39 protein-coding genes (1 of these 39 cut by a window edge) are annotated in these 57,671 nt (G+C 70.3%); 20 read left to right on the top strand and 19 right to left on the bottom strand.

What is annotated here, in order from left to right:
• Both CP984_RS26390 and CP984_RS26385 read right to left on the bottom strand, forming a co-directional pair.
• Positions 1-860: the 5' portion of an ABC transporter permease gene (locus CP984_RS26390; RefSeq protein ID WP_030183025.1), read on the bottom strand. It extends 19 nt beyond the left edge of the window; the window shows 860 of its 879 coding nt (coding positions 1-860); its start codon is at positions 858-860; the stop codon falls past the left edge of the window.
• Between the two features lie 38 nt (positions 861-898).
• Positions 899-3,754, bottom strand: coding sequence for an alpha/beta fold hydrolase (locus CP984_RS26385; protein WP_003980115.1), 2,856 nt, complete (start codon positions 3,752-3,754; stop codon positions 899-901).
• A 209-nt stretch (positions 3,755-3,963) separates the two neighbouring features.
• Between CP984_RS26385 and CP984_RS26380 the strand changes: the two genes are divergently transcribed.
• Complete coding sequence (locus CP984_RS26380) at positions 3,964-5,193, top strand: styrene monooxygenase/indole monooxygenase family protein (protein ID WP_003980116.1); 1,230 nt, start codon at positions 3,964-3,966, stop codon at positions 5,191-5,193.
• A 64-nt stretch (positions 5,194-5,257) separates the two neighbouring features.
• Here CP984_RS26380 and CP984_RS26375 read toward each other — a convergent pair whose 3' ends face one another.
• From CP984_RS26375 to iolC, 6 genes are all read right to left on the bottom strand, one after another.
• Complete coding sequence (locus CP984_RS26375) at positions 5,258-5,737, bottom strand: GNAT family N-acetyltransferase (protein WP_003980117.1); 480 nt, start codon at positions 5,735-5,737, stop codon at positions 5,258-5,260.
• 204 nt (positions 5,738-5,941) lie between these two features.
• Entirely contained in the window at positions 5,942-7,435 is a 1,494-nt protein-coding gene (locus CP984_RS26370) for a CoA-acylating methylmalonate-semialdehyde dehydrogenase (protein ID WP_003980118.1), read from the bottom strand.
• A 90-nt stretch (positions 7,436-7,525) separates the two neighbouring features.
• Positions 7,526-9,436, bottom strand: coding sequence for a 3D-(3,5/4)-trihydroxycyclohexane-1,2-dione acylhydrolase (decyclizing) (gene iolD, locus CP984_RS26365; protein WP_003980119.1), 1,911 nt, complete (start codon positions 9,434-9,436; stop codon positions 7,526-7,528).
• Positions 9,433-10,344 carry a 5-deoxy-glucuronate isomerase gene (gene iolB, locus CP984_RS26360; protein WP_003980120.1) on the bottom strand — a complete coding sequence of 304 codons (912 nt, stop codon included), beginning with the start codon at positions 10,342-10,344 and terminating at the stop codon, positions 9,433-9,435. The genes iolD and iolB overlap by 4 nt, the downstream gene beginning before the upstream one ends.
• A gap of 30 nt (positions 10,345-10,374) precedes the next feature.
• Positions 10,375-11,268, bottom strand: a complete 894-nt coding sequence (locus CP984_RS26355) for a Cgl0159 family (beta/alpha)8-fold protein (protein WP_003980121.1) — start codon at positions 11,266-11,268, stop codon at positions 10,375-10,377.
• Between the two features lie 155 nt (positions 11,269-11,423).
• Positions 11,424-12,452, bottom strand: coding sequence for a 5-dehydro-2-deoxygluconokinase (gene iolC / locus CP984_RS26350; RefSeq protein WP_003980122.1), 1,029 nt, complete (start codon positions 12,450-12,452; stop codon positions 11,424-11,426).
• Positions 12,453-12,759: 307 nt separating this feature from the next.
• Here iolC and CP984_RS26345 point away from each other — a divergent pair, with 307 nt between their 5' ends.
• From CP984_RS26345 to CP984_RS26310, 8 genes are all read left to right on the top strand, one after another.
• Complete coding sequence (locus CP984_RS26345) at positions 12,760-13,680, top strand: sugar phosphate isomerase/epimerase family protein (RefSeq protein ID WP_003980123.1); 921 nt, start codon at positions 12,760-12,762, stop codon at positions 13,678-13,680.
• A 33-nt stretch (positions 13,681-13,713) separates the two neighbouring features.
• Entirely contained in the window at positions 13,714-14,733 is a 1,020-nt protein-coding gene (locus CP984_RS26340) for a Gfo/Idh/MocA family protein (protein WP_003980124.1), read from the top strand.
• Positions 14,734-15,121: 388 nt separating this feature from the next.
• On the top strand, positions 15,122-15,985 hold the full coding sequence (locus CP984_RS26335) for a sugar phosphate isomerase/epimerase family protein (protein ID WP_003980125.1): 864 nt from the start codon (positions 15,122-15,124) through the stop codon (positions 15,983-15,985).
• Positions 15,982-17,505, top strand: a complete 1,524-nt coding sequence (locus CP984_RS26330; protein WP_003980126.1) for a sugar porter family MFS transporter — start codon at positions 15,982-15,984, stop codon at positions 17,503-17,505. Before CP984_RS26335 ends, CP984_RS26330 begins: the two co-directional genes overlap by 4 nt.
• 296 nt (positions 17,506-17,801) lie before the next feature.
• Positions 17,802-18,005, top strand: a complete 204-nt coding sequence (locus CP984_RS26325) for a helix-turn-helix transcriptional regulator (RefSeq protein WP_003980127.1) — start codon at positions 17,802-17,804, stop codon at positions 18,003-18,005.
• Positions 18,006-18,082: 77 nt separating this feature from the next.
• Positions 18,083-19,033, top strand: a complete 951-nt coding sequence (locus CP984_RS26320) for a 2-dehydropantoate 2-reductase (protein ID WP_003980128.1) — start codon at positions 18,083-18,085, stop codon at positions 19,031-19,033.
• A 333-nt stretch (positions 19,034-19,366) separates the two neighbouring features.
• Positions 19,367-20,482 (top strand): Gfo/Idh/MocA family protein, encoded by a 1,116-nt coding sequence (locus tag CP984_RS26315; RefSeq protein ID WP_003980129.1) that lies wholly within the window; start codon positions 19,367-19,369, stop codon positions 20,480-20,482.
• Positions 20,479-21,294 carry a sulfite exporter TauE/SafE family protein gene (locus CP984_RS26310; RefSeq protein ID WP_003980130.1) on the top strand — a complete coding sequence of 272 codons (816 nt, stop codon included), beginning with the start codon at positions 20,479-20,481 and terminating at the stop codon, positions 21,292-21,294. Before CP984_RS26315 ends, CP984_RS26310 begins: the two co-directional genes overlap by 4 nt.
• A 24-nt stretch (positions 21,295-21,318) precedes the next feature.
• On the opposite strand, the gene CP984_RS26305 is transcribed toward CP984_RS26310, so the two are convergent.
• Positions 21,319-22,539 carry a cation:proton antiporter gene (locus CP984_RS26305; protein ID WP_030183017.1) on the bottom strand — a complete coding sequence of 407 codons (1,221 nt, stop codon included), beginning with the start codon at positions 22,537-22,539 and terminating at the stop codon, positions 21,319-21,321.
• A gap of 472 nt (positions 22,540-23,011) precedes the next feature.
• On the opposite strand from CP984_RS26305, the gene CP984_RS26300 reads away from it, so the two are divergent.
• Together CP984_RS26300 and CP984_RS26295 are read left to right on the top strand one after the other, a co-directional pair.
• Positions 23,012-23,308, top strand: a complete 297-nt coding sequence (locus CP984_RS26300) for a heavy-metal-associated domain-containing protein (protein WP_003980132.1) — start codon at positions 23,012-23,014, stop codon at positions 23,306-23,308.
• Between the two features lie 5 nt (positions 23,309-23,313).
• A complete protein-coding gene (locus CP984_RS26295) occupies positions 23,314-25,611 on the top strand; it encodes a heavy metal translocating P-type ATPase (RefSeq protein ID WP_003980133.1) in 2,298 nt (765 codons plus the stop codon).
• A 511-nt stretch (positions 25,612-26,122) separates the two neighbouring features.
• Here CP984_RS26295 and CP984_RS26290 read toward each other — a convergent pair.
• The 5 genes from CP984_RS26290 to CP984_RS26270 form a co-directional block, all read right to left on the bottom strand.
• Positions 26,123-27,412 (bottom strand): citrate synthase, encoded by a 1,290-nt coding sequence (locus CP984_RS26290; protein WP_003980134.1) that lies wholly within the window; start codon positions 27,410-27,412, stop codon positions 26,123-26,125.
• A 115-nt stretch (positions 27,413-27,527) separates the two neighbouring features.
• Complete coding sequence (recD2, locus tag CP984_RS26285; protein ID WP_003980135.1) at positions 27,528-29,795, bottom strand: SF1B family DNA helicase RecD2; 2,268 nt, start codon at positions 29,793-29,795, stop codon at positions 27,528-27,530.
• 349 nt (positions 29,796-30,144) lie between these two features.
• The gene (locus CP984_RS26280) at positions 30,145-31,020 is read right to left on the bottom strand and encodes a sugar phosphate isomerase/epimerase family protein (RefSeq protein WP_003980136.1); all 876 of its coding nucleotides are present in this window, start codon (positions 31,018-31,020) and stop codon (positions 30,145-30,147) included.
• Positions 31,017-32,162 (bottom strand): dihydrodipicolinate synthase family protein, encoded by a 1,146-nt coding sequence (locus CP984_RS26275; protein WP_086026193.1) that lies wholly within the window; start codon positions 32,160-32,162, stop codon positions 31,017-31,019. The genes CP984_RS26280 and CP984_RS26275 overlap by 4 nt, the downstream gene beginning before the upstream one ends.
• Before the next feature lie 26 nt (positions 32,163-32,188).
• The gene (locus CP984_RS26270) at positions 32,189-33,340 is read right to left on the bottom strand and encodes a Gfo/Idh/MocA family protein (RefSeq protein ID WP_003980138.1); all 1,152 of its coding nucleotides are present in this window, start codon (positions 33,338-33,340) and stop codon (positions 32,189-32,191) included.
• Positions 33,341-33,560: 220 nt separating this feature from the next.
• Here CP984_RS26270 and CP984_RS26265 point away from each other — a divergent pair, with 220 nt between their 5' ends.
• The 5 genes from CP984_RS26265 (at position 33,561) to CP984_RS26245 (ending at position 39,809) form a co-directional block, all read left to right on the top strand.
• Complete coding sequence (locus tag CP984_RS26265; RefSeq protein ID WP_030183006.1) at positions 33,561-34,781, top strand: LacI family DNA-binding transcriptional regulator; 1,221 nt, start codon at positions 33,561-33,563, stop codon at positions 34,779-34,781.
• A 43-nt stretch (positions 34,782-34,824) separates the two neighbouring features.
• Positions 34,825-35,784 carry a bifunctional helix-turn-helix transcriptional regulator/GNAT family N-acetyltransferase gene (locus CP984_RS26260; RefSeq protein ID WP_003980140.1) on the top strand — a complete coding sequence of 320 codons (960 nt, stop codon included), beginning with the start codon at positions 34,825-34,827 and terminating at the stop codon, positions 35,782-35,784.
• A 29-nt stretch (positions 35,785-35,813) separates the two neighbouring features.
• On the top strand, positions 35,814-36,623 hold the full coding sequence (locus tag CP984_RS26255) for a sugar phosphate isomerase/epimerase family protein (protein ID WP_030183003.1): 810 nt from the start codon (positions 35,814-35,816) through the stop codon (positions 36,621-36,623).
• A 521-nt stretch (positions 36,624-37,144) separates the two neighbouring features.
• Positions 37,145-38,965 carry a glycoside hydrolase family 3 protein gene (locus CP984_RS26250; protein ID WP_003980142.1) on the top strand — a complete coding sequence of 607 codons (1,821 nt, stop codon included), beginning with the start codon at positions 37,145-37,147 and terminating at the stop codon, positions 38,963-38,965.
• Positions 38,966-39,182: 217 nt separating this feature from the next.
• The gene (locus CP984_RS26245) at positions 39,183-39,809 is read left to right on the top strand and encodes a hypothetical protein (RefSeq protein ID WP_003980143.1); all 627 of its coding nucleotides are present in this window, start codon (positions 39,183-39,185) and stop codon (positions 39,807-39,809) included.
• A gap of 97 nt (positions 39,810-39,906) precedes the next feature.
• On the opposite strand, the gene CP984_RS26240 is transcribed toward CP984_RS26245, so the two are convergent.
• The 5 genes from CP984_RS26240 to CP984_RS26220 form a co-directional block, all read right to left on the bottom strand.
• Positions 39,907-41,328: a S28 family serine protease gene (locus CP984_RS26240; protein ID WP_003980145.1), complete on the bottom strand. Its 1,422-nt coding sequence runs from the start codon at positions 41,326-41,328 to the stop codon at positions 39,907-39,909.
• Between the two features lie 224 nt (positions 41,329-41,552).
• On the bottom strand, positions 41,553-45,320 hold the full coding sequence (locus CP984_RS26235; RefSeq protein WP_003980146.1) for an ABC transporter ATP-binding protein: 3,768 nt from the start codon (positions 45,318-45,320) through the stop codon (positions 41,553-41,555).
• 115 nt (positions 45,321-45,435) lie between these two features.
• On the bottom strand, positions 45,436-46,668 hold the full coding sequence (locus CP984_RS26230) for an esterase-like activity of phytase family protein (RefSeq protein ID WP_003980147.1): 1,233 nt from the start codon (positions 46,666-46,668) through the stop codon (positions 45,436-45,438).
• Between the two features lie 95 nt (positions 46,669-46,763).
• On the bottom strand, positions 46,764-48,404 hold the full coding sequence (locus tag CP984_RS26225; protein ID WP_030183000.1) for a penicillin-binding transpeptidase domain-containing protein: 1,641 nt from the start codon (positions 48,402-48,404) through the stop codon (positions 46,764-46,766).
• Between the two features lie 189 nt (positions 48,405-48,593).
• Complete coding sequence (locus CP984_RS26220; protein WP_003980150.1) at positions 48,594-51,455, bottom strand: discoidin domain-containing protein; 2,862 nt, start codon at positions 51,453-51,455, stop codon at positions 48,594-48,596.
• Between the two features lie 206 nt (positions 51,456-51,661).
• Here CP984_RS26220 and CP984_RS26215 point away from each other — a divergent pair, with 206 nt between their 5' ends.
• The 4 genes from CP984_RS26215 to CP984_RS26200 all read left to right on the top strand — a co-directional run bounded on the left by CP984_RS26215 (position 51,662) and on the right by CP984_RS26200 (position 57,403).
• Positions 51,662-52,477, top strand: coding sequence for an ATP-binding cassette domain-containing protein (locus tag CP984_RS26215; RefSeq protein ID WP_003980151.1), 816 nt, complete (start codon positions 51,662-51,664; stop codon positions 52,475-52,477).
• Positions 52,449-54,863, top strand: a complete 2,415-nt coding sequence (locus CP984_RS26210; protein WP_003980152.1) for a YhgE/Pip domain-containing protein — start codon at positions 52,449-52,451, stop codon at positions 54,861-54,863. The genes CP984_RS26215 and CP984_RS26210 overlap by 29 nt, the downstream gene beginning before the upstream one ends.
• Positions 54,860-55,558, top strand: coding sequence for a TetR/AcrR family transcriptional regulator (locus CP984_RS26205; RefSeq protein ID WP_003980154.1), 699 nt, complete (start codon positions 54,860-54,862; stop codon positions 55,556-55,558). The genes CP984_RS26210 and CP984_RS26205 overlap by 4 nt, the downstream gene beginning before the upstream one ends.
• Positions 55,559-55,699: 141 nt before the next feature.
• On the top strand, positions 55,700-57,403 hold the full coding sequence (locus CP984_RS26200) for an NAD-dependent malic enzyme (RefSeq protein WP_003980156.1): 1,704 nt from the start codon (positions 55,700-55,702) through the stop codon (positions 57,401-57,403).
• Positions 57,404-57,671: the final 268 nt, after the last annotated feature.

The following is a 57,671-nucleotide window of genomic DNA, read 5'->3' as shown; positions in this document are numbered from 1 at the left end:
CGCCCGAACCCGCGGAACGCCAGCGCGAACAGCACCAGCGCATACGCCACCGACACCGCCGCTCCCTGGATCATGCCCGTGGCGTCCAGCTGGGGCTGTAGGGCGTCGGCCCACGCGAACTGCCAGTGCGCCGGGAGGAAGTCGCGCCACTGGTCCAGGGCGGTGACCTGGTCGAGCACATTGCCGACGATGGTCAGGCCGACCGCGCCGCCGACCGCGCCCAGCGGCGCGTCCGTTACCGTCGACAGCCAGAAGGCGAGCGCCGCGGTGACCAGCTGGCTGACGAAGATGTACGCGACGGCCAGGGCGAGGCGGGGCAGCGCGTCGCCCGCCGCCAGCGCGCCGCCGGTGGGCAGTTGCAGCGGCCCCCACCCGTACGCGGCCGTGCCGACGGCGAGCGCGACCAGCGGCAGCAGCACCATCGCCGCCGCGCTGAAGAGCAGCGCGACGGTGAGCTTGCTCAACAGCAGCCGGGTGCGCGGAACCGGCGCCGCCAGCAGGTACCGCAGCGAGGACCAGCTCGCCTCCGACGCGACCGTGTCCCCGCAGAACAGCGCCACCGGCACGACCAGCAGGAAGCCCGCCGAGACGAACAGCACGGTCGCGGTGAAATTGGCGCCGGACACGGTGGCCGTGTCCATCAGCGTGATGCGGTTGTTCCGGCCGCCCGGTTCGCCGCCGATCGCGAAGGCCGCGACCAGCACGAACGGCAGCAGCGCCAGAATCGCCGCGATGACGAATGTCCGGCGCCGTTTGAGCTGGCGCAGCGCTTCAACGCGCAGCGGCAGGGTGCGGTGCGGGCGGTAGCCGGGGGCGTGCGGCGCGCCGGGTACGGACGCGCCCGCGGGGCCATCGGGCAGCGGGGACTGCCCGTCGGTGCCGGGCTTGGTGACGGCCGTCACCGGTCACCTCCGATCATGGTGAGGAAGGCGTCCTCAAGGCGCCGGTGCGGGCCGATGCGGGCGACCGGGATCTCCAGCCGCAGCAGTTCCGGCAGCAGCTCGGGGACGCTCGTCGTGCCGTCCAGCGTGACGAGCAGGCCCTCGTCGGCCCGGTCGGCGGTGGCCACCCCGGGCAGCGCGGCCACCTTCTCCAGGAGGACGTCGGACAGCGGTGTTCCGTCCGTGACGCCGACGAGCAGGGTGTCGCCGGTGCCGACGATCTCGGCGACCGGACCCGCCTGGACGAGCCGGCCGCGGTCCATGACGACCAGATGCGTGCAGGTCTGTTCGACTTCGGCCAGCAGATGGCTGGAGACGATCACGGTACGGCCGCCGGCCGCGTACCGGATCATCACATCGCGCATCTCGCGGATCTGCGGCGGGTCGAGTCCGTTGGTCGGCTCGTCCAGGATGAGCAGGTCCGGCAGGCCGAGCATGGCCTGCGCGATGGCCAGGCGCTGCCGCATGCCCTGCGAGTACGTGCGGACGGCGCGCTCCAGCGCGTCGCCCAGCCCGGCGATCTCCAGGGCCTCCTCGACGTGCGCGTCCTCGGCCGGGCGGCCGGTGGCCCGCCAGTACAGGTCGAGGTTGGCGCGTCCCGACAGATGCGGCAGGAAACCGGCGCCCTCCACGAACGCGCCGACCCGCGACAGCACCGGCGCGCCCGGCCGGATCGCGTGCCCGAACACGCGGATCTCACCGGCGTCCGGCCCGATCAGGCCCATCAGCATGCGCAGGGTGGTGGTCTTGCCCGCGCCGTTCGGGCCGAGCAGGCCGAGCACCTGGCCCTTCTCGACGCGGAAGGAGAGGTCCTGGACGGCGTAGCGGTCGGCGGACTTGGCGTACCGCTTGGTCAGGCCGGTGATCTGCAGCGGCACGTCCGCCAGGTCCGGGTCGGGGGCGTGGGCCGCGAACCGCCGCCTGCCGACGAGCAGCAGGAGGACGGCGATGACCGCGCCGGCGACGGGCAGCGCCCAGGTCCACGCGGGCAACGGCGCCGCGGCGCTCTTCACCTCGGGCGCGGTCGGCACGTTCAGCACGCCGTCGCCGTCCAGGGAGGCGGTGTACGTGGCGGGCTCGGCGGGCGAGGCGTACGCGAGGTCCGTCGAGGAGAGGACCAGGCGCAGCCGGTGCCCCGCCGCGAATTCGTGGTCGATGGCGGGCAGCCGCAGTTCGACGCTCTTGCCCGCCTTGGCGCCGGTGATGCGGTACGGCTCGGCGAGTCCGGCGGGCAGCACCGGGCGGCTGTTGCCGTTCGGCCCGATGTCGTAGACCTTGGCGAAGATCACCGCTTCGTCGGTGGTGGCGCGGAGGCGTACGCGGGCCGTCGGCGCGCCGGTGACGCGCAGCGGTTCGGCGAGCGGCCGCGACTGGAAACCGGCGTACTGACCCGGGGAGTCGAGGGAGAATCCGGCGCCCATGCCGGAGAGGCTGTTGAGGGCGCCGACGCCGGGCACCGTGGAGATGGACGGCGGGCTCGCCCCGGCCGGATTGCTGAAGCGCTGTTCGCGGCCGGTCAGGCGGACCGGGCGGGGGTCGTTGGCCAGGCCCGGGTAGCCGTCGGCGCTCGCGCCGCGCAGCCGGGCGGCGCCGTTGGTGGAATCCACGGCCCCGCCGCGGCTGACACGGAAGGCGGGCCCGGTGTCCGCGTTCGCGTCGCCCTTCAGGTAGTGGTCGAACCATGCCTTCGTACGGTTCGCGACGCGGCCGGACTCCCGGTCGCCGCCGTCGTGTCCGCCCGCGAGCCAGTCGACGGATACCGGAGCGCCGTTCTTGCGGAGCGCCTTGTACAGGGCGTCGGCTTGGCCGAGTGGGAACAGCGAATCGGTTCTGCCCTGCATGATGAGCGTCGGAACCTTGATCCGGTCCGCGACGGCGACGGGGCTGCGGGCTTCGAGGAGTTCACGGGCGGCGGCGTCGGGCCTGCCGGAGACGGCGATCCGCTCGTACATCTCGCAGAGCTGCGGCTCGAACCGGCCGCAGCCGTCGGCGGCGTTCCGGGCAGCGGACCCCGTGGATTCGGCGGATTCGCCCGCCTCGCCGCCGGACGCGGACCTCCCGCTGCCGCCGGTGCCCGCCCCACTGCCGCCGGTCCCCTCCTGCGTACCGCCACCGCCGGCGGCGCCGCTCCCGGAGCCACCGTCGGCGCCAACCGCACCGACCGACCCGGTGGAGAAGAACATGCCGGCCCACAGCTTCTTGAAGACGCCGTTGGGGAACAGCGCGTCGGCCAGGTTCCAGTACGTGATCTGCGGGGCGATCGCGTCCACCCGCTTGTCGTAGCCGGCCGCCAGCAGCGCGATCGCGCCACCGTACGAGGCTCCGGCGACACCGACCCGCGGGTCGCCCTTGCCGTCGAGCCGTACTTCGGGCCGCGTGGCCAGCCAGTCGATCAGCCGGCGCACGTCGGACACCTCGCGGTCCGGGTCGTTGAGCCCGATCTTCCCGGTCGATGTGCCGAAGCCGCGCGCCGACCAGGTCAGTACGGCGTACCCGTCGCGGGCCAGCTGCTCGGCCTGCTCGCGTACGGATTCCTTGCTGCCACCGAAACCGTGCCCCAGGAGGACGGCGGGCCGGGGGCCGGTTCCGCCCGCGGTGAAGAAAGACGCGTCGATCCGGACCGAGTCGCCGGCGGCCGCCTTCTCGCCCCCGGACCCGCCGTCGGCGCTCTCGGGCATGGTGAACGCCCGGTCCTCCCGGTGCACGGCGGGCGGATCGTCCGCGGCGACCGCCGCCCACGTGCCTGACCCGGCGAGCACGGCCAGCACGGCCACCGTCGCGTACAGCCGCCGTCCGCGGAGTCGGAAAGTCATACGGTGAATCCTAAGGACGCCGTCCGGCGGACCACCGGGCCGCCGGGGCGAACCCGCGCACCTCCCTGGGCAGTACGGGCGCCGCCGCACATACCGCGCCCGCAGTACGCGCAACGCGCCCGTGCGCCCCGTGGCCCTCTGTACACCGCACAAACCCGCCGCTACAAAAGACGATGTGGGGTGGGCCGGTTCGGCCCCGGGGAGGCGCCATGCGCAGGATCGCCATCGTCGGCGCGGGCCAAGCGGGGCTGCATCTCGCCCTGGCGCTTCTGGCCGCGGACTACGACGTCACGTTGCTCACCGACCGTACGGCACAGCAGGTCCGCGCGGGGCGGGTGATGTCGTCACAGATGATGTTCGGCCCGGCGCGCCGCCTGGAACGGGCCGCCGGACTCAACCTCTGGGACGCCACCGCACCCGGCGCGACCTCGCTGCGGGTCACGGTGTGGGACCCGCCCGGAAAAGCCGCGCTGACGTTCACCGGGCGCTTCGACGAACCGCCGCACTCCGTCGACCAGCGGGTGAAGATGGCCGGCTGGCTCGGTCTGTACGAGGCCAGGGGCGGCCGCGTCCGGTACGGCCCGGTCTCCTCCGACACCCTGCCCGCGCTCGCCGCCGGCCACGACCTGACGATCGTCGCCTCCGGCCGCGGCGACCTCACCCGGCTCTTCGCGCGCAACCCGCTGTACTGCCCCTTCGACCGCCCGCAGCGCACCCTCGCCTGCGTCTACGTGCGCGGCGTCGCGGCGCCCGCCGACCACCCGGACCCTCAGGTGCGGACGAACGTGGTGGCCGGGGCGGGCGAGGTGTTCGTCATGCCGGCGCTGACGACGGGCGGGCCGTGCGACATCGTGCTGTTCGAGGCGCTGCCCGGCGGGCCGTTCGACTGCTGGCACGACCAGCCGTCGCCGGGCGGCTGCGTGGCCCGGGCGCTCGATCTGCTGCGCACCCACGCGCCGGGCGAGTACGAGCTGTGCAAGGACGCCGTGCCCACGGACGCGGGCGCGACCCTGTACGGCGCGATCACACCGACGGTCCGGCATCCGGTCGCCGAGGTCGCGCCGGGCACGTACGTCCTGGGGATGGCCGACACGGTCGTCACCAACGATCCGATCACCGGCCAGGGCTCGAACAACGCCGCCCGCAGCGCGGCCGCCTATCTGGAGGCGATCCTGGAGCGGGGCGGCGCGCCCTTCGACCCGGAGTGGATGCGCGCGGCCTTCGCCGTGTTCTGGCGGCATGCCCGGCAGGTCACCGAATTCACCAACCTGATGCTGGAGCCGCCGCCGCAGCACATCCACCGCCTGCTGGCGGCCGCCGCCGAACACCCCGCCGTGGCGCACCGCTTCGTCAACGGCTATGCCGATCCGGCGGATTACCACGGCTGGCTGATGACGGCGGCCGACGCGGACGCTTATCTGGCCACCGCCGGCAGCTGACGGCGCCGTCACCCTCTTCGTACGGGTGGCCCGTGTCCGGTCGGGGGGCCGGACACCTGCCTCCTCAGTTCCTGCCGCTCGGCTCCAGCGCCAGAGTGAAACGTTTCTTGTCCTTACGCGTCGCGCCGAACCGGTCGTAGAAGCGGATCGCTCCGGCGTTCCAGTCGGGCGTGTTCCACTGCATCTCCGCCACGCCCAGCACCTTGCCCTCGGCGATGACCGCCTCGACGAGCAGGGCGCCCAGCCCGAGGCCGCGGTGCTCGGCACGCAGGTAGAGGCAGTCCAGGTGCAGGTATTCGCGGCCCTGCCAGGTGTCGAAGGCCGTGGCGCAGGTGGCGTACCCGGCGAGTTCGCCGCCGGACAGTTCGGCGACCAGGCAGCGCAGCCACGGCTGGCGCGTGCCGAAGAGCGCTTCCGCGAGCCGGTCCTCCAGGTCGACGGCGGGCGGCGCGGCCCGTTCGTACGCGGCGTGCTCCGCGGCGAGCGCGGCCACCTCCGCCAGATCCGTACGCACCGCGTGGCGGATGACCGGTGCCGCGGTCATGGCGCACCCGCCACGGCACAGAGCATCTTCACGGCCCCCGTGGGCTGTTGTTCATCATTCATACGCAGCATCATGCGCCATCCGGCCCGAACGGTTCCCCGGTATGACGACGGGTTTTCCGGGACCACCGGGAACGGTGCGCCGCCGGAGGTCCCGCCGCCCGGCGGCCCGTCCGCTCGCGCGGGCCGCCGGGTGCCGCCGGTGTCAGTGGTTGCTGGGGAAGCCCAGGTTGATACCGCCGTCGGAAGGGTCGGGCCAGCGCGTGGTGACGACCTTGCCGCGGGTGTAGAAGTGAATGCCGTCGTTGCCGTAGATGTGGTGGTCGCCGAAGAGCGAGTCCTTCCAGCCGCCGAAGGAGTGGTAGCCCACCGGCACCGGGATCGGCACGTTCACGCCGACCATGCCCGCCTCGACCTCCAGCTGGAAGCGGCGGGCCGCGCCGCCGTCCCGGGTGAAGATGGCGGTGCCGTTGCCCCACGGCGAGGAGTTCATCAGCGAGATCGCCTCGTCGTACGTCTCCACGCGGACGACGGACAGCACCGGGCCGAAGATCTCGTCGCGGTAGGCGTCCATCTGGGGCGTGACGTTGTCGAGCAGCGAGACGCCGATCCAGTGGCCGTTCTCGTGGCCGGGGACGGTGAAGTCCGTACCGTCGATCACCACGTCCGCGCCCTGGGCCGCGGCGCCGGTCACGTAGGAGGCGACCTTGTCGCGGTGCGCCTTGGTGATGAGCGGGCCCATCTCGGAGGACGGGTCGTCGCCGGGGCCGATGGTCAGCGCCGCGGCCCGCTCCTTGATCTTCTCGATCAGCGGATCGGCGGTGTCGCCGACGGTCACCACGACGGAGATCGCCATGCAGCGCTCGCCCGCCGAGCCGTACGCGGCGTTGATCGCGGAGTCCGCCGCAAGGTCCAGGTCGGCGTCCGGCAGCACCAGCATGTGGTTCTTGGCGCCGCCGAGGGCCTGGACGCGCTTGCCGTTGGCCGTGCCCGTGGTGTGGATGTAGCGGGCGATGGGGGTGGAGCCGACGAAGGAGACCGCGGCGATGTCCGGGTGCTCCAGGATGCGGTCCACCGCGACCTTGTCGCCGTTGACGATGTTCAGCACGCCGTCCGGCAGGCCCGCCTCGGCCGCCAGCTCGGCGAGCTTCAGGGCGGCGGACGGCACCTTCTCGCTGGGCTTGAGGACGAAGGTGTTGCCGCAGGCGACGGCCAGCGGGAACATCCACATCGGTACCATCGCCGGGAAGTTGAACGGCGTGATGCCGGCGACCACGCCGAGGGACTGGCGGATGGCGGCCACGTCCACGCGGGTGGAGACCTGCGTGGACAGCTCGCCCTTGAGCTGCTGCGGGATGCCGCAGGCCAGCTCGACGATCTCCAGGCCGCGGGCGACCTCGCCCAGCGCGTCGCTGTGCACCTTGCCGTGCTCGGCGGTGATCAGCGCGGCCAGCTCCTCGCGGTGCGCGTCGATCAGCTCGCGGTAGGCGAACAGTACGGCCGTGCGCTTGGCCAGCGAGCTGCTGCCCCAGGTGCGGTACGCCTCCTTGGCGGCGGCCACGGCGGCGTCCACCTCGTCCACGGAGGCGAAGGCGACCCGCTTCTCCTGGGCGCCGGTCGCGGGGTTGTAGACCGGCCCGAAGGAGCCGGAGAGACCCTCGACGGGCTTGCCGCCGATCCAGTGGTTGATGGTCTTCATGCGGGGGCCTTTCTCAGGGAGGACGGTGGGCGGAGGGCTGGTCGGGAGGCGGTTCGGTCGGCTGCGGGTCGTGGGTTGTGACGCGCGGTGTCAGAGGTGGCGGCGGCGCTCGGCGGCGTGCCGGTCGTACTCCTTGCGGGCCTCGACCGCCGCCGGACGCGTCGCCGTCTCGGCCACAGGAACATCCCACCAGGCCTGGGCGCCGGGCGCGCCCGGCACAGTGTCGGCCGTTGCGGTCTCGACATAGACACATGTGGGGCGCTCGTCGGCGCGGGCCGTCGCGAGCGCGGCGCGCAGTTCGCCGACGGTCGCGGCGCGGATGACGTGCATGCCGAGGGACGCGGCGTTGGCGGCGAGGTCCACGGGCAGTGGTTCGCCCGTATACGTGCCGTCGGCGGCGCGGTAGCGGTACGCCGTGCCGAAGCGCTCGCCGCCGGTCTGCTCGGAGAGGCCGCCGATGGAGGCGTAGCCGTGGTTCTGGAGCAGCACCACATTGATGTTGATGCCTTCCTGGACCGCGGTGACGATCTCGGTGGGCATCATCAGGTACGTGCCGTCACCGACCAGGGCCCATACGGGGCGGTCCGGCGCGGCCAGGCGGACGCCGATGGCGGCGGGGATTTCATAGCCCATGCAGGAGTAGCCGTACTCCAGGTGGTACTGGCGGCGGGAGCGGGCCCGCCACAGTTTGTGCAGGTCGCCGGGGAGCGAGCCGGCCGCGTTGATGATCACGTCCTGCTCGCCGACGGTGGCGTCCAGCGCGCCGAGGACCTGGGTCTGGGAGGGGCGTACGGAGTCGTCGGGCGCGGCGTAGGCGGCGTCGACGAGGGATTCCCAGCGGGACTTGGCGGCGGCGTACTCCTCCTCGTAGGCCGGTGCGACGCGGTGTCCGGACAGGGCCTCGGTAAGCGCTTGCAGTCCGGCGCGGGCGTCGGCGACGAGCGAGGTGGCGGCGAGCTTGTGGGCGTCGAAGGAGGCGATGTTCAGGTTGACGAAGCGGACGCCGGGGGCGGCGAAGAGGGTGGCGGAAGCGGTGGTGAAGTCCGTGTAGCGGGTGCCGACGCCGAGAACGAGGTCGGCGCGGCGGGCCAGCGCGTCGGCCGTGGCCGTGCCGGTGTGGCCGATGCCGCCCACGTCGGCGGGGTGGTCGTGGCGCAGTGAGCCCTTGCCGGCCTGGGTGGAGGCGACGGGGATGCCGGTGGCGTCGGCAAGGGCGCGCAGCGCGTCCTCCGCCCCGCTGTGGTGGACACCGCCGCCCGCGATGATCAGTGGCCGCTCGGCGGCCCGTACCGCCCGTACGGCATCGGCGAGCGCGGCGGCGTCGGGTGCCGGACGGGGCACCCGCCACACGCGGTCGGCGAAGAACTCCTCGGGCCAGTCGTACGCCTCGGCCTGGACGTCCTGCGGCAGCGCGAGCGTCACGGCGCCGGTCTCCACGGGGTCGGCGAGCACCCGCATGGCCTGGAGGGCGGCCGGGATCAGCGCTTCGGGGCGGGTGATCCGGTCGAAGTAGCGGGAGACCGGGCGCAGGGCGTCGTTGACCGACACGTCTCCGGCATACGGGACTTCGAGCTGCTGGAGCACGGGGTCGGCGGGGCGGGTGGCGAAGGTGTCGCCGGGCAGGAGCAGGACCGGGAGGCGGTTGACCGTGGCCAGAGCGGCCCCGGTGACGAGGTTGGTGGCGCCGGGGCCGATGGAGGTCGTGACGGCGTGTGCGGACAGGCGGTCGCACTGCCGGGCGTAACCCACGGCGGCGTGCACCATGGCCTGCTCGTTGCGGCCCTGGAGGTAGGGCATCGTGTCCGGGCCCGACTCCAGGAGGGCCTGGCCGATGCCGGCCACGTTGCCGTGCCCGAAGATGCCCCAGCAGGCGTTGATCAGGCGGTGCCGGACGGGCGCGCCGTCCTGGCCGCCGGGGGCCGCGGCGCCGTCCCGCTCCGTGTACTGGTGGGCCAGGAACTCGACCAGGGCCTGCGCCACGGTGCGGCGTCGAGTGGTCATCGTGGGTCTCCCGCGGGGGCTTCGTAGAGGGGCAGACGGGGGTCCACGGGCTGGTCGGGCCAGGTGCCGCGGATCCAGCCGTGGTCGGGGTGGTCGCAGATCAGCCAGGCGCGCTCCTCGCCCGGCCCCGCCATCACGTTGAGGTAGTACATGGCGTGTCCCGGCGCGGCGACGGACGGGCCGTGCCAGCCGTCGGGGATCAGGACGGCGTCGCCGCTGCGGACTTCGGCGAGGACGTCCGTGCCGCGGCCGTTGCCGGACGGCGACACGCGCTGGTAGCCGAGCCCTTCGGTGCCGTGCGCTGAGGCGATCTCGAAGTAGTAGATCTCCTCCAGCTCGCTCTCCTCACCGGGCCGGCACTCGTCGTGTTTATGAGGCGGATACGAGGACCAGTTGCCGCCGGGCGTGAGCACTTCGACGGCGATGAGCTTGTCGCACTCGAAGACGCCGGCCGCGCCGAAGTTGTTGACCTGGCGCGAGCAGGAGCCCGTACCGCGCAGTTCCACGGGCACCTCGCTCGCGGGGCCGTAGCGGGCGGGCAGCCGGCGCGTGCAGCGGGCGCCGGTCAGCGCGAACCGGCCGCCGGCCGCGCTGCCGATCTCCACCTCGGCGTCTCTCGGTACGTACGCGAAATCCGTGACCCCGCTGAACACGTCCTTGCGCCCGGCCAGTTCGAAGGGTGCGCCGCCGTCGGCAGTGACCGTACAGCCGCCGCTCAGCGGCAGCACGATCCACTCGCTGTCGCCGGTTTCGAAGGTGTGGCTCCCGCCGGGTGGCAGCCGCAGCACGCGCAGGGACGAATAGCCCCAGCCCGCCGTCTCCGGCGCGATGACCAGTTCGTACGGCCCGTCGGCCGCGGCACCGGCCTTGAGGTGGAAGTCGGTGGTGTTCCTCAGCTCGTTCGTCATGCTCGTAAGTCTCCTCCTGACCACTGACAGTCACCGCTGGAGCAATGACACGGCGGTGTCCACGGCCGCCGTCACGTCCCCGTCGGCGGGATAGAGCAGCGACCGCCCCGCCACCAATCCCTGTACGGTCGGCAGCCGCAGCGCCTTGCGCCACTTCTCGTACGCCGCTTCCTGGTCCGCCGCCGTGCCCTTGATGTCGCCGCCGAGCAGCACCGTCGGCAGCGTCGAGGTCTCGCAGACCTGCGCCATGGCGTCGGGATCGTCGGTCACCGGCAGCTTCAGCCAGGTGTACGCGGAGGTGCCGCCCAGCCCGGAGGCGATGGCCACGGATTTCGTGACGGCCTCCGCGCTCAGGTCGTTGACGACCTTTCCGTCCACCCGGCGCGAGAGGAACGGCTCCACGAAGGTGGGCAGTTCCCGCTCCGCCATGGCGTCGATGGCGCGCGCCGTGGCCTCCAGGGTGGCCAGCGAGCCGGCGTCCTCGTAGTCGATACGGAGCAGCAGTTTGCCGGCGTCGAAGCGGAGCCGGGCGATGTCCTGCGGGCGGTGGCCGGTGAACCGGTCGTCCATCTCGAAGGAGGCACCGGCGATACCGCCCCGGTTCATCGAGCCCATCACGACCTTGCCTTCGAGGGCGCCGAGCAGAAGCAGGTCCTCCAGGATGTCGGCGGTGGCGAGCACGCCGTCCACACCGGGGCGCGACAGTGCCAGGCACAACCGTTCCAGCAGGTCGACGCGGTTGGCCATGGCCAGTGCGCGGTCGCCGACGGCGAGCGCGCCGCGCGCCGGATGGTCGGCCGCCACGATCATCAGGCGGCCGCTGTCGCCGATCAGGGGGCGGCGGGTACGGCGCGCCGCGGCCTGTGCGACGGCTTCCGGGTGCCGGGCCCGCAGCGTCACGATGTCGGAGATCCGAGTGGTCAAGGCGGTTCTCACCTTCTGGTGGGACGGGTTCGTACGGGCGCCGCCGGGCGGGGCGCCCGGTCGGGCACTCGGCGGGCGGGGCGGGTGCGCGGTGACATCGGCGCGAATTTCTCCTGTGGCACCGGGGTGGGCGTACGGCGGTCCGCACCCGGCGCTCAGCGCGCGGCGAGGAATTCCTCGACCTCGTCGCGCGTCGGCATGGCGGACGAACAGGCCAGCCGCGAGGCGACGATCGCGCCTGCGGCGTTGGCGTACCGCATCATCGGCTCCAGCTCCCAACCGGACAGCAGCCCGTGACAGAGCGCGCCCCCGAAAGCGTCACCGGCGCCCAGGCCGTTGACGACCTCTACGGGGGTGGGCGGCACCTCGGCGGTGCGGCCGTCGCGGTGCACGGCCAGCACGCCCTTCGGCCCCTGCTTGATGACGGCCAGTTCGACACCCATGTCGAGCAGCGCCTGCGCGCACCGCTTCGGTTCGCGGACGCCGGTGGCGACCTCGGCCTCGTCGACGTTGCCGACGGCGACGGTCGCGTGCGCGAGCGCGGCCTCGTAGTACGGGCGGGCCGCGGCCATCGCGGCGGCCCCGGTGGCACCGCCGTCGCCGGACGCGCCGCCTTCACCACCCCAGAACATCGGCCGCCAGTCCAGATCGAAGACGGTGATGCCCGATTTGGCGCGGGCTTCCAAAGCGGCGAGGGTGGCGCCGCGGCTGGGTTCTTCGCACAGGCCGGTGCCGGTCATCCAGAAGATGCGGGCGGCCCGTACGGCGTCGCGGTCCAGCTCCTCGGGATGGATGACCAGGTCGGGGGCCTTGGGGCGGCGGTAGAAGTAGAGCGGGAAGTCGTCCGGCGGGAAGATCTCGCAGAAGGTGACGGGCGTCGGGTACTCCTCAACGGGCGTCACCCAGCGGTCGTCCACCCCGAAGTCGCGCAGCGCCTCGTGGACGTAGTCGCCGAACGGATCGCGGCCGGTGCGGCTGATGACGGCGGTGCGCCGCCCCAGCCGGGCGGCGGCGACCGCGACGTTGGTGGCCGAGCCGCCGAGGAACTTCCCGAACGTCTCGACCCGGGCCAGCGGAACGCCGGTCTGCAGCGGATAGATGTCCACACCGATACGGCCGAGGGTGATCAGGTCGTACGGGCCGGCCAAATGACCGGACATTACGGCCTCGTCGGCCCGTCCCATTTCTCCGGCCTGCCGCGGCTCGCTCATGTGGGCCCCTTCGGTTCGTCGCTGACCACAGGTCTAACCGGGCTTGCGAGGCACTGTCAATACTTTGTCCTTACATTCTGACGTTGAAAGCGGTCCGGCAACATCACGTCCCGCCGTCACCCACACACACCCCTCCGCCCTACTCCCGAGTTACAAAGTCCTTAAGTCCTTATGTCAGGACGAAGTCTTGACACTCCTCTGACCGGGATGGAGGCTGTGCCCCACAACCCAGCCCCGCGCCTTCCCGGTCACCGTCGACCGGCGAAAGGAGAGCCGCAGCATGTCCGTTCCCCATGCCGTCCCGCGCGTCCTCGACCGCCTGCGCATCGGATCGGCCCCCGACTCCTGGGGAGTCTGGTTTCCCGACGACGACCAACAAGTCCCCTGGCGGCGCTTCCTCGACGAGGTCGCCGAGGCCCAGTACGAGTGGATCGAACTCGGCCCGTACGGCTACCTGCCCACCGACCCCGCCGTCCTCCACGCGGAGCTCGGCGAACGCGACCTGAAGGTCTCGGCCGGCACCATCTTCACCTCGCTGCACCACGGACCGGACGTATGGGACAAGACCTGGGCGCACGTCAGCGAGGTCGCCACCCTCACCCGGGCGATGAACGCCAAGCACCTCGTGGTCATCCCCTCCTTCTGGCGCGACGACAAGACCGCCGAGGAACTGGAGCCGCGCGAGCTGACCACCGAGCAGTGGCACCACCTGAACAGCGGCATGGAACGGCTGGGCAAGCAGGTACGCGAGGAGTTCGGCCTCGACATCGTCGTGCACCCGCACGCCGACACCCACATCGACACCGAGGAACACGTCGAGCGCTTCCTCGACGGGACCGACGCTTCCCTGGTCAACCTGTGCCTGGACACCGGGCACTACGCGTACTGCGGCGGCGACAACGTCAAGCTCATCAAGACCTACGGCGAACGGATCGGCTACCTCCACCTCAAGCAGGTCGACCCGGACATCCTCGCCGACGTCGTCGCGAAGGGCACGCCCTTCGGGCCCGCGGTCCGGCAGGGCGTGATGTGCGAGCCGCCGCTCGGCGTGCCCGCGCTGCCGCCCGTCCTGGAGGCCGCCCAGGAACTGGACGTGGACCTCTTCGCCATCGTCGAGCAGGACATGTACCCCTGCCCCGCCGACCAGCCCCTGCCGATCGCCCGGCGCACCCGCCGCTTCCTGCGCTCCTGCGGCGCCTGAGAACCTCCCGTACGGAGCAAGGAGTTCTGCCACATGAGCCAGTACGCAACGCTCGTCGTCGCGGTCGTCGGCACCGGCCGCATGGGCGCCGACCACGTGCGCCGCCTCAACGACGTCATCAGCGGCGCGCGGGTGGCGGCCGTCGTCGACATCGACGCGGACCGGGCCAAACGCGTCGCCGACGGCATCGAGGGCTGTACACCCCACACCGACCCGGCCGCCGCCATGGCGGACCCGAGCGTCGACGCCGTACTGATCGCCTCGCCGGGCGCGGCCCACGAGGAAGCCCTGCTCGCGGCGTTCGCGCGCGACCTTCCGGTGCTGTGCGAGAAACCGCTTACTCCCGACCCGGCCTCCGCGCTGCGCGTCCTGGAGGCCGAACAGCGGCTCGGGCGCCGCCGGGTGCAGGTCGGCTTCATGCGCCGGTACGACGCCGACTACCTCAAACTCAAGGCCCTGCTCGACCAGGGCGCGTACGGCCGGCCCCTGATGCTGCACAACAAGCACCGCAACGCCGACACGCCGCCCGGCTTCACCAACGCCATGATGATCCACGACTCGGTCGTCCACGAGATCGACGTGACGCGCTGGCTGCTGGACGAGGAGATCACCGCCGTACGCGTGCTGCGCCCGGCCCCCAGCGGCCACGCGCCCGAGGGCCTGAGCGACCCGCAGTTGATCCTCTTCGAGACCGCGGCCGGGCAGATCGTGGACACCGAGCTGTTCGTCAACTGCGGCTTCGGCTACCAGGTCGGCTGCGAGGCCGTCTGCGAAGGCGGCACCGCCCGGATCGGCGACGACCACGGCGTGTTCATCAACGCGGCCGGCAAATGGGGCGGCTCGATCACCCCGGGCTTCGTGGAGCGCTTCGAGGAGGCGTACGACCGGCAGGTGCAGCGCTGGGTGGACGCCACGCGACGCGGCGAGGTCGAGGGCCCCAGCTGCTGGGACGGCTACGCGGCGGCCGCGGTGTGCGAAGCGGGCGTACGGGCCCAGGCCACCGGCGAGCGCGTCGAGGTCGAGCTGGTGGAGCGGCCCGCGCTGTACCGCTGAGGCGACGGCGGACTTATTGCTTAGTCCGCGGCGGCTGGGGCTGCTGCCGCGGGTGTGTTCCGATTCCTGTCAGGGTCGATGAGCCGTGCCGCGTGGCGGCTGGAGTGTCGGCTCTTGTTCCGGCTGGCGCGCGGGCTCGTCTTCCTGTCGGTGCGCCGTGCTGTCTTCCTGCCATCGCGCCGTGCTGTGTTACGGCCGGTGTGTCGCCTTTGCGACATGGCCGGTGTCCGGGCTGCCGTCCGGCCGTTTTGAGCTGGGACGCCGGTCATGTTCCGGCCCCGTTGCGGGCCCGTCCTGCGGGCCGCGCCTTCACTCGAACGATCTCCCCTCGACAAGTCCTCCCCGACAAGTCCCCCTCGGCAGGCTCCCTTCGAAAGGTCTCCCCCTCGTGAAGATCGCTCTCGACCCGTACATGTTCCGCGACGTACCGCTGCTCGAACTTCCCGCCCTGGTGGCCGAGCTGGGTTACGAGTGGATCGAGCTGTCACCACGCGACGACGTGAACCCGTTCTTCCTGCACCCGCGCATCGACGACGCCACCGTCCGCAGATTCCGCAGGGAGCTGTCCGCGGCGGGCGTCGGCATCTCCTCCGTACTCCCCCTGTACAAGTGGTCCTCCCCGGACGAGGACGAGCGGCAGGCCGCCGTCCGCTACTGGAAGCGCGCCATCCAGATCACCGCCGACCTCGGCGTGAACGCCATGAACTCGGAGTTCAACGGGCGTCCGGAGAAGGCGGACCGCAGCGAGGGCCAGTTCTGGCGGTCGCTGGAGGAACTGTTGCCGCTCTTCGAGCGCGAGGGCATCACGCTCGCGCTCGAACCGCATCCGGACGACTTCATCGAGGACGGGCACACCGCGGTCGACCTGATCCGCGGCATCAACTCCCCGCTGGTGTCCTTCCTGTACTGCGCGCCGCACACCTTCCATCAGGGCGACGACGCCCCGGGCATCCTCAGGCACGCCGGCGGACTGACCACCGCGGTCCACCTCGCCGACACCTTCGACCACACCGCCTCCTCCGGCCTGCGCTACATCGTCAACCCTCCCGGCTCGGCCGTACGCATTCACCAGCACCTGGACATCGGACAGGGCGAGGTGGACTTCGACGAGCTCTTCCGCGAACTGGCCGCCAACGGCTTCGACGGCACTCTCGTCTCCTCCGTGTTCGCATGGGAGGAGCGCGCGAAGGAGTCGGCCCGCTTCATGCGCGAGCAGATCGACGCGTACGTCAAGAAGAACTGGAGCCGATGACGATGGCCGCACCGACCAGATCGGCGACCCCCGCGGACGGAGCAGGCGAGACGGGCGGGCCCGACGCCACGCGATCGGCCGCGCAAGGCAACGCAAATGTCCGCACATCTACGTCCGCCGCCCACGCCGTTTCCCCGCCGTCCTCCGCCCCCTCCCCCGGCCGGAACGCCAAACGCTTCATCCTCGCCATCGCCGCCATCGCCGCGCTCGGAGGAGCCCTGTTCGGCTACGACACCGGGGTCGTCTCCGGCGCGCTCCCCTACATGGAGCGGCACTTCGGCCTCAGCTCGCTCGGCGAGGGCGTCATCACCAGCGCCCTGCTGATCGGCGCGGCCTTCGGGTCGCTGGCCGGCGGGCGGATGTCGGACGTGCTGGGCCGGCGCAACTCCCTGCTGTGGGCGGGCGCGGTGTTCATCGGCGGCGCCCTGGCGGTGGCGCTCGCGCCCACCGTCCCCTTCATGGTCGTGGCGCGCTTCGCCCTGGGCCTGGCGGTGGGCAGCGCCTCGGTGATCACGCCGTTGTACCTCTCGGAGATAGCACCACCGCACATCCGCGGCCGGCTGGTCTCCTTCAACTCGCTGATGATCGTCAGCGGCCAGCTGCTGGCGTACCTCATCAACGCAGTCCTCGCCCAGTGGGAAGCCTGGCGCTGGATGCTCGGCCTGGCGGCGCTGCCCGCTGTCGCCCTGTTCATCGGGCTTTTCTTCCTGCCCGACACACCGCGCTGGTACATCAGCAAGGGCCGTACGGAACAGGCCGCGCACGTGCTGCGGCGCACGCTGCCCGCCGACGAGGTCGACGGGGAGCTGGGCCGTATCAATCAAGCGCGTGCGCTGGAGGCCGAGGCACAGCGCGGCGCCTGGCAGGAACTGCGTACTCCTTGGGTGCGGCGCATTCTCCTCATCGGTGTCGGGCTGGCGATCGTCCAGCAGATCACCGGCGTCAACGCCGTCATCTACTTCGCGCCCAAGATCCTCCAGTCCACGGGTCTGGGCACCAACGCAGCGATCACCGCCACCATCGCGGTGGGCGCCATCTCCGTCATCGCGACCGCGATCGGGATGTCGCTGATCGACAAGGTCGGACGACGACCGATGCTGCTCACCGGCCTTTCCGGGATGACCGTCTCACTGGCCTTGCTGGGTGCTTCCTTCCACCTCCCGAAGTCCACCGGCGTCAGCTACCTCGTCCTCGCTCTGATGGTCCTGTACATGGGCTTCATGCAGGCCACCTTGAACACGGGTGTCTGGCTCCTGCTTGCAGAAATGTTTCCGCTCAAGGTACGCGGCCTGGCCATGGGCGCCGCGGTGTTCGTGATGTGGCTGGTCAACTTCACCGTGGCGCTGGTCTTCCCCGTCCTCCTCGACGCTGTGGGCGCCGGCGTTACGTTCTGGGTCTTCGGCCTGATGTGCGTCCTGTCCCTGCTCTTCTGCAAGCGCTACGCCCCGGAGACCAAGGGCATGGCTCTGGAGGACCTCGAACACGAACTGCGGAAGACGGCCGCGGGAGCGGAAGCTTGAAGCCCGAAGACGGCCGGTGGCCGGCGGCCCGTATCCGCTCTCACACCCCCGTACCTCCTACCCCCGCCCTCTCTCTTCCCACCTCCTTCACCTTCCTCACTTCGTGACAGTGATGCCCCGAACGTCACAGCTGTCACCGTTACGCGGGTCTTCCGTCACAGCCGATCAACAGCCCCTCGCCCTTGCTCACTCAGAGTCGTTCACCGGGCACAGGCTGAGTGATCACCAGACCGCGCGCAGTTCTTCCATCGGCTCTCCGGCCGTCGCTGCGGGCGGCTGAGGGAGGTGCAAGACCTATGACCGACCGCAGACTCTGGTCGTACAAGGAGATCGCCGCACACATCAGGGTCCAGCCGGACACCGTGCGCTCCTACCGCAAGCACGGACTTCTGCCGCAACCTGACCTGGTGGAAGGCGGAAGACCGTACTGGTTCGCCGACACCATCCGCACCTGGGTCGCCCAGCGCCCCGGCCACGGCGGGCGCCGCGACAAGGACTGACACCGCCTCCTACCGGGCCCCGCGCAGCCGGTGCGCGGGGCCTCCGCAACCGCCACCCGACCACTTAGGCTCGATGCATGCCACCGATACCCGCACCGGCCACGCCCCACCGCATCGCCGTGATCGGCGGTGGCGCGATCGGCGGCTTCGTGGCGACGCTCGCCGACCGGGCCGGACACGACGTCACCCTGTGCCTGCGCACTCCGCTGAACCGGCTCACGCTCGAAACGGACGGCGAAGTCCTCGACGCCGCCGTACGCTTCGCCACCGATCCGGAAACGGCCGGGCCCGCCGACTGGGTCTTCCTGACCACCAAGGCCCAGGACACCGCCGGCACCTCCGGCTGGCTGCACCGGCTCTGCCACCCCGGCACGGTCGTCGTCGCCCTCCAGAACGGCATCGACCACACCGAACGCACCGCCCCGCACGCCCCCGACGGTACGAACATCCTGCCCGCGGTCATCTACGCATCGGCCGAGTGCACCGCTCCCGGCCACGTCCGGCATTACGCGGGCAACGAGATCCACGTCCCCGACGGCCCGACGGCTGCCCGCCTCGCCGATCTGCTCAGCACGGACCGCCTCAAGGTCATAGCCGTACCGGACTTCACGACGACCGCCTGGCGGAAGCTGTTCACCAACCTCGCCGCCAACCCGCTCACCGCCCTCCTCCAGCAGCGCATGGGCATCTTCGCCGATCCCGGTATGGCCACCCTCACCCGCGACATCCTGCGCGAAGCCGCCACCGTGGCACGGGCCGAGGGCGCGGATATCGGCGACGCCGACATCGACCGCGTACTGGAAATGTACGGACTGGTTCCGCCGGACGGCGGCTCGTCCATGCTCTACGACCGCCTGGCCGGCCGTCCTCTGGAGCACGAACACATCACGGGTGCGGTGGTACGCGCCGGAGAACGCCACGGAATTCCCACACCCCTCAACGGCATGCTCCTCACCCTCCTACGCGCCGTCGACCGCGACATCCGTGCCGCCAAGGACGCGGACACCGCCCGGCTCACCAACCCGTAGCCCAACCCCAACCGCACAAGACCAACCGCACAAGACCAAGCCCGGGTGCATACGCCACGGGCTCGCCGCGACACGCCTCCAGCCGCCTGCATACCCGCCCGTCTCCGGCCTACCCTGCCAATAAGTATTGACATCCATACGTCCTGACATACAGTCTGCGGCGAGGCTGGAAAGTGTTGTTGTGACCGCGCCGCGTTCTCGGACCGCGATGTGACACCGCCTCGCGCGCGCCCGCCCGCCGCACAGGCGCCGAAACGTTCCATCGCCCTCTCCGCGCCTCCTCGAAACGCTCCGGCCCCCCGCCCCCTCGCCCCAGACGACAGGAGTTGGCACATGAAGATCGGCCTGATCGGCACCGGACGCATCGGAGCGTTCCACGCCGAGACACTGAAGTCCGTCCCCGGCGTGGACCGCATCGTCGTCGCCGATGCCGACGCCGCCCGCGCCCGTGTCCTCGCGGACACGCTCGGCGTCGAGGCCGCCGAAACGCTCCCCCAGATGTACGCGGACGGCTTGGACGGCGTCGTGATCACCGCTGCGACCAGTGCGCATGCAGAGCTGATCCACCAGGCACTGGATGCCGGGGTGCCGGTCTTCTGCGAGAAGCCGGTGGCCTTGGACGTGCCCGGCACGGTCGCCGTCGTGGAACGGGCCGAGGCCGGTTCCGTCCCCGTACAGATCGGATTCCAGCGGCGCTTCGACCGCGGCTACCAAGCGGCCAGGGAGGCACTGCGGTCCGGCGACCTCGGCTGGATCCACACGCTGCGCGCCTGCACCAGCGACCAGTCGCCGCCACCCGCGGTCTACATCCCCACCTCCGGCGGGCTCTTCCGCGACTGCAGCATTCACGACTTCGACATCCTGCGCTGGCTCACCGGCCGCGAAGTCGTCTCCGTGTACGCCCAGGGCGCCAACCGGGGCGCGTCGTTCTTCGCCGACGGCGACGACGTGGACACCTGCGCCGCGCTGCTGCGCTTCGACGACGACACGCTGGCCACCGTCACCGCCACCCGCTACAACGGCGCGGGTCACGATGTCCGCCTGGAGGTTTGCGGCTCCAAGGGCGCGCGGATCGTCGGGCTCGACGACCGGGCCCCGCTGCCGAGCGCCGAACCGCACGTCTCCTGGCAGCGGTCCGCCCCGTACACGACGTTCATGGAGCGCTTCCACGACGCGTATGTCACCGAACTGGGTGCCTTCGTGGACGTGGCCGCCGGCCGCGCGGACAGCCCGTGTTCGCCCGCCGAGGCGCTGGAGGCGCTGTACATCGCCGAGGCGTGCGACCGCTCCCGTCGCACCGGCGAGCCGGTCCGGGTCGCGGACGTACGCGCTGCCGCAGGAGAAGCCGGTACGTACGACGCCGGAACCACGCGCCCTTCAGGCACCGCGCGCCCCGCGGATACGTTGCGCGCTTCGGACGCCGTCCGCGCCCCTGCCCCTGGCGCGTGACCGACCCGGGCATCCTCCAAATCGGCGCGCTGGTGGCGGCCGCTCTGCTCGTCGGCGTCTCCAAGATGGCCGTCAGCGGCGTCGGCGCCATCAGCGTCGCCCTCTTCGCAGCCGTACTGCCCGCAAAGCAGTCCACGGGTGCACTGCTGCCGCTGCTTCTCGTGGGCGACGTGCTGGCAGTAAGCGCTTACCGACGCCACGCCGACTGGCCCGCGCTGCTCCGCCTGCTGCCGTCGGTGGCCGCGGGCGTGTTGCTGGGCGCGGTGTTCGTGGCCCGCGTCGATGACGCAGTCATGCGTCGCACCATCGGCGTACTTTTGCTGACGATCGTTGCGCACTACCTGTGGCAGCGCCGGAGGACGCGTACGGCGAGCGGCGGATCGGATACAACGGGCGCGCCGAAGGGCCGTACGGATACGGAGTGCGGCACGGCCTCGCCCGGTGCCCCCACCGCTCGCACACAGCACGGTCGCGCCCTGGCTTTCGGGCTGGTCGCCGGTTTCGCCACGATGGTCGCCAACGCCGGCGGCCCCGCCATGTCGCTCTACCTGCTCTCCGCCGGATTCACGATGCTCGGTTTCCTGGGAACGGCCGCGTGGTTCTTCCTGATCGTCAATCTGGTCAAGCTGCCGTTCAGCGTAGGACTCGGGCTGATCGATAGGAACGCGCTGGTGCTGGACGCTCTGCTCGTACTGGCCGTACCCGTCGGCGCGTTTCTCGGGCGGGCCGCTGTTAACCGTATCGACCAGGCGCTCTTCGAGCGTCTGGTGCTCGTCTTCACCACGCTGTCCAGCGTCAACCTGCTGCGGTGAGGCACGGAAGGCGACCGCGGCCGCTCACCAGGACTCCGACGCGCCTTCCCGCGGCCCCTCCGGCAGCGGCGCCAGCCCCTCCGCTCCGGCTCGCAACCGCATCGCCACCAACGGGAAGACCAGTACGGAGATCATCGCGGCGCCCACCATGGCCGCCGCCTCCCCCGCGTCGAGTACGCCGCTGTCCCGGCCGATCGTCGTGATCGCGACGACCAGGGGCAGCGCCGTCGACCCGTACAGCATCAGCGCGGCGCGGTCCTTGCGGCCCAGGTCGCGGGGCGCGAGCAGGACGAGCGGGAGCCCGCGTACGACCAGCAGGAGAGCGAGGAAGAGCGGCAGGAGCAGAAGCGAGCTGCCGTTCTCGAAGAGGGACGACAGGTCGAACTCGACGCCGGTGACGATGAAGAACACCGGCACCAGAAAGCCGAAGCCCATCGCCTCCAGCCTTCCGAGGATTTCCTGACTGCTGTCCGGCGCCGCCTCGTGCAGCACCAGCCGCATGATGATCCCGGCCGCGAACGCGCCCAGCAGGATGTCCAGCCCGAACACCTGGGAAATGCCGAGCATGACGGCCAGCAGCAGGACGAACAGCCGGATGGCGAACTGGCCGCTGCTGTGCAGGGTGCGCGCGATGATCCGGTAGAACCACATCGGGCTGGGCTTCAGGGCCCAATAGACGGCTCCGGCGGTCAGCAGCGCGAAGGCGAAGAGCAGGATGGCCGATTCGCCGGGGTTGCGGCCGCTGAGCAGCAGCGCCATCGCGATGATCGGTCCGAACTCGCCGACCGCGCCGGTGGCCATCATCACCGAGCCGAAGCGGGTGCCCAGGTCCCCGGAGTCACGCAGGACGGGCAGCACGGTACCGAGGGCCGTACTGGTGAGCGCGGTACCGACGACGATCGCCTTGGTGATGTCGCCGGCGGCGAAGCCGAAGGCGATGGCCAGGCCGAGGGCGAGCGCGACGATCCAGGCGTAGCCGGCGCGCTTGAGGGTGTCGCCGCGCACCTTGGCGAACTCGATCTCGTACCCGGCGATGAACATCAAGGTGGCGAGCCCGAGATCGGACAGGACGTTGACGGCTTCTCCCGGGTGCGCCCAGCCGAGGACGTCCGGGCCGATCAGAATGCCCAGCACGATCTCGAAGATGACCAGTGGTACGGGCAGCCAGCGGCCGAGGCCGTATGCCAGGAGCGGGGCGGCCACGGCGATCGCCATGATCAATACGAGCGTTGCAGACTGCGACATAAGCCGCTTTTCTACCATAACGGGCAGCGCATTCCCGTCCTGCGGGTCACTGCCCCCGGCACCCTTTCGGCGTCCCCCGCAGACCATTACGAGCGACGCTCCGTGCCGTCTCATCTGCGCGAATGCCCACTACAGGAGCACTTGATGCGGCATCCGCCGGAGCATCCAGGACCGTACGGGACCGGCGAAGCGCCGTGCAACCAGGTACAGGAGAGGCGAGCACGACGACTGTCACGCACAGGAAGAGCCGGTCCGCAGCCCTCCCCCGATGCCGATACCTCAAGGTCGACGCACGACGGCACGCCCAGCGACGCGACAAGAGCGAACACCTGGCATCCATACCCCCTAGGGGTATAGAGTTGTGGACATCAGGAAGCACCGGAAAACCCTCCGGTTCCCGGTCTTCCTACGCCATACGCGCCTGATGGCGAACACTTCGAGCACGGCGATCACACGCAACAAGGAGAAACCCATGACTGCCGAAGCGACCAACGGCTCCTGCTGCTCCTCCGAGGGCACCTGCCACTCGGGGGCCGCCGACGTCCAGGTCGGCGACGTCACCACCACGTACAAGGTCAGCGGCATGACCTGTGGCCACTGCGAAGGCGCCGTCTCCTCCGAGATCTCGGAGATCCCGGGCGTGCACTCGGTTCAGGCGTCCGCCTCCACCGGTCTGGTGACCGTCGTTTCCAAGGCGCCGCTGGACGAGTCGGCCGTACGCGCGGCGGTCGACGAGGCGGGCTACGAACTCGACGGTCTGGCGGCCTGAGTCCGATGACCGGTACGACCACGCAGGCGCGGGTCGAGCTCGCCATCGGCGGCATGACCTGCGCCTCGTGCGCGGCGCGCGTGGAGAAGAAGCTGAACCGGTTGCCGGGTGTCAGCGCCACCGTGAACTTCGCCACCGAGAAGGCGCGGGTCGAGTACGGCGACGGGGTGTCCGTGGACGACCTGATCGCGACGGTCGAGAAGACGGGCTACACGGCACAGCGGCCGACGCCGGCCGAGCCTGCGAGAACAGCACCCGCTAACGCGCCCGAAGCCGTCGACAGAGCCGACACCGAGAACGGCGCTGATGACCACGACCGGGAGTTGGCCGGGCTACGCCAGCGGCTGACCGTATCCGTGGTCCTGGCCGTTCCCGTCGTCCTGCTGTCGATGGTGCCCTCCTTCCAGTTCGACAACTGGCAGTGGCTGTGCCTGACGCTGGCCGCGCCCGTCGTGGTCTGGGGCGCGTTCCCCTTCCACCGGGCCACCTGGACGAATCTACGGCACGGCGCCGCCACGATGGACACTCTGGTCTCCCTCGGCACGCTCGCCGCCTTCGGCTGGTCGCTGTGGGCGCTGTTCTTCGGCGACGCGGGTGGCCCCGGTATGCGGCACGGTTTCGACCTCACCGTGGCCCGTACCGAAGGTTCCTCCGCCATCTACCTGGAGGCCGCGGCCGGTGTGACGGCATTCCTGCTGCTCGGCCGTTACCTGGAGGCCCGTTCCAAGCGGAAGGCGGGCGCCGCGCTGCGAGCGCTGCTGGAGCTGGGCGCGAAGGACGTGGCGGTGCTGCGGGACGGGCGCGAGGTCCGCGTGCCCGTGGAGCAGCTGGCTGTCGGCGACCGGTTCGTCGTACGCCCCGGTGAGAAGATCGCCACGGACGGCACGGTCGTCGAAGGCCGAGCCGCGGTGGACGCTTCGATGCTGACCGGCGAATCGGTGCCGGTCGACGTGGCTCCCGGTGACGATGTGACGGGCGCGACGGTGAACACCAGCGGCCGGTTGGTGATCGAGGCGTCCCGGGTCGGCGGCGACACGCAGCTGGCGCGGATGGCCGCGCTGGTCGAGGCGGCGCAGAGCGGCAAGGCCAGTGTGCAGCGGCTCGCCGACCGGGTCTCGGCCGTGTTCGTGCCCGTCGTGCTGGTGATCGCGGCCGGCACGCTGGCCGGGTGGCTGCTGGCGACCGGCGATGCGACCGCGTCCTTCACGGCCGCCGTCGCCGTACTGATCATTGCTTGTCCTTGCGCGCTCGGTCTCGCGACGCCGACCGCCTTGATGGTCGGTACGGGCCGCGGCGCGCAGCTCGGCATTCTGATCAAGGGTCCTGAGGTCCTGGAGTCGACTCGCCGCATCGATACCGTCGTGCTGGACAAGACCGGCACGGTGACCACCGGCCGGATGAGCCTGTACGAGGCCGTACCGGCACCGGGCGTCGCCGAGGAGGATCTGCTTCGGCTGGCAGGCGCGCTGGAGCACTCGTCGGAGCACCCGATCGCGCGTGCCATCGCGGAAGGGGCCCGCGAGCGCTTGCGCGAGCTGCCGGAGCCGGAGAACTTCGAGAACGTAGCGGGTCTGGGCGTACGGGGCGTGGTGGACGGCCACAGCGTCCTCGTCGGGCGCGAGCGGCTGCTGCGCCAGGAGACCGAGGAAACTTTTACGGCCGGAGGCCTGCCCGAGGCGCTGGCCGCCGCCAGGGACGCCGCTGAAGCAGCGGGGCGGACGGCGGTGCTCGTCGCCTGGGACGGGCAGCCACGCGGCCTGCTGTCGGTCGCCGACACCGTCAAGGAGGGCAGCGCCGAGGCGGTCCGCCGGCTGCGCGCGCTGGGGCTTTCTCCCGTACTGCTGACAGGGGACAACAAAGCGGTGGCCGATGCGGTGGCGGCGGAGGTCGACATCGACGAGGTGATCGCGGAAGTGCTGCCGGAGGACAAGGTCGCGGTCGTCGAGCGGCTGCGGGGCGAAGGCCGCAGCGTGGCGATGGTCGGCGACGGCGTCAACGATGCCGCCGCCCTGGCCGCCGCGGACCTGGGGCTGGCGATGGGGACCGGTACGGACGCCGCCATGGAGGCCGGAGACCTCACCCTCGTACGCGGTGACCTGCGGGTCGCGGCCGACGCCATCCGGCTGGCCCGCCGGACGCTCGCCACGATCAAAGGAAATCTCTTCTGGGCCTTCGGCTACAACGTCGCGGCGGTGCCGCTCGCGGCGGCCGGGCTGCTCAATCCGATGATCGCGGGGGCGGCTATGGCCTTCTCCTCGGTCTTCGTGGTCAGTAACAGCCTCAGGTTGCGGCGCTTCCGGTGACGAAATGTAGGCGGCGGCAAAATTTTTCGCCTTCACAACTTCCCTACATCTGACACAACACCCATACTCAAGGGTCTCGATCTCCAGATCGAGACCCTTGACCGTATTCGCCCCCTTATGGCAAGAGACCCAGATCACAGCGATTGGAACGTAACCATTGCGGGGGGTCGCGAGTCTAACCGGACGGTGCAGGCACCTCGGCGGGGCTTGCACCGCAACGGCCAGGCTGGTCTTGGGGGACTTTGCCCGGCAACGCGTGGCCGGGGCGACGTGCCCGGGGAGCTTTGAGCGGCCCTCCCGTACGTGCGCGTCCCGGCAGATCGCGGTACCACCATGAAGCGCCCGGACGGATCCCGTGGGGGGAATCCGACCCGGGGAACAAGGGAAGCGCCCCGCGCTCCGGACCCGTGGGGGGATCTGGAGGCGGGGCGCTTTCTGCTGGGCGGACCGGCTCGGGCCGCCACGCGGGCGGCCGGCCGGTCGACTGCTGTCCCGGAAACCCGGGAGTGCCTCAGCGCTCCTCGACCGGGACGAAGTCGCGCTCGACGATGCCGGTGTAGATCTGGCGCGGGCGGCCGATACGCGAACCCGGCTCCTTGATCATCTCGTGCCACTGGGCGATCCAGCCGGGCAGCCGGCCGAGCGCGAAGAGCACGGTGAACATCTCGGTCGGGAAGCCCATGGCCCGGTAGATCAGACCGGTGTAGAAGTCCACGTTCGGGTAGAGCTTGCGCTCGACGAAGTAGTCGTCGGACAGCGCGTGCTCCTCCAGCTTGAGCGCGATCTCCAGCAGCTCGTCGGACTTGCCGAGCGCCGAGAGGACGTCGTGCGCCGCCGCCTTGATGATCTTCGCCCGGGGGTCGAAGTTCTTGTAGACGCGGTGCCCGAAGCCCATGAGCTTCACGCCGTCTTCCTTGTTCTTCACCTTGCGGATGAAGGAGTCGACGTCGCCGCCGTCGCGCTGGATGCCCTCCAGCATCTCCAGCACGGACTGGTTGGCGCCGCCGTGCAGCGGGCCCCACAGCGCGTTGATGCCGGCCGAGATCGAGGCGAACAGGTTCGCCTGCGAGGAGCCGACCAGGCGCACGGTGGAGGTCGAGCAGTTCTGCTCGTGGTCCGCGTGCAGGATCAGCAGCTTGTCCAGGGCGCTGACCACGACCGGGTCGAGCTCGTACTCGGCGGCCGGCACCGAGAAGGTCATACGCAGGAAGTTCTCGACGTAGCCGAGGTCGTTGCGCGGGTAGACCACCGGGTGGCCGACCGACTTCTTGTACGCGTACGCCGCGATCGTCGGCAGCTTGGCCAGCAGCCGGATCGTCGAGATGTGGCGCTGCCGCTCGTCGAACGGGTTGTGGCTGTCCTGGTAGAACGTCGACAGCGCGCTGACCACCGAGGACAGCATCGCCATCGGGTGGGCGTCCCGCGGGAAGCCGTCGAAGAACCGCTTGACGTCCTCGTGGAGCAGGGTGTGGTAGGTGATGTCCTGCTTGAAGTTCGCCAGCTGGTCCACGGTGGGCAGCTCACCGTTGATCAGCAGGTAGGCGGTCTCGACGAACGTGCTGCGCTCTGCGAGCTGCTCGATCGGGTAGCCGCGGTACCGGAGGATCCCGTTCTCACCGTCCAGATAGGTGATCGCGGATTTGTACGCGGCAGTGTTGCCATAACCGGAATCCAGGGTCACCAGACCGGTCTGGGCGCGCAGCTTCGAGATGTCGAAGCCCTTGTCGCCGACGCTGCTCTCGACGACCGGGTAGCTGTATTCGCCGTCCCCGTAACGCAGTACTACAGAGTTGTCGCTCACGTCATCCCTCACCGACGTTGTGCCTCTTCTTCGAGGTGCCCTGACTGCCTATACCTTCCCCCATTTGGACCTTGCCTGTGCACTCGGGGTCGGCCATAGGGCCTCCAGGCGGCACTCAGTGCCGCTCCAGCTGCCCATCCTGCTCCCCTTCGCCCCGTTTGGGGAAGAGGTGACCACGCACTGCGCCTGCGAGTCGGTGACGTAGCGCGGTCCACCTCCGCCCGGCGGATACGGTGCGTACAGCCTGCCCCAGAGCCTTACGGGAGCCGACCAGCACCACCAGTCGCTTTGCCCGCGTAACACCCGTATAGAGCAGGTTCCGCTGCAGCATCATCCATGCGCCGGTGGTGACCGGAATCACCACCGCCGGATATTCGCTGCCCTGGGAGCGGTGGATGGTCACCGCGTAAGCGTGAGCCAGCTCGTCCAGCTCGTCGAAATCGTAGGAGATCTCCTCGTCCTCGTCCGTGAGCACCGTCAGCCACTGCTCATCCGAGTTGATCTTGGTGACGACGCCGACGGTGCCGTTGAAGACGCCGTTGTCGCCCTTCTCATAGTTGTTGCGGATCTGCGTCACCTTGTCGCCCACCCGAAATACCCGGCCGCCGACACGCCGCTCCGGCACGTCCGGCCGGGCCGGGGTGAGGGCCTGCTGGAGGAGTCCGTTCAGCGTGCCGGCACCGGCCGGGCCACGGTGCATCGGAGTGAGCACCTGCACGTCCCGGCGCGGGTCCAGGCCGAACTTCGCCGGGATACGGCGGGCCACCACATCGACCGCGACCCGCCCGGCCTCCTCGGAATCCTCCTCGGGGAAGAGGTAGAAATCGGTCATGCCCTCCGTGATCGGCAGCACACCCACGTTGATGCGGTGGGCGTTCGTGACCACGCCCGACTGCTGGGCCTGGCGGAAGATCCGGGTCAGCCGTACGGACGGGACCGGGCAGCGCTCGGCGAGCAGATCGCGCAGCACCTCACCCGCGCCCACCGAGGGCAACTGATCCACGTCTCCCACCAGGAGGAGGTGGGCGCCCGGCGGCACCGCCTTGATCAGCTTGTTGGCGAGCAGCAGGTCGAGCATGGACGCTTCGTCGACCACGACCAGGTCGGCGTCCAACGGGCGGTCCTTGTCGTACGCGGCGTCCCCGCCCGGTTTGAGCTCCAGCAGCCGGTGCACCGTGGACGCCTCGACGCCCGTCAGCTCCGAGAGACGTTTGGCGGCCCGGCCGGTGGGGGCCGCGAGGACCACCTTGGCCTTCTTGGCGCGGGCCAGCTCCACGATCGAGCGGACCGTGAAGGACTTTCCGCACCCCGGGCCGCCGGTCAGCACCGCGACCTTCTCCGTGAGTGCCAGCCGTACGGCGGCCTCCTGCTCCGACGCCAGGCTGGCCTTCGTACGCTCGGCGAGCCAGGCCAACGCCTTGTCCCAATGCACGGTCTGGAACGACGGCATCCGGTCCTCGCTCGTGCCCAGCAGCCGCAGCAGTTGGGAGGCCAGGGAGGTCTCGGCCCGGTGGAAGGGGACCAGGTAGACGGCGGTGATGGGGTCCCCGCCGTCCGGGGCGGGCACGGTCTCGCGGACCACACCCTCCGGATTCGCCGCCAGCTCCCCGAGGCAGTCGATGACCAGGCCTGTGTCGACATGCAGCAACTTGACCGAGGCGGCGATCAGTTCCTCCTCCGGGAGGTAACAGTGCCCCTGGTCGGTGGATTGCGAGAGGGCGTACTGCAGACCCGCCTTGACCCGCTCCGGGCTGTCCTGCGGGATGCCGATGGCCTGGGCGATGCGGTCGGCGGTCAGGAAGCCGATGCCCCACACGTCGGCGGCGAGGCGGTAGGGCTCGTTCTTGACGACGGAGATCGAGGCATCGCCGTACTTCTTGTAGATGCGCACCGCGATGGAGGTGGAGACGCCCACCCCTTGGAGGAAGACCATAACCTCCTTGATCGCCTTCTGCTCTTCCCAGGCGTCGGCGATCCGCTTCATACGCTTCGGGCCGAGGCCGGGCACCTCGACGAGGCGCTTCGGCTCCTGCTCGATGACGTCGAGTGTGTCCAGGCCGAAGTACTCGGCGATGCGGTCGGCCATGACCGGGCCGATGCCCTTGATCAGGCCGGAGCCGAGGTAGCGCCGTATGCCCTGGATCGTGGCGGGCAGGACGGTGGTGTAGTTCTCGACGGTGAACTGCCGTCCGTACTGCGGGTGGGAGCCCCAACGGCCCTCCAGACGCAGCGACTCCCCCGGCTGTGCGCCCAGCAGCGACCCGACGACAGTGAGGAGGTCACCGGAGTTGCCCGTGTCCAGACGCGCAACCGTGTAACCGGTCTCCTCATTGGCGTAGGTGATCCGCTCCAGGACCCCTTCGACCACGGCTGCATTGAACATGAACCGACCGTACCGCCAGGGTCCGACATCGCGTTCGGGCCTGTGGATAACTCGCGTCGGAGCTGGCTGCGGAGGCTTTGCGGCGGGGTCCGCCGCGGGCGCGCTGCACAGCTTGCGAGGGTGTCGTGGCGAGTGCCTCGGCGCCTGACTCGGCGCCCTTGATGACGACCGTCGCGGCGGACACTTCGAGGGGCCCGGTTCTGGCACCCGGACCCCTCGATTCCCCCTCCGTTCGGCCCCCTGATCCCCCCTCGGATCCCCCCGGTTCCCTCTCCCCTGGGAGCCTGACGACATGTACGACCCACCCGGCCCGGGAACGGTTGCACGGATCCGGTGAGTTATTCCATCGTTACCTAATGTGCACGAGGTGAGTGGTGAACCGCTCGACGACTTCGGCCAGCACTTCGGCGCCCGGCCGCTCCCACAGCGACGGATTGAAGATCTCGACCTCGATAGGCCCCCGGTAGCCGGCGGCGTCGACCTGCTCGCGGAACCACCGCAGGTCCACCGCGCCGTCACCGAGTTGACCGCGCCCGAGCAACACGCCCGCAGGCAAGGGCGTGACCCAGTCGGCGAGTTGGAAAGCGGCGATGCGTCCGGCGCTTCCCGCGCGTTCGATCTGCGAGCCGATCGTGTCGTCCCACCACAGGTGGTACGTGTCCACGACCACGCCCACCCGCTCGGCCGGGAACCGTTCGGCCAGGTCGAGGGCTTGGGCGAGAGTCGAGACGACGCAGCGGTCCGCCGCGTACATGGGATGCAGTGGTTCGATCGCGAGCCGCACTCCTGCCTCGGCCGCGTACGGGGCCAGCTCCTCCAGCGCATCGGCGACGCGCTCGCGAGCTCCGTACAGGTCACGGCTGCCGGGTGGCAGCCCGCCGGAGACGAGGACGAGGGTGTCGGTGCCGAGCGCGGACGCCTCCTCGATGGCTGCCCGGTTGTCTGCCAGCGCGTCCGCGCGCTCCTTCGGGTCGGAAGCGGTGAAGAAACCACCGCGGCACAGACTCGTGACGGCCAGCCCCGCATCCCGTACGAGTTGGGTGGCGGCAGCCACTCCGTACTCCTGCACCGGAGCACGCCAGAGGCCGACACCGCGCACTCCTGCTCGGGCGCAGCCGTCAGCGAGTTCGGGCAGGGACCATTGCTTGACCGTCTGCTGGTTGAGACTGAACCGGGCGAACAGGTCGATCGGTCCTTCTGCTCCGCCACTGAATTCGACACTCATGCCCCGCGGCCTCCGAGTACCGATTCCAGCTGACGCATGCGGGACTTCGCCAGTTCCGGGTCCGGGAACAGGTCCAGTTCGTCGACCAGTTCGTACGCGCGCTTCAAGTGCGGCAGTGATCGGGCCGACTGGAGGCCTCCCACCATCGTGAAGTGCGATTGGTGACCAGCAAGCCAGGCCAGCAGGACGACACCGGTCTTGTAGTAACGCGTCGGTGTCTGGAAGAGGTGCCGGGAGAGTGTGACGGTCGGATCCAGCCGCTTGCGGAACGCTGCCGTGTCGCCGCTGTCGAGCAGGCGTACGGCATCCGCCGCCAGCGAGGCGAGGGGATCGAAGATGCCCAGCAGGGCGTCGCTGTAGCCGAGTTCGTCGCCGGCGATCAACTCGGGGTAGTGGAAGTCGTCGCCCGTGTAGCACCGCACACCGTCCGGCAGGCGTCGGCGCAGCTGGACCTCTCGGCCGGCATCCAGGAGTGACACCTTCACACCGTCCACCTTGGTGGGCTGCTCGGCGATGATCTGTAGAAACGTGTCGGTGGCGATGTCCAGCTCCGAGCTGCCCCAGTAGCCCTCCAGGGCTGGGTCAAATGTCGGGCCGAGCCAGTGGAGGATCACCGGCTCGGCAGCCTGACGCAGCAGATGTCCGTACATATCCGTGTACGATTCCGGGCCTGTGGCTGCCGCGGCGAGATGCCGGGACGCCATGACGATGGCCTGCGCTCCGGCGCCCTCGACGAGAGACAGCTGCTCCTCGTAGGCCGCCTTGATGTCGGCCAGGCTCGCCGAGGAACCTCCCAGCTGGTCCGTGCCGACACCGCAAGCGATGCGCCCACCGACCGCCGCTGCCTCGGCGGCGGAACGGCGGATCAGCTCGGCCGCCGAGGCCCAGTCAAGCCCCATGCCACGCTGCGCGGTGTCCATGGCCTCGGCCACGCCGAGGCCGTTCGACCACAGGTGGTGGCGAAAGGCGAGGGTGGTGTCCCAGTCAATGGCGGCCGGGCCGTCCGGCGTGCTGTCAGCGAAGGGATCAGCGACCACGTGGGCGGCGGCGAAGACGGTACGGGAGACGAAGGGGGCAGCGCGGTGTGGGTGATCCGCGGCCGTCCGTACGGAGTCGGAGTCGGTACGAAGGGGATCGGTCATCGGTCCGGGCCCGTTCACTCGCCCGCTCATCGTCCTAGCTCCGGCACGTCCAGGCGGCGCCCTTCCGCTGACGACCTCAGCCCCAGTTCGGCGAGCTGCACACCGCGCGCGCCCGCCGCCAGGTCCCAGCGCCAGGGCTCGTCGCGTACGACGTGACGCAGGAACAGCTCCCACTGCGCCTTGAAGCCGCTGTCGAAGGCCCCGTTGTCCGGGACTTCCTGCCACTGGTCGCGGAAGGGCTCGGTGGTTGGTACGTCCGGGTTCCAGACCGGCTTGGGGGTCGCGGCCCGATGCTGGACGCGGCAGCCACGCAATCCCGCCACGGCCGATCCCTCCGTGCCGTCCACCTGGAACTCGACCAGTTCGTCCCGGTGTACCCGTACCGCCCACGAGGAGTTGATCTGCGCGACGATGCCGCCGTCGAGCTGGAAAATGCCGTAGGCGGCGTCGTCCGCGGTGGCCTCGTACGGCTTGCCGCTCTCGTCCCAGCGGCGCGGCACGTGTGTGGTGACCTGCGCCTGTACGGTCCGTACGCGGCCGAAGAGCTCGTGCAGGACGTACTCCCAGTGCGGGAACATGTCCACTGCGATGCCGCCACCGTCCTCGGCGCGGTAGTTCCAGGAGGGTCGCTGCGCCGACTGCCAGTCGCCCTCGAAGACCCAGTAACCGAACTCACCCCGTACGGACAGGATGCGGCCGAAGAAGCCACCCTCCACCAGGCGGCGGAGCTTGAGCAGGCCGGGCAGGAAGAGTTTGTCCTGGACGACACCGTGTTTGACGCCGGCCTCGTCGGCCAGCCGCGCCAGTTCCAGTGCGCCGTCGAGCCCGGTGGCGGTGGGCTTCTCGCAGTAAAGATTCTTTCCGGCAGCAATCGCTTTCTTCACCGCGTCCTCGCGGGCAGCGGTGACCTGGGCGTCAAAGTAGATGTCGATGCTGTCGTCCGCGAGCACCGCGTCCAGGTCGGTGTTCCAGTGCTCCAGGCCGTGGCGCTCGGCCAGCGCACGCAGTTTGTGCTCGGCGCGGCCGACGAGGACCGGCTCGGGCCAGATCACCGTGCCGTCGCCGAGGTCCAGGCCGCCTTGTTCGCGCAGCGCGAGGATGGAACGGACCAAGTGCTGGCGGTAGCCCATGCGCCCGGTCACGCCGTTCATGGCGATGCGTACGGTCTGGCGTGTCACGGTCCGGCCCTTCTGGAGAACTCGGCTCGCGTGGCGGGCGCGGTGCGGGCACCGGGCGCGCACAACGAGCGGATGACGACGGACGACGGCGAACGACAACGGTGAGCAAGACGACGGCGAGCGCGAATCCGGATCGCGTAGAAAGCGCTTTCCATCGCGGCAGAAGCTAGCCTGCGGCGCAAGGCAGGGACAAGGGGTCCGACATGGGGCGGGGCGAACTATGGCAGTGACGCTGGCGGATGTCGCGGCGCGGGCGCGGGTCTCGGCGGCGACCGTCTCGCGCGTACTGAACGGCAACTACCCGGTTGCCGAGAACACCCGCGCCCGGGTGCTGCGCGCTGTGGCGGACCTGGAATACGTGGTCAACGGCCCGGCAAGCGCGCTGGCCGCTGCCACTTCCGACCTGGTGGGCATCCTCGTCAACGACATCGCCGACCCGTTCTTCGGAATCATCGCCTCGGCCGTGCAGTCCGAGATGAGTACCGCTACGGGGCAACACATCGGCAACGGGGCGCACCCCCGAACGGGTGACAGCGACACGCGTCGGAATCCGGGCAGCGGCCCCGCACTCGTACCGGCCGGCGAGAAACTGGCTGTGGTGTGCAACACCGGAGGCTCCCCGGAGCGTGAGCTGATGTATCTCACGCTGCTGCAGCGCCAACGCGCGGCCGCCGTCGTACTGACCGGCGGCGCGGTGGAGGACGCCGGTCACGCCGCCGCCGTAACCGCCGCGCTGACGCGTCTCGCCGCTGCCGGCACCCGGGTGGTTCTGTGTGGCCGCCCGCCTCTGGGCCCGGAGGCTGGTGCACGGGAGGCCAGGGCGACCGCCGGGACACGTACCGACCTGGAGGCGCGCATTTTCCAGCGCGCCGCCCATAAGGCCGGCGCAGCCCTCTCCCCCGTCACCCTCGCTTTCGACAACCGCGGCGGCGCCCGGCGGCTCACCGAGCACCTGATCTCGCTCGGACATCAGTGCATCGGGTACATCGCCGGGCCCGTCGGCCGCACCACCACCCGCCACCGCCTGGAGGGCCACCGCGCCGCCCTGGCCGCGCACGACATCCCGGACCCGGCCCACCGCACCGTCCACGGTGCCTACGACCGCGCCGCAGGCTACGACGCCGCGCTGGAACTGCTACGCCGCGACCCCACCTTGACGGCCGTCATCGCGGCCAACGACACCGCCGCGCTCGGCGCGTGCGCCGCCCTGCGCGAGCGCGGTCTGCGGATACCCGGCGACGTCTCCGTAGCGGGCTTCGACGACCTGCCGTTCAGCGCGGACGCCGCCCCTGCGCTCACCACCGTACGACTGCCGCTCCAGGAAGCCGGTGCACGGGCCGGACGACTGGCGATGGGCCGCGAGACGCCACCACCAGGAGAAATCACCACGCTGCGCGCGGACTTGATGGTGCGCGAGTCGACCTCTTCCCCCTACTCTTGACTCAGTCAACCTTGACTGGGTCAACGGTAAGGCGGGGAGCGCCATGACAGGGCGAGAGGTCCAGCAGGTTCGCAGCTTCAACCGCTTCTACACGAACCTCATAGGCGCCCTCGACTACGGCCGTCACCTCTACACCCCGTACACGCTCACCGAGGCCCGCGTCCTGTACGAGATCTCCCACGGTCACCGTGTGGACGCCGCTGACCTGCGCAGTTCACTCTCCCTGGATGCGGGCTACCTCAGTCGGCTACTCACCAGGTTCGAGGAGGGCGGCCTGATCACCCGCGGCCCCTCCGAGCGGGACGGCCGACGGCAGCGCATCACCCTCACCGAACACGGCCGCGCGACCGCGGATCTCCTGGAGGAGCGTTCGCGCGACTCCGCAGGGACGCTCCTGAAGCGCCTCCCCGGTCCCGACCGAAGTCGACTGCTGGAATCGATGACGGCCATACGGGAACTGCTCGGCGGTACGCCGGAGCACCCGGCGCCCGTGTTGCGACTCCGTGATCCCGAACCCGGCGATCTCGGCTGGATGGTGCAGCGCAACGCCGCCCTGTATGCGCGCGAGTACGGCTTCGACCTCAGTTACGAGGCGCTGGTGGCGCGGATCGTCGCCGAGTACGCCGAGCGCCATGACCCGCTCTGGGACCGCACGTGGATCGCCGAGCTGGGCGGCGAACGGGTCGGCGCGGTCATGTGCGTACGGGACGGAATCGAAGCACTGCCCCAGGAGACCGGCGGAACGCCGCCGAGCACGGCGCGACTGCGGCTGCTCCTCGTCGAACCGGAAGCGCGCGGACGCGGCGTCGGCCAGGCCCTCGTCTCCGCCTGCGTCGGCTTCGCCCGCGAGGCCGGGTACCGCGAGCTGGTGCTGTGGACAAACTCCGTACTGAGTGCGGCCCGCATCCTGTACGAGCGGGCCGGCTTCGAGCTGACCGCGGAGAAGCCGCACCACAGTTTCGGTCGGGAGCTTGTCGGTCAGGACTGGCGTTTGCCGCTCTGATCTGTGTTCACATGGTTCTCATGAGCAATATGCGATATGCGTTCTCGACACTCGGAGTGCCCGGGATGCCGGTGGGCGAGGTCGTGCGGCTGGCGGCCGGCGCCGGATTCGGCGGGGTGGAGCTGCGGGCTCATCCCGAGGAACAGGTGCATCCACGCATCGGCCTGCGGGAACGGGCCACGGTGCGCGAACAGTTCGCCGAGGCCGGGGTGGAGATCCTCGCGGTGTCCGGATACGCGCGGGTGGCCGCGGCCCATGACGAACGCGGGGAGGAGGAGCTGGCGGCGGAGCTGACCGAGCTGGTCGTGCTGGCTTCGGACCTGGGCGCGCAGTTTGTTCGGGTGTTCCCCGGCGGTGGTGACCGCCCCGTCGGCGAAGCCGATGCGGACGCGGCCCGGCACCTGGCCGCGGTCGCGCCGTTCGCGGCGGAGCGGGACGTACGCGTCCTCCTGGAGACGCACGACTCACATCCCCGGGGCGCCGACGCGGCACGCGTACTGGGCCCTGTGGGCCACCGGAACATCGGTGCGCTGTGGGACGTGCTCCACCCATGGCTCGCCGGCGAGGAGCCGGTCGACACGTACGCCGGGCTCGCCCCGTATCTCGGCTTCGTGCAGGTCAAGGACGTCGCCTCCACCGAGGACACCGCTCCTTTGCCGCTCGGCGCCGGGACGGTTCCGCTGGCCGACTGCATCGGTGCGCTGGCTCGTGCGCAGTGGGACGGCTGGCTGTGCTGGGAGTACGAGAAGCGCTGGTATCCGCGAGCCGCCGACCTGCCCGGGCTGCTCAGCTCGGGGCGCGAGTACCTGGAGCGGCTGGTGGCTTCGGCAACCCCCTGAATGCTTCCATTCAGCAGCATGCCTGGCGTATACGGGGCTGCGAGGCGTTGAGGTGTGCCCGGAGCCGTATGCTCCTCCGGCCCGTGCCGACACGGCCGACGTCCTTTCTTGAGGAGGGCCATGGCCGCCTCAAGAACACATCCCACCCACATCCGTACCATTTCCCGTATTCGCGTCGAACCGGGGAACCCACCCGGGCCGCCGACCGTCAAAACGGTGTGCTGTGTGACCCCGCAGAGCGGTGTCGGCCTCGCTGCTGGCTGCGTTGCTGACCACCCTCTCCGCCGCCTGCGGCCGGCAGCACCCGCCACCGGTGCACCCCCCTCCAACGCGCCGGTGGCGGATCACTGCTCGGCGCGCGCCCGCATCCGTACCTGCTGCGCGCGCCGCCAGTTCCCCCGACTGGCAGAGCCGTTGAGCATTGACCGGCAATACTTTTCCGACTATCCGTGACTTCTTGGAAGTTTCCTTCACAGCGCCGGGGCAGCACTCGGCGAGGAGACCCTCCGGAAGGAGCGCAGATGCACTCCAGACGTACCGTCCTGACCACCGCCGCGGCCGCCGCCTGTGCCATGAGTACGGGCGGCGGCGTCGTTCACGCCGCCACCTCCGGCTCCCGCGCCACCGGTGCCGCCTCCCGTAACCGCGTGGCCCGGCTCATCTCGCGGATGAGCCTGGAGGAAAAAGTCGGGCAGCTCTTCGTGATGCGGGTCTACGGGCATTCCGCGACCGACCCCGAGCCGGCCGACGCCGAGGCCAACCGCAAGGAGATGGGCGTCTCCAACGCTGCCGAGCTGGTCGCCAAGTATCACCTCGGCGGCATCATCTATTTCGGCTGGGCACACAACACCCGCGAGCCGCACCAGATCGCCGATCTCTCCAACGGCATCCAGAGGGCTGCCAACGCGCAGCGCGTCCCGGTGCCGCTGCTGATCTCCACCGACCAGGAGCACGGGATAGTGGCCCGGGTCGGCGCGCCCGCCACGCTTTTCCCCGGCGCGATGGCGCTGGGCGCGGGCCGCTCGCGCGAGGACGCCCGTACGGCCGGCCGGATCGCCGGCGAGGAGCTGTACGCGATGGGCATCCGGCAGGACTACGCGCCGGTCGCCGACGTGAACGTCAACGCCGCGAACCCGGTGATCGGCGTACGGTCCTTCGGCTCGGACCCGAAGACGGTGTCGCGGATGGTCACCGCCCAGGTGCGGGGCTACCAGAGCGCGGGGGTCGCGGCCACGGCCAAGCACTTCCCCGGGCACGGTGACACCGACACCGACAGCCACGTCGGCCTGCCCACGATTCGCCACACGGCCGAGGAGTGGGAGCGGCTGGACGCCCCGCCGTTCCGGGCCGCCATCGAGGCCGACATCGATTCGATCATGACGGCGCACATCGTCGTCCCGGCCTTCGATCCGAGCGGCGACCCGGCCACGCTGTCCCACCCCATCCTCACCGGCATCCTGCGCGAACGCCTCGGCTACGACGGCGTGGTGGTGACCGACTCGCTCGGCATGGAAGGCGTACGGACCAAGTACGGTGACGACCGCGTGCCGGTGCTCGCGCTCAAAGCGGGCGTTGACCAGTTGCTCAATCCGCCCAATATCGCGGTCGCTTTCACCAGCGTGCTGAACGCGGTGCGGACGGGCGAACTGACCGAGCGCGCCATCGACGAGAAGCTGCTGCGCATTCTGCGGCTCAAGGAGCGGCGCGGACTGTTCGACGAGCCGTACACGACGCACCGCGCGGTGGACCGTGCGGTCGGGACGCGGCGGCACCTGGCCACGGCGGACCGGGTCGCCGACCGCACCACGACGCTGCTCGTCAACGAAGGCGGTCTGCTGCCCCTGTCCCGGCGGGCGCACCGGCGGCTGCTGGTGGTCGGCGCCGATCCGGCGTCGCCGTCGGGGACCGGCGGGCCGCCCACCAAGGTCCTTGCAGAAACCTTCGATCAACTGGGATACACGGCGACGGCGTTCTCCACCGGCACCGCGCCCACCCGTGAGCAGATCGGCCAGGCGGTGGTGGCGCTGGAGCAACGGGACGCGGTGGTCGTGGCGACGTACAACGTCACGGCCACGTCGTCGCAACGTGCTCTCGTCGACGCGCTGCTGGCCACCGGCAAACCGGTCGTGCAGCTGGCCGTCCGCAACCCGTACGACATCGCGCACCTGCCGGGCGTACGGGCAGGTCTGGCCGCCTACTCGTGGACGGACGTGGAGTTGCGGGCCGCCGCACGCGTGATCGCCAGCCGGCGCGACCCGGAGGGGAAACTGCCGGTCCCGGTGATGCGGGCCGATGCGCCGGGCACGGTGCTCTACCCGGTCGGGTACGGCCTGTCGTATTGAGCGGCTGAACGGAGCGGGTAGCGGCCGTATGGGATTCCGGAGTGGAGTCCCGTACGGCTCCCGCGCTTCCCTCGTACGGCCGGTGTACCGCCGGACCCGGAGCAGTTCGTACTGCGCGCCCCGTACCCCGTGCGCAATGAGTCCGTTACGCCTGGCGTGCTCCCGAATGCACGGGACACGCTGGTCCGTACGCACCGGGGGGACTCAGGGGGCCGCGATGCGCGGGTTCAAGCGGTACGGCGGCGGCGCGCTGGGATGCGCGGTGGTGCTGCTGCTCACGACCCTGCCCGCCTGCCAGCGAGAGGGCAGCGGCGCGGTCGCCGGCAGGAACGGCGGCGCGCCGGCCTCGTCCCCTTCGCCTGCCGCGACCTTCCTCGCCCGCGGCACGTGCAGCACTCGCGGACGCACCGTCTTCCATCAGGTGTCCTGCCGCAGCGAGAAGGCCGCGGCCCTGGTGCTGGCCCGGTACGACGGGCCGCAGGCGCAGGGGCCGCTGTGCCCGGAACGTACGGACTTCGTCCTGCACATCAGCGAGCACCGGCCGGCCTCCGACGAGAACGGCGACGGCGCGGTGCCCCAGGGGTACGCCTGCATGCGCAACCTGGAGGCGCCGCACCCCGGCGACCCGGGCGGGGGCGGCGGCCCGCGCACCATCGTCGGCGACTGCCTCAGCCGATTGCGGCAGGGAGAGGTGAAAGAAACCGCTTGCGACGGAACAGGGGCCCGCCCGCCGCGGTACAAGGTGACGGCCGCGGTACGCTCCCGCGTTTCCTGTCCGGCCGACACGGAAATGTACGTACAACTAGGCGGCGGGGCACCGATCGGGTGCGCCCGCCGCCTGTAGTTCATCCGGACCGAAGGGAAGCGCGGCTCCGCGGAGCAGCACCTTGTCGGTCCGGCACCGGCGGCCCTCACCGGGCCGGCCGGTCAGCCATTCCGCGTCACGGCCGCAGCATCTGCAGCCGCGTCTCGTCCCGCTTGTCCAGCTTCTTGTCGAACGGCGCCTGCGGCGTGACCTTGGCGCCCGGCGCCACGTCGAGGCCCGCCCAGTCGAGCAGCCGCTCGGTGGCCTTCTTGCGGTCGGCCTCCCGCAGCTTCGCGATGTTCGAGCCGTGGTTGCCGCCCGGGACCTTGAAGACGTAGGAGTCCTCGGAGCCGGCACCCAGCCGGAACGGCTCGGAGCTCCACGGGTCCCACTCGCCGTTCACGAACATCATGCGCTCCGCGTTGTGACGCACCCACCGGTCGACGTCGCGCATCGCGTTCTTCTCGAACTTCATGGGGATGTCGCGCGGCACGAAGGTCCGGGAGTTGTTGATGCCCGGGTAGCGCAGCAGGTCCTTGAGGTGGTCGTACTTGTAGCCGGGCTCACCGAGCTGGGTGCCCGCCTGGTAGTAGTACGGCATGTTGGTCTCAAGACCCTGGTCCGTGTAGCTGTTGAAGCCGCCGATCTTGTCGATCCACTTCCACAGTTCGTCCGTGGAGGCGGTCTTCTTGGGCACCTCGGCGCAGGCGGTCGCGGCCGGCTGGTACTGCCAGAAGCCGAAGACCAGGTCCGTGACCAGGACCTCGTACGCCTTGTCGACGTTGCCGACGACCTTGAAGGTCTGCTTGTTCTCCTTGGCCCACTGCGTGTAGCGCTTGACCATCTCGCCGCGGCGCAGCAGCGCCTCGCGCTCCAGCGTGGCGAGGTCCTTGCGGCACTGCGCGGTGCCGACGGTACGGAAGAACCGGTCGTACGCCGAGTCCTCGTCGTTGTTCACGTCGTTCGGCGCAACGTAGGCGACCGTGCCGTCCATGTCGTCCGGGAAGAAGCGGCGGTAGTAGGTCGCGGTCATACCGCCCTTGCTGCCGCCGGTGGCGATCCAGTTCTGGTCGTAGATCTTGTGCAGCGCCTTGAAGATGCGGTGCTGGTCGTTGGCCGCCTGCTGGATGTTCAGCTTCTTCCAGTCGGCGGGCTGGGGCCGCGACGGCGTGAAGAAGCGGTACTCCATCGACACCTGGTTGCCGTCGATGATCTGCGTCGGCTCACTGCGCCGCACATCGGTGCTGACGTTGTAGCCGGAGGTGAAGAAGACCGTCGGCCGCTCGACGGACTTGTGCAGCAGGGTCAGCCGCTGCTGGAAGGTCCCCTTGGAGGGGTGCTGGTGATCGATCGGCTGGGTGTAGTTCAGGACGAAGAAGCGGTAGCCGTCGACCGGCTTCTCCTGGACGAGACTCATCCCCGGGATCGCCAGGATCCGGTCCTTGATGTCCGTCGCCTTCGGCTTCGCGGCGGTGGCCGCCGTCGCCGACGCCGTACCGGCACTCGCCGTGCCTATGAGCACCGCGAGCGACAGCAGGCATCTGATGGCCTTGCGCATGCACCCTCCCCTTGGGATAGCAAAGGTCGGGGTGAACCTATCGGCGCGACAACGGTCCCACCAGCCCCCTTTATTCACAGGAGACCGACAGGACCGTCGTCGGAGCGTGCCGGCGCAGCGTCGCCACAGCGGCCGGCGAATGTTCGTCGCGGGTTCAACGGCCTTTCGCCGTAAGGGCCGAGGCCCGTCGCGGAAGGTCGTCGTCCGGTGGCCGCGCTGGTACCTCAGGCCGCCACCGATTCCTCCTCGCCCGTGAACGTCCGCCACAGTTCGGCATACCGGCCACCGCGGGCCAGGAGCTGCGCGTGGGTGCCGTCCTCGGCGACGCGGCCGTGGTCCAGGACCACGACCCGGTCGGCGCGGGCCGCGGTGGTCAGGCGGTGCGCGACGACGAGCGTCGTACGGCGTCCGGACAGCCGGTCCGTGGCCTCGTTGACGGCGGACTCGGTGGCCAGGTCGAGCGCGGCAGTGGCCTCGTCGAGCAACAGGATGTCGGGGTCGACGAGTTCCGCGCGGGCGAGGGCGAGCAGCTGGCGCTGGCCGGCGGAGAGGTTGCGCCCGCGTTCGGCGACCTCGTGGAGGTATCCGCCGTCCAGCCCGGCGATCATGTCGTGCGCGCCGACCGCGCGGGCCGCGGCCTCCACCTCGGCGTCGGTGGCGTCCGGCCGCCCGTACGCGATGGCGTCGCGGACCGTACCGGCGAACAGGTAGGACTCCTGCGGTACGACGCCGAGGCGGTGCCGGTAGCCGGTGAGGTCCAGTTCGCGCAGGTCGGTGCCGTCGACGCGGACGGCGCCCGAGGTCGGGTCGTAGAACCGCGCCACCAGCTTGACCAGCGTGGACTTGCCCGCGCCGGTCTCACCGACGAAGGCGACGGTCTGCCCGGCGGGGATGGTCAGGCTGATGCCGGAGAGCGCCGTGACGTCGGAGCCGTCGAGGGCGCCGGTGCCTCGGGGGGCGTCCGGTTCGTCCGTACCGCCGCCGTACCGGAAGTGCACGTCGTCGAAGACGATCTCGCCCGCCAGCTCGCCCACCGGGCGCGGCCGCTCGGACTGGGGCGTGGTGGTCGGTTCGCGCAGCAGTTCCTGGATGCGGCCGAGCGAGACGGCGGCCTGCTGGTAGCCGTCGAAAACCTGCGAGAGCTGCTGTACGGGGGCGAAGAACAGGTCGATGTAGAGGAGGTAGGCGACCAGCGCGCCCGCCGAGAGTGTGCCCTCGCCGACCCGTCCGGCGCCGACGATCAGGACGAGCGCGGCGGCGACGGAGGACAGCAGCTGGACGAACGGGAAGTAGACGGAGATCAGGAACTGGCCGCGGACCCGGGCCGCGCGGTAGGCGTGGCTGCGCTCCGCGAACCGGTCGGCGCCGCTGCGCTCGCGGCGGAACGCCTGCACGATGCGCAGTCCGGCGACGCTCTCCTGGAGGTCGCCGTTGACGACGCTGATGCGTTCACGGGCCAGTTCGTACGCCTTGACGCTCTGCTTGCGGAAGAAGTACGTACCGATGATCAGCGGCGGGAGGGTGGCGAAGACGACCAGGGCCAGCTGGACGTCGATGACCAGGAGGGCGACGAGTATGCCGAAGAAGGTCAGTACGGAGACGACGGCGGTGACCAGGCCGGTCTGCAGGAACGTGGACAGGGCGTCCACGTCCGTCGTCATCCGCGTCATGATCTTGCCGGTCAGCTCGCGCTCGTAGTAGTCGAGGCCGAGGCGCTGGAGCTGCGCGAAGATCTTGACGCGCAGCGAGTACAGGACGCGTTCGCCGGTACGGCCCGTCATACGGTTCGAGCCGACCTGGGCCGCCCACTGGGCGAGTACGACGAACAGGGCCAGCCCGGCGGCCGTCCAGACGCCGGCCAGTTGCGCGCGCCGTACGCCGTCGTCGATGCCGTGGCGGATGAGGACCGGGAGCAGCAATCCGGCCACGGCGTCCACGGCTACCAGTGCGAGGGCGACGGCGAGCGGGCCGCCGAATCCGCGCAGGAGGCGCCGCAGTCCGTAGGACTTCTCGGGACGGGCTGCCTGTTCCTCGTCGATGTCGGGGGTGTCGGTCGCGGGCGGGAGCGCGGCGACCTGGGCGAGGAGTTCGGGGGTGGCGGGCATACCGGGGGCTGCGTCGGCTGCTTCGGAACCCGATTCCTTGCCGGAGCGGTTCCACAGCTCCGGCGTGATGCCCTGCACGCGGTGGTCGGGAGCAGCGTTCTCCGACGTCGTGCCCGCCGGGTCGCGGTCGGTACCGCCCAGTTCCTCCGGGTCGGTCAGCAGCCGGCGGTACAGCTCGCAGCGTTCCTCCAGTTCCTCGCGCGTACCGATGTCGACCAGTCGGCCGCCGTCCAGGACGGCGACGCGGTCGGCGAGGGCGAGGGTGGAGGCGCGGTGCGCGATCAGCAGCGTCGTACGGCCCGCCATCACGCCGCGCAGCGCCTCGTGGATCTCGTGCTCGACACGGGCGTCCACGGCGGAGGTCGCGTCGTCCAGGACCAGCAGCCGCGGGTCGGTGAGGATCGCGCGGGCCAGCGCGACCCGCTGGCGCTGTCCGCCGGACAGGGTCAGCCCCTGCTCGCCGACCTCGGTGCCGTACCCGTCCGGCAGGGCGGATATGAATCCGTCGGCCTGTGCGGCACGCGCGGCGATACGTATCTGCTCGTCGGTGGCGTCCGGCGTTCCGTAAGCGATGTTGTCGCGCAGGGAGTCGGAGAACAGGAAGCTGTTCTCCGGTACGAGGCCGATGGCCGCGCGCAGCGATTCCAGGGTCAGGTCGCGTACATCGTGGCCGCCCACCAGGACGCGGCCCTCGGTCGCGTCGTAGAAGCGCGGCAGCAGCAGCGAGACGGTGGACTTGCCGCTGCCGGAAGTGCCGACGACGGCGACGGTCTCGCCGGGCTCGATGCGCAGCGAGAAGTCCTCCAGAACGGGGCGGCCGTTGCCGTAGCCGAAGGAGACATGTTCGAACTCGACCGTGGCGGGCGCGTCCGCGGGCAGTTCGTGCGCGTCCGGGCGTTCCTCGATGACCGGTTCGGTGTCGACCAGCTCGAAGACCCGCTCCACGCCGGCCCGTGCCTGCTGCCCGACGGTCAGCATCATCGCCAGCATCCGGACCGGCGCGACGAGCTGGGCGAGGTAGGTGGAGAAGGCGACGAAGGTGCCGAGGGTGATCTGCCCGTTGGTGGCCAGCCAGCCGCCGAGCGCCAGCATGGCGACCTGACCGAGGGAGGGGACGGCCTGGAGGGCGGGGGTGTAGCGGGCGTTGAGCCGTACGGTGCGGAGCCGGCCGGCGAAGAGTCGGCGGCTGACCGTACGCAGCTTGCCGGCCTCCTGCTCCTCCTGGCCGAAGCCCTTGACGACGCGGACGCCGGAGACCGCGCCGTCGACGACGCCCGCGACGGCGGCGGCCTGTCCCTGCGCGTACCAGGTGGCGGGGTAGAGGCGGTTGCGGCTGCGCTGGGCGATGAACCACAGCGCGGGGGCGACGGCGAGCGCGACGACGGTGAGCAGCGGGGAGAGCACCACCATCACGACCAGGGAGATCGCGAAGAGCAGCACGTTCCCGATCATCATCGGGAGCATGAACAGCAGGCTCTGGATGAGCTGCAGATCGCTGGTGGCGCGGCCGACGACCTGGCCGGTGCTCAGCTCGTCCTGCCGGTGCCCGTCCAGCCGCGCGATCGACCGGAACATCCGGGTACGCAGGTCGTGCTGGACGTCGAGAGCGAGCCGTCCGCCGTAATAGCGGCGTACGTACGTCAGCCCGTAGACGGCGAGCGCGGCGACGACCAGCAGGGTCGCCCAGGGTGCGAGCGGCCGCTCATGGCTGACGATCACATCGTCGATGATCAGCTTCGGGATGAGCGGGACCAGGGCCATCACGCCCATCCCGGCGAGTGACGAGCCGAGCGCGAGCAGTACGTCCTTCCTGTACTGCCAGCACAGCCGCGTCAGCCGCCGCGCCCAGCCACCCTGTCTCGATGGTTCGGTCCCCGTCCCCGTCACGCACTGCCTCCCGCATCTCGTCGTTCACCAGGAGGCACCAACGCTGTGGGCAGCGGATTTCATCCCGCTGCAACATTGCGGGGCGCGTCGGCGGTGACGCACGGAGACGGCGGGGTCAGTGGCCGCCGGGGCGCACCGTCAGCTCGTAGAGGCGGGTGATCTGCTTCGGGCTCTCGTTGTCGTCGCTGACCAGGAGGAGGCGCAGCCGTCCGCCGGGGGCGCGGCCGGTGATCGTCATGCCTTCGATGTTGTCCAGCAGCGGGTTGGTCTGCGGCTGGTGGGCGGGGGCGCCCAGGGAGGGGCAGACGCCGAGGTCGGCGAGGAGTTTCTTGTGGGCGGCGCGTACGGTCTTGCCGCCGGGCAGCTTCGCGACGTCACTGACGTCGGCGGCGCGGCGCGGATCGGCGAGGTAGAGGCGCACGGTGTTGCCGACGCCGGCCGTGAAGCCGCGTTCCAGGACGAGCAGCCGCCCGTCGGAGAGAGCGGCGATTTCCGAGACACCCAGTCCGGCGTCCACCGGGTACGCGTACTGCTTGCCGGGCCGGTACGGCGCGGGGCCGGTCCGGGCGCCGTACCGATGCCAGGTCTGGAAGCGCAGCAGCGGGCGGCCCGCCGTGTCCTTGCCGTCGCCGGTGAGCGGGCCTTCCATGGCGGCGGTGAGTGTGCCGCCACCGGGCCTGAGAGCGAGGCCCTCGAAGGTCTGGTTGCTCTGGGCCCGCCCGGCCGGTGCGACCCGTAGGGCGTCGGGGACGGGCAGGCGCCCGAGGAGCGCGCCGGAACGGTCGTAGCGCCGCACGGAAGGCTCGGTCTCGGAGGAGACGAGGTAGGTGCCGCCCGGTTCGACGGCCAGGCCCTCGGCGTCGAGGACGGCGCCCTGCTCGTCCGTGATCTTGGCTGCCCGTACGGGCCGGTGGGTGCGGCCGTCCAGCCCGATCAATACGGAACGGTCGGACACGGCGGCGATGGAGCCGTCGGTGTCGCGGGCCAGGGCGGAGAGGTTGCCGATGAAGGTGCCCTGGAAGGTGGTCTTGTCCAGGGCGTCGGAGTAGCGGTCGAGGGAGACGGACGGGGAGCAGGGGTGCCGGCCGCCGCCCGTTCCCGGGCGATTTTCGCTTCCGCTCGCGCGCGAGTTGTCCGTACATTTCCCGGCGGTGCAGGACGCCTTCGCGCGGACGGAGGCGGCGGACGTCCCCGCGCCGCCGACCACCCCGCCCGGCGCGGTGGCCCGGGCCGAGTCCCGGGCCATCGGGCCCGGCACCGCCGTCGGAGCCCCGTCGGCACACGCCGTGATACAGCCGACGGCCAGCACTGCTGCGGTGATACGGACAACCGCGGAACGTACGCGCACGAGGGGCCCTCCCGTTTCGTCGACGCCCGAGGGCGGACGCCCCCGGGATGCGGGCAGGCCCCGACGCGGGCACGCCCCAGTGTCGACCCTTCCCCTCAGCGACTCGCCGCGAGCACTCTCCGGACGATCGGTCCCGCCGCGTCGCCGCCGTGACCACCCTGCTGGACGACGGCAGCCGCCGCGGCGTCATTGCGGTAACCGAGGAACCAACTGTTGGCGTCGCCCTGGCCGTCGGCCTCCGCCGAACCGGTCTTGGCACCGATGTCGCCGCCGAGTCCGGCCATCGCCCGCGCGCCGGTGCCGCTGACGGCCGTACGCCGCATCATGGCCCGCAGTTGGGCGGCGACCGAGGACGGCAGTGCCCGGCTCGCATGGGCGACCGGCCGGTCGTCCAGCTCGCGGGAGACGAGTACGGGCTGGGAGAAATATCCGGCCTTGGCGGTGGCGGCGACGGACGCCATGTTCAGCGGGTTGGCCTGGACGCGGCCCTGGCCGATCAAGGCCGCCGGGGTGTCGGGGCCGTCGCTCTGCGGCACGCTGCCGTCGAACGTCGGTATTCCGACCTTCCAGTCCATCCCCAGCCCGAAGACTTCCTGCGCCTCGCCGCTCAGGTCCGCGCCCGAGATCCGGTCGGCCAGGCCGATGAAGGCGGTATTGCAGGAGCGCGCGAAACTGTCGGCGAACGTACCGCCGTTGATCTCGAACATGCCCTGATTGTGGAAGGACCGTCCACCCGCCGAGGCGTACTTCGGGCACTCCACGCTCTTGCCCGCGGAGACCAAACCTTTCTCCATGAGCATCGCCGCGGTCACGACCTTCATCGTGGAACCGGGCGCCAGCCGCCCCTGGAACGCCGCGTTGAACTGATCCGAGCGGTGGTTGGCGACCGCGAGGATGTCCCCGCTGCCCGGCTTGACCACGACGACCGACGCCTCGCGGTAGCCCTTGACCGCCGCCTCGGCGGCGCGCTGCACCTTCGCGTCCAGCGTCGTACGGAGCGTTCCGGGGCGGCCCTTGACCATGGTGTGCAGCGTCTTGCCCGGCTCGCCGCTCTGGTTGATGACGCGCACCTCGATGCCCTGGACGCCGCCCGCCTTCTCCCCGTAGCTCTCGCGGAGGGCGGGCAGGATGGCGCCGAAGGACGGCAGGTCGGTGCCGTCGAGTTCGGTGCCGTTGCGGTCGACCGCCTTGACGGGCGGGGCGCCGTCCGAACCGGTCCGCAGGCTCTCGCCGCGCCGCAGGTCGGGGTGGACCACGTTGGGCTGCCAGTCGACGAGGGCCTTGCCGGTGGTCTTGCCGCGTACGACGTGCAGCGTGGAGTCGTACTTCCAGGTCGTGTGTTTCGCGTCGTCGCCCTTGCCGACCGTCAACTCGGCGGTGACGTGGTACGGCACCTTCGCGTCGTCGGTCTGCTGCCCGGCCTCGAACGTCACCTTCGAGACATGCGCTTCGTCGCGGAATCCGGTCAGGGCCTGGCGCGCGCCCTCGGCGTTGTCCGTGAGGAGCGCGGCGGCATTCACATCGCCCTTGCTCCAGGCCGCGAGGAAGTCGCGCGCCGTATCGCGTATCTCTTCCTCGGACGGGGGCCCGGTCTGTCTGGACGCGGTGGTACCGGCCGATGTCCCGGACGAGCCCTCGCCGGCGAACGCCTCGTAGACGTTGTAGGCGCCCACGCCGACCAGGCCCACCACCGCGGCGGTCACCCCGCCGACCACACACTTCGCAGCCGTACGCACAGTCCCTCCCCAGGTCAGACACACCGTGCGTGTCCGGACACTATGTGACGGAAGCGGTCACAGATGTCTCGTTCAGGGGACAGATTGGTCACTTTCGGTTCACGACCGATGACTGTGTCAGGCAGGAACGGCCCAGGTCGCGTCCTTGCCACCTGGGCCGTCCCACCGGAGGGGCCGGGCCGTTCTCGGCTACTTCCCCGTCGCCGGTTCCGCGGCCTTCTTTACGGTCAGCTCGGCGAGGCCGGGGCGCTGTCCGCCCTTCTTCGCCGCGTCGGCGCCGTGCACCGTGAGCCGGACATAGCGCGCCGTCGTGCGGCCGTCGTACCCGGTCCCGTACCAGTGCTTGCCGTCCGTCGAGACCTGCGCGACGTACGAGGCGGGCTCGCCGTCCTTCCAGCGCGGGGTGATCTGGCCGATGCGCGAGGGCTTGCCGAGGTCGACGGTCAGGGTGCCGTCGGAACCGTCCGGCACCCAGGAGGTGGCCGCGTTGCCGTCCACGGCGGCGCCCGCGTACATGCCCGGCTCCTCGGACGTGGCCTGCGCCGTACGGCACCGGGCCACGTTGTCGGTCGCCGCGAGGTCGGGGCGTCGGGTCTTGAGCGTCAGCGGCACGCCGCGGCTCACCACCCGCTCGCCTTCCGGCGACTCGACGCGCATCGGCGCGCCGGCCGTCAGCCGCACCGTCGTGCTGTGCGCGCCGATCTCCACGTCGTACGTACGCCCCTGCCAGCGCAGCCCGCGCAGTGTGACGCCGTCGGAAAGCTGCGGCGGCAGCATCGGGTCCAGGTGCACCCGGTCCTCACGCATCCGCAGGCCGGTCAGGCCGTTGGTGAAGGTCTGCAGGAAACCGCCCTTGCCGGTGAGGAAGTCCTGCGCGGGCGATCCGGCGTGCGGGTCGCCCGCGCCCGCCTTATCGCCGCGCGCCTCGGAGAACTGGTGGAAGGCGCCGCGCATGAACGGCCTGATGGAACGCATCAGGTACGTGTACGTCGAGCAGCCCGCCTCACCGGTTCCGGCGGCGGCGATGGCGTGCACCGAGTCGGTCATGGCGGGGCCGTCCGGGTCGGTGCGTGCCGCGTAGTGGTCCAGCGTGTTGATCTTGGCGCGCTGCGACATGGGCCATTCCAGCGGATACATCAGGAGCACGGTGTCGGCCTGCTTGATCGTCGTGCCCTTGTATCCGTCGTACTGCTCGAAGACATCTTTCTTCGCGTCGTACGGGATGCGGATGTGGTCGGCGATCTCCTTCCAGGCGGCGGGGGCCCGCTGCCCGAGGAGCGCGGCGGCGCGCCCTGCGTTGCGCAGCGCGGTGACCGCGCCGGCGTTGGTGAAGACGCCGTCGTTGACGCCGTTGCTGTACTCGTCCGGCCCCGCCACGTTCTTGATCGAGTAGCTGCCGTCCGGGTTACGGGTGACCCGGGACGCCCAGAATTCCGCGATGCCCTTCATCACCGGCCAGCCGCGTTCGCGCAGCCAAGTGGTGTCCTTGGTGGCGAGGTAGTACTGCCAGGCGGCCAGCGAGACGTCGCCCATCAGGTGGTTCTGGGTCTTGCAGTGCGGCGGGTCCCAGCTGTGGCACTCGTTCCACAGATCGCCCTTGCTGCCGCTGGTCCACGGGTAGAACAGGCCCTTGTAGCCCAGCTTCTTCGCGTTGGCGGCGGCTCCGGCCATGGTCTTGTAGCGGTAGTCCACGACGGACTTGGCCAGCTCGGGGTGGGCGGCCAGCAGGCCCGGGTACATCCAGGTCTCGGCGTCCCAGAAAATCTCGCCGGCGTAGTTGTCGCTGGTCAGCCCGGCCGGGCTGATGCTGTTGCGGCTGCCGGCGCGGGTACTGGAGAGCAGCCCGTACTGCGCCGCGCGTACCCACGACTGCAGGTCCCGCTGCCCGCGTCCGCTTCCGCGCACCTCGACGTCACTGCGCCACAGCTTCTGCCAGGCGGCGGCGTGGTTCCGGTAAAGCGCGTCCCAGCCGCGGTTCGCGGCGCGCTGCGCGGCGGCGGTCGCGGCGGCGCGCGGGGTGCGGGAGGTGAGCGCGGTGTCGACACCGACGTACTTGGTCAGTTCGTAGGAGCGCCCGGCCCGTACGGGAAAACTGACGCTCTGCTGGTTGCCCAGATCCTTCGCCGCACCCGCGCGCCGTGTCGTCGCGCCCTGCTCGCGGACCTGCGGGCCGGGGCGCAGGGTCGAGGCGACCGCGCCGTCCGTCTTCGTGCCGTCCGTACGGAAGGTCACGTCCATCGTCCGGCCGTCGCGCGCGCTGCCCCCGGTCTGCGTCATACGGCGCGCGCCGCGCCCGTCGAGGCGGTCGGTGACGGTGGCCCGTCCGCCCCAGTGCGGGGTCATGCGCAGCCGTACGGCGCCGGTGTGCGCGTCGGTGCGGTCGGCGAGCACGTCGTACACGAGGTCGGTGGCGCGGCCGTCGGCGGCCGTCCACGTCAGAGATGTACGGACAATTCCGCAGCGGATGAACTGCGTCTGGCGGTAGTGGGAGATGCGGCCGGCGGGGGTCGCGGAGTCGAAGGTCTGCGGGTGGTCGCCGGCGGCGGTGATGTCGAGGCCCGTCCACGTGGGCAGCGCGGCGATGGCCTGGCGGCCCTCCAGGTTCTCCGGGCCGCGCGCGTACAGGCCGGACACGAAGGAGCCGTCGTAGCGGGGCGTCTTCAGCGGCCAGCCGGTCGTCTCACCGGGGGCCGTGTATCCGGCGCCGTTGGGCGCCACGCGCTGGCCAAGGTAGCCGTTGCCGACGAAGGCGTGGTGGCCGTCCTTGGGGTCGATGCGGGTGGCGGTGGGGGTCCAGCCGTCGCCGTCGTCCGTGGCGGCGGGGCCTCCGGTGCTCTTTTCCTGCCCGTCACCCTGGGACTTCTCTTTGCTGAAACGTTCCAGCTCTCGCGGGGCGCAGGCGGCGGAATCCGCGGCAGCTGCGCCGGGCGCCGTGGCCGCAGCGGTGGCCGCGGGGGCGTGCCGTACCGGCGTGGCGGCTGCGGCCGGTGGCAGCGTCGTGACGAGGGTCCCCGCCAAGAGCGGGGCGATCAGTTTGGCCGAGTGAGTCATCGGTCTCCGTCGCAAGTGTCCTGCCGGTGCGGATCGGGCGCACAGCACCACGGACCACACCGAGAACATCATCAACAAACGCCCCAAAAACGTCAGGGCGCCCCACCCGCCACATGACGGAGTTCACAGGATCGCGCGCTGATTGGTCAATAGGCCCGTCCATACGGCACACTTTTAGACTGACCAGTCAGATCAAAGGAGGGGCCGTGGACACCACCCGCCAGGGGGCGGCGGTCAACGCCAGGGGAATCGGAGTGAAGGGCCCACGGGGGTGGGCGTTCAGAGACGTCCACATCACCGCGGAGCCGGGTTCACTGATCGCCGTCGAGGGCCCGTCCGGCTCCGGCCGCACCTGTCTCCTGCTCGCGCTCACCGGCCGTATGAAGCTCGCCGAAGGCCACGCCACGGTCGCCGGCTTCCCCCTCCCCAAGCGCATGGGAACGGTGCGCAGCCTGACCGCCATCGCGCACGTCCCCGGCATCGCCGACCTGGAACCGGCCCTGACCGCCGGGGAACACCTGGAGGAACAGGCCCTGTTGGGCCGCCGGATGGCCGGTTCGCTGGGCGCCCGGCTGCCGTGGGGCCGCCGCCACAAGGAGGCGACGCGGGCGCGCGTCGACGCCGCGCTGACGGCCGTCGGTCTCGACCCCGCGACGCTGCCGAAGGGACTGCGCACGGCGGTACGCGACATGGAGCGCATCGAGGCGCTGCGGCTGTCGGTCGCGCTGGCCGTCATGCACGGCCCGCGGCTGCTGGCCATCGACGACGTCGACCTCAAGCTGTCCGCCGACGAGCGTTCCCAGGTGTGGCAGATGCTGCGGGACCTGGCGCTGAACGGCACGACGGTGGTGGCCTCGGCCAGCACCGCTCCCGACGACGCGATCGTCGTCCGTACGTCGCCGGCCGCCGCGCAGGCGCCCGGCGACGCAGCCCCCACCACTTCGACCACCGGCCAGTCCGGTACGACCGACATCCACGAGGAGGAAGCAGCCCATGCGCTCGCCGAAGCTCGCCGCGCTTGAGCTCAAGCGCTTCGGCAGGGGCAAGCTCCCCCGGCTGGGCCTCGTCGCCCTGATGCTGATCCCGCTGCTGTACGGGGCGCTCTACCTGTGCTCGTTCTGGGACCCGTACGCGAACCTGGACAAGATCCCGGTCGCGCTCGTCAACGACGACAAGGGCGCCACCGCTGGTGGCAAGAAGATCCAGGCGGGCGACGAGCTCGTCAAGAACGTCAAGGACAGCAACACGTTCAACTGGGAGGAGGTCAGCGCCTCCGACGCCGAGAAGGGCGTCGAGAACGGTACGTACTACCTCTCCCTGACCGTCCCGAAGGACTTCAGCGAACGGATCGCCTCCAGCTCCGGCGACCACCCGGAGACGGGCGCGCTCCAGGTCCGTACGAACGACGCGAACAACTACATCGTCGGCTCGATCTCCAAGACGATCTTCTCGGAGATTCGCGCGAAGACGTCGGCGAAGTCGTCGCGGGAGTTCTTCGACAAGATTTTTGTGTCGTTCTCGGATCTGCACGACCAGACCGCGAAGGCCGCGGACGGCGCCAACAAGCTCGACGACGGCCTGGGCAAGGCCAAGGACGGTACGGACAAGCTCGCCGACGGCCTGGGTACGGCCAAGGACAAGAACGGTGAGCTGACGGATGGCTTGGGGAAGCTGGGCAAGGGGTCCGGCGACCTGAGCAAGGGCGCGGGGACGCTGCGCGACAAGACCGGTGAGCTGAGCCAGGGCGCGGGTGCCGTGAACAAGGGCGCCAAGGACCTCAACAAGGGCGCCGGCGACCTGAGCAAGGGCGCCAAGAAGCTCGACTCAGGTGTCGCCACCGCCGGTGCGAAAGCCAAGCAGCTCAGTGACGGCGCCGGCCAGGTGGCTGCCGGGACCAAGCAACTCGCTGACAAGGTCAACGGCATCGCCAGGCAGGACCTGCCCTTCCTCAAGGCGCACAGCAAGGAGATCGCCGACAAGGCACGCGTCGTCGCCGACCTCAGCAAGGCTCTCGACGACGACCTGGGCAAGCTGCCGGGGAATTCCGCCAAGGCTGCCGCCGAGGCGCGCAAGAACGCCGAAGACGCCCAGGCTGTCTACCGGGAGAGCTGCGGCGGCTCCGCCACCGGCAAGGTCGACTGCGCCAAGCTCAAGGGCGTCGCGGCCGGCAGCGCCGTGGCCGCCGATGCCGCGGAGAAGGTCAACGCCATCATCGCCAGGACGGACCTCCAGCACCTGCGTACTCAGCTTGGCGACCTGCACCGCGGGGCCACGATGGTCGCCGAGAAGGTTCCGGCGATCGCCGACAACGCGGACACCGCGATCCGTCAGATCAACGAACTGAATGCCGGCGCCCAGAAGGTCTCCCAGGGCGCGGGCCAGTTCGCCCAGGGCATCGGCGCACTCGCCGACGGCAGCGGCAAGCTCGCAGACGGCAGCGGCAAGCTCGCCAACGGCAGCGGCAAGCTCGTGGACGGTACGGGCAAGCTCGCAGACGGCAGCGGCAAGCTCGCCAACGGCGCCGGTGACCTCGCCAACGGCGCCGGTCAGCTCCACAACAAGCTCGGCGACGCGGCCGACGGCTCCGGAAAGATCGGTGACGGCCTCGGGCAGCTGGAGGACGGCGCGCTCGACCTCAAGGGCGGCGTCTACAAGCTGAAGGACGGCTCCAACCAGCTGGCCGGCGGTCTGAACAGCGGCGTGGACAAGATCCCCGACTACGACAAGAAGGACCGCGACGCCCGTACCGAGGTCATGTCCAACCCGGTCGAGCTGGCCTCGAAGTCGATGCACAAGGCGCCGAACTACGGCACCGGGCTCGCCCCATACTTCATTCCGCTGTCCCTGTGGGTCGGCGCGATGGTCGCGTACATGCTGCTCGCGCCGCTCGGCAAGCGGGCGCTCGCCGCGGGGGCGCCGGGCTGGCGGATCGCGCTGGGTTCCTGGCTGCCGGCCTTCGCCATCGGCGTCGTGCAGGTGCTGGCCCTGATGGCCGTCCTGCACTGGGGGCTCGGCCTGGAGATGGAGCGCGCGGGGGCCACCATCGGCTTCCTGCTGCTGGCGACGGCCGCGTTCACCGCGATCATCCAGTTCTTCGGTGCGCAGTTCGGTCCGGCGGGCCGTGTCCTGACGCTGGTCGTGCTGATGCTCCAGCTGACGTCGGCGGGCGGTACGTACCCGGTGCAGACCAGCCCCGGTTTCTTCGGCGCGATCCACCCGTTCCTGCCGATGAGTTATGTGGTGGACGGCCTGCGCCGGCTCATCACCGGCGGTGACCTGGGGATCGTGTGGCAGGGCTCCATCGTCCTGGCCGCGTTCACGGTCGGCGCGCTGGCGCTCACCTCGCTGACCGCGCGCAGCCGGCAGGTCGTACGGATGAAGGACCTGCACCCGGAACTGAGCCTGTGAGCGTGCGAACCGAGCACCCCCGCCGGCACGGGGGCGGCGCCACCAGCGGCGCCGCCCCCGGCCACGGGGCACGCGAAGCCGGCCACGGACTGCGCCGCGGCGCTACCCGGCGCAAGCTGTTCGACGCCGCGGTCACGCTCATCGCCGAACAGGGCTTCTCCTCCACGACCGTGGACGAGATCGCCGAGCGCGCCGGTGTCGCCAAGGGCACCGTCTACTACAACTTCGCCAGCAAGAACGTCCTCTACGAGGAACTGCTGCGGGACGGCATCGACCTGCTCGCCACCTCCCTCCAGGAGGCTGCCGACCGGGCCGTACGCGCGGAGGGCGGCACCCGGGTCGACGCGCTGGACGCGATGATCCGGGCCGGGCTGGACTTCATCGCCGGCTCGCCCTCCCTGACCCAGCTGTACGTGGCCGAGCTGTGGCGTACGAACCGGGTCTGGCAGCCGACGCTCCAGTCCGTACGGGGCCGGGCGGTCGCCGTCGTCGAGTCCGTACTGCGGGACGCCGTCGCCGTCGGCGAACTGAGCGAGGAGCTCGACATTCCCCTGACGGCGTCCGCGCTTCTCGGCATGGTGCTGGTGGCGGCGCTGGACTGGCTGTCGTTCCAGCCGCACCGCTCGGTGGAGGACGTGCACGCCTCCCTGTCCCGTCTGCTCCAGGGCCGGGTCAGCCCCATGCGGCCGAAATAAAAATCGCCGCCGCCAGGTAAGCGCTTACCAGAGCCCCGTTCCCGTATCCACCGGATGCGGGGGCGGGGCTCTCGCGCGAGACTGGCGATGGAACGGGGGTATGCGGAGCGGGCGCGCGGACGGGAAGGGGAGTGCGGGCGTATGGGCAGACAGCCGCGGCTGCCGTCGGTGATGAGCGATCCGCTGACCAATCGCGGAACCGCTTTCACCGCCGCCGAACGCGACCGCCTCGGCCTCGTCGGCCGGCTCCCCGACGCGGTGCTCACTCTGGACCAGCAGGCGCGGCGCGCGTACGAGCAGTTGCGGCGCCAGCCCGACGACCTGGCCGCGTACATCAATCTGGAGCAGCTCCACGACCGTAACGAGGTCCTGTACTACCGGCTGCTCACCGACCACCTGACCGAGCTGCTGCCCATCGTCTACGACCCGACCGTGGGCGAGGCGATCAAGACGTACAGCCACGAGTACCGGCGTCCGCGCGGCGTCTTCCTGTCCATCGACCGGCCGCGGGATCTACGGCGTTCGTTCGAGGAGCTGGAGCTCGGGGCGGACGAAGTGGACCTGGTGGTGGTCACGGACGCCGAGCAGATCCTCGGCATCGGCGACTGGGGCGTGCACGGCATCCAGATTTCCGTGGGCAAGCTGGCGGTGTACACGGCCGCCGCGGGCATCGACCCCGCGCGCTGCCTCGCGGTGGTCCTCGATGTCGGCACCGACAACGAGACGCTGCTCAACGATCCGCTCTACCTGGGCGTACGCCACAGCCGGGCGCGCGGCGAACGTTATGACGCGTTCGTCGCCGCGTACCTGGACACGGTTTCGGAGCTGTACCCGGACGCTCTGCTGCACTTCGAGGATTTCGGCGCGGGCAACGCCCGGCGTTTTCTGGAGCGGTACGGCGAGCGCTACCGGATGTTCAACGACGACATGCAGGGCACCGGCGCGATCACGCTCGCCGCCGTCCGGTCGGCGCTGAACGTCACCGGATCGCGGTTCGGCGAGCAGCGCGTCGTGGTGTTCGGGGCCGGTACGGCCGGTGTGGGCATCGCCGACCAGCTGCGCGAGGCAATGGTCCGCGACGGCCTGGACAAGGACGAGGCGACCCGCCGCTTCTGGCTCGTCGACCGTCCTGGCCTGCTGCTGGACGACATGGACGGCCTGCGCGACTACCAGCGCGGCTACGCGCGTCCGAAGGGGGAGGTCGAGGATTGGGCAGGTGGGGCAGACAGGGCAGGCGGTGATACGGGCCACGCCGCGGATCAGGGAATCGATCTGCTGACGACCGTACGGAACGTGCGCCCCACCGTCCTCATCGGCACCTCGACCGTACGCGGCGCCTTCACCCGGCAGGTGGTGGAGGAGATGGCACAGCACGTCGAGAGACCTGTCATTTTTCCACTTTCCAATCCCACCGAGAAGATCGAGGCGATGCCCGCCGACCTGCTGCGCTGGACCGGCGGCAGGGCGCTGACGACGGCGGGCATCCCGGTGGACCCCGTGGAGGTCGAAGGGGTACGGCACGTCATCGGCCAGGCCAACAACGCTCTCGTCTACCCGGGGTTGGGGCTGGGCGTGGTGGTGTCGCGCGCCGAGCGGCTGACGCCCGGCATGCTGCTGGCCGCCGCCGAGGCGGTCGCGGGGCAAGTGGAAGGCGGTGGGCCCGGGGCGCCGCTGCTGCCGCAGGTGGAAAATCTGCGCGCTTCCTCGGCGGCCGTCGCGGTGGCGGTGGTACGGGCAGCTGTCGAGGAAGGTGTCGCGCGCGTGGCTCCCGACGATGTCGTACAGGCGGTGCAGGACGCGATGTGGCAGCCGGTGTACGGAGAAACTCCGCGGTCGTCCGGTTGACGGAACCTCGGCGAATGGGTCTAATGAGGAAGCGTATGCGCGTGACGTCGGCCAAAGAGAAGTGGGCCGGCCGGCAGTCGGGCGACATACCTTTCCTCAAGGACTACGCATGAGTTCATTCATCGCGGACTTCGCGGACTTCTCAGGCCGCACCTGACGTCGGCAGCGGGCGGGCGTGATGGGCACGTTCGTACGCCGTTCCTCGTGTTGATCCGAGCGTTGCGAGAGTTACGAGTGTTGCTGCCCGTCAATCGGTAATCGGTGAGCG

The sequence above is a fragment of the Streptomyces rimosus genome (assembly GCF_008704655.1).
GTDB lineage: Bacteria > Actinomycetota > Actinomycetes > Streptomycetales > Streptomycetaceae > Streptomyces > Streptomyces rimosus.
This window is presented reverse-complemented; position numbering and strand designations above follow the sequence as displayed.

Coding starts and splice junctions, on each gene's coding strand:
- CP984_RS26275 (WP_086026193.1), bottom strand. CDS start 32,162: ATGACCGATCCCCTTCGTACCGACTCCGACTCCGTACGGACGGCCGCG.
- CP984_RS26325 (WP_003980127.1), top strand. CDS start 17,802: ATGACCGACCGCAGACTCTGGTCGTACAAGGAGATCGCCGCACACATC.
- CP984_RS26375 (WP_003980117.1), bottom strand. CDS start 5,737: ATGACCGCGGCACCGGTCATCCGCCACGCGGTGCGTACGGATCTGGCG.
- CP984_RS26210 (WP_003980152.1), top strand. CDS start 52,449: ATGCGCTCGCCGAAGCTCGCCGCGCTTGAGCTCAAGCGCTTCGGCAGG.
- CP984_RS26245 (WP_003980143.1), top strand. CDS start 39,183: ATGCGCGGGTTCAAGCGGTACGGCGGCGGCGCGCTGGGATGCGCGGTG.
- CP984_RS26255 (WP_030183003.1), top strand. CDS start 35,814: ATGCGATATGCGTTCTCGACACTCGGAGTGCCCGGGATGCCGGTGGGC.
- CP984_RS26240 (WP_003980145.1), bottom strand. CDS start 41,328: ATGCGCAAGGCCATCAGATGCCTGCTGTCGCTCGCGGTGCTCATAGGC.
- iolD (WP_003980119.1), bottom strand. CDS start 9,436: ATGACCACTCGACGCCGCACCGTGGCGCAGGCCCTGGTCGAGTTCCTG.
- CP984_RS26265 (WP_030183006.1), top strand. CDS start 33,561: ATGGCAGTGACGCTGGCGGATGTCGCGGCGCGGGCGCGGGTCTCGGCG.
- CP984_RS26330 (WP_003980126.1), top strand. CDS start 15,982: ATGACGATGGCCGCACCGACCAGATCGGCGACCCCCGCGGACGGAGCA.
- CP984_RS26345 (WP_003980123.1), top strand. CDS start 12,760: ATGTCCGTTCCCCATGCCGTCCCGCGCGTCCTCGACCGCCTGCGCATC.
- iolB (WP_003980120.1), bottom strand. CDS start 10,344: ATGACGAACGAGCTGAGGAACACCACCGACTTCCACCTCAAGGCCGGT.
- CP984_RS26300 (WP_003980132.1), top strand. CDS start 23,012: ATGACTGCCGAAGCGACCAACGGCTCCTGCTGCTCCTCCGAGGGCACC.
- CP984_RS26220 (WP_003980150.1), bottom strand. CDS start 51,455: ATGACTCACTCGGCCAAACTGATCGCCCCGCTCTTGGCGGGGACCCTC.
- CP984_RS26280 (WP_003980136.1), bottom strand. CDS start 31,020: ATGAGTGTCGAATTCAGTGGCGGAGCAGAAGGACCGATCGACCTGTTC.
- CP984_RS26305 (WP_030183017.1), bottom strand. CDS start 22,539: ATGTCGCAGTCTGCAACGCTCGTATTGATCATGGCGATCGCCGTGGCC.
- CP984_RS26320 (WP_003980128.1), top strand. CDS start 18,083: ATGCCACCGATACCCGCACCGGCCACGCCCCACCGCATCGCCGTGATC.
- CP984_RS26340 (WP_003980124.1), top strand. CDS start 13,714: ATGAGCCAGTACGCAACGCTCGTCGTCGCGGTCGTCGGCACCGGCCGC.
- CP984_RS26370 (WP_003980118.1), bottom strand. CDS start 7,435: ATGAAGACCATCAACCACTGGATCGGCGGCAAGCCCGTCGAGGGTCTC.
- CP984_RS26385 (WP_003980115.1), bottom strand. CDS start 3,754: ATGACTTTCCGACTCCGCGGACGGCGGCTGTACGCGACGGTGGCCGTG.
- CP984_RS26200 (WP_003980156.1), top strand. CDS start 55,700: ATGGGCAGACAGCCGCGGCTGCCGTCGGTGATGAGCGATCCGCTGACC.
- CP984_RS26260 (WP_003980140.1), top strand. CDS start 34,825: ATGACAGGGCGAGAGGTCCAGCAGGTTCGCAGCTTCAACCGCTTCTAC.
- CP984_RS26380 (WP_003980116.1), top strand. CDS start 3,964: ATGCGCAGGATCGCCATCGTCGGCGCGGGCCAAGCGGGGCTGCATCTC.
- CP984_RS26315 (WP_003980129.1), top strand. CDS start 19,367: ATGAAGATCGGCCTGATCGGCACCGGACGCATCGGAGCGTTCCACGCC.
- CP984_RS26295 (WP_003980133.1), top strand. CDS start 23,314: ATGACCGGTACGACCACGCAGGCGCGGGTCGAGCTCGCCATCGGCGGC.
- CP984_RS26250 (WP_003980142.1), top strand. CDS start 37,145: ATGCACTCCAGACGTACCGTCCTGACCACCGCCGCGGCCGCCGCCTGT.
- iolC (WP_003980122.1), bottom strand. CDS start 12,452: ATGGGACGGGCCGACGAGGCCGTAATGTCCGGTCATTTGGCCGGCCCG.
- recD2 (WP_003980135.1), bottom strand. CDS start 29,795: ATGTTCAATGCAGCCGTGGTCGAAGGGGTCCTGGAGCGGATCACCTAC.